We start from the raw sequence: 57,671 nt of genomic DNA, 5'->3' as shown, positions 1-57,671 counted from the left end.
GTATCGCCGTCAAGTTTAGTCAACAGAACTCCGGTTATATCGAGCTGATCATCAAAACTTTCCGCAACATTTACGGCGTCCTGACCTGTCATGGCATCCACAACAAGGAAGATTTCATCTGGGACTACAGCTTCTTTAATCCGCTGTAATTCTCCCATTAATTCTCCATCGACATGAAGACGGCCGGCTGTATCGATAATGACATAGTCGTGATGTTCTTCCTTAGCTTGCTCTACTGCTTGTTTAGCAATATCGACCGGATCGGCTTCAGTGCCTTGAGAGTGAACAGGCATATCCAATTGACGTCCAAGAGTTTCTAATTGCTGAATAGCTGCAGGTCGATAAACATCTGCTGCAGCAAGTAAAGGCTTACGATTGTAACTCTTACGTAAAAGGTTAGCTAGTTTCCCAGTGGTAGTTGTTTTACCTGCACCTTGAAGTCCTACCATCATGATGACCGTTGGTGGACGTTTGGCTACGGCGATTTTACTTTCTTCTTCCCCCATTAAATAGGTCAGTTCTTCTTTAACTATCTTAATAACTTGCTGTCCAGGAGTTAAACTCCCCATGACTTCTTGTCCTACCGCACGCTCTCGGATTTTTTTAACAAAGTCCTTTACAACTTTAAAATTAACATCCGCCTCTAAAAGGGCAAGCCTTACTTCCCGGCTCATTTCTTTTACATCTTGTTCAGATACTTTTCCTTTTCCTTTGATCTTCTGTATCGATTGTTGTAAACGGTCGGATAAACCTTCAAACGCCATCGAAGGAACCCTCCTATTCTAAGTCTTGTAATTGTTGAAGCCATTTCTGGATACTCTTTTGCTCGACTGGCTTGTCTGAGGTTTTCTCGATTTCACGAAAAACTTTCTGGCGTTTTTCGAATTTATCATACAAGTGGAGCTTATTTTCATATTCTTCTAGCATGGCTTCTGTCCGTTTAATGTTATCATAAACAGCCTGCCTTGAAACATCAAAGTTCTCCGAAATCTCGCCTAAAGAATAATCCTCTAAATAATAGAGCTCCATATAGTTGCGCTGCTTTGGAGTGAGTAAGGATTGATAGAAATCAAGTAAATAATTGATTCGTGTCGTTTTCTCAAGCACGTTCTTATCACTCCTTGTTAAGTGAATTGCCTTTACATTAAAATACTACCTGAGATGTTCAGGCTGTGTCAAGACTCCAGTTCTGAAGATTCCTCTTCATCGATTATATCAGCGAAAAGACCATACACAAAGGCATCGGCATCAAATCTCTCCAGGTCAGTCACTTTTTCACCAAGTCCTACGAGCTTCACTGGAATTTTTAATTCATTTCGTATTGCTAAGACGATTCCGCCTTTAGCTGTTCCATCAAGCTTCGTGAGAACGATGCCGGATACATCAGTAGCTTCTGCGAATGTTTTCGCCTGGCTCATCGCGTTTTGTCCAGTCGTTGCATCCAGTACGAGAAGCACTTCATGAGGGGCATCAGGGATTTCTCGTTCAATGACGCGTTTGACTTTGGACAGTTCATTCATAAGATTGACCTTATTTTGCAGTCGGCCGGCCGTATCACAAATCAAGATATCTGAGCCTTTAGACTTCGCCGATTTTATACCATCAAAAATAACTGCTGCCGGGTCACTGCCTTCACTATGTTTGACAACGTGAACGCCGGCACGTTTACCCCATTCATCCAGCTGATCAATCGCCCCCGCTCTGAAAGTATCGCCCGCTGCAAGAGTCACTTGCTTGCCTTCAGATTTAAGTTGATGAGCAAGCTTTCCGATCGTCGTCGTTTTCCCAACACCATTAACGCCGACGAACAAATAAACGGTAAGACTACCATCGTTTACTTTCAGCTCTTCAATGTCCTCTTGATCGTCACCGTAATACAATTCAACAAGTTTCTCAGAAATGACTTCCTTTACATGTTTAGTATCCTTAATATTACGTCGTTTTACTTCCATTTCCAGCTCTTCGATTATTTCCATTACCGCACTTACGCCGACATCTGCTGATATCAATACCTCTTCCAATTCCTCAAAGAAGTCCTCATCCACTGTTCTGTAACGCGCAACTAGATCATTGATTTTTGTAGAAAAAGAATTTCTTGTCTTAGCTAGTCCATCTCTGAATTTCGTTGCAATGGAGGCTTCCTTCTTTGCTTCAACCAAATCTTCTGAAGGCATCTCTTCCTCAACTTCAGGTTCATTAAAGTAGTCTTCAGGCATTGATAACAATTCAGGGTCAAGGGGTTCTTCAACCTCAATTACACTTTCTTCGTCTTCTATTTCAGATTCCTCTAATTCACTATTAAAATCGTCTTCGTGAGTAGTTTCCCCTTTTAATTCTTCAAAGTCGGTTTCAAGGGGCTCTTCATCATCCTTTTCCTTTCCAGATTCTATCTGATCTTTCTCTTCCTTTACTTCTTCCGGTTCAATTACAAATTTCTCTTTAAGTTTCTTAAAAAAACCCATCCAATCTTCCTTTCTACGCCTCTATTAAACTCGGGGTTTCTTCTAATCTCACAGATACGAGTTTGGAAACCCCCGACTCCTGCATAGTCACTCCATATAAAACATCAGATTCTTCCATTGTCCCTTTTCGGTGAGTTATGACAATGAATTGAGTCTGCTGACTGAATTCTTTTAAGAACCGTGCAAAACGGTCCACATTCGCTTCGTCCAAAGCTGCTTCCACTTCATCGAGAACACAGAAAGGAACTGGACGAACCCTCAATATTGAGAATAAGAGCGCAATAGCAGTCAGCGCTCGTTCACCACCTGAAAGCAAGCTTAAGTTCTGCAGCTTTTTGCCAGGAGGCTGTGCAACGATGTCCACTCCAGTTTCTAACATATCCTCTGGATTAGTAAGCTTCAAATCCGCTTGCCCACCGCCAAACAAATCTTTGAACACAGACCCGAATTCACTTCTGATCTTAGTAAACGTATCTTCAAACCGCCTTTTCATTTCGTGGTCCATTTCGTTAATTATAGAATGCAGTGTTTCTTTTGCTTCTATCAGATCCGACTGCTGACCTGTAAGAAAATCATAACGCTCAACAATCCGGTCATATTCATCAATGGACCCTAAATTAACCGTACCCAGTTCTTCGATACCGCGCTTAATCAACTTAACCTGAGTTGAAGCTTGATCTACGTTTTCGACTCGCGGATACTCGCTTTGAGCTCTTTCAAAGGTGGTTGTATATTCAGTTTGCAAATATTGAAGCATATTCTCTAGTTCTACATCCAGCCTGTTAGCCCTTACTTCCTTTTGCTGTATGTCCTGTACATAGTTTTGATGCCTGCGTTTGACCTCTTTCAACACCTGTTCCTCGTCGTGAACGAATTGAGAAAGGCTGTTTCTTTCTTTTCGACGGTCTTGAATATGGTTCGTTGTTTTCTCTTTTCTATGTTTGGCCATTTGAATGTTTTCTGTAACTTCTTCTTCCGTTTGATTGGAATCAACTACTTCAATGAGCTGATCATATGATTTCTGAGTTTGACTCAGAGAATCTTGCAGTTTTCTTAATTCAGATTGAAGCCGGCTGAATTTTTCCTGCTGATTTTTTACAGCTGATTCTTTTTCCACCAATTTCACATGAAGCTGCTGGTGACGATCTCTTAAATTCGCTTCATCTTCTTTTTGCTGCTCTTTGGCAACATTTAATTCGTCGATCTTAAGCTGTACTTCCTCAAGTTTTGTGTTCAGCTCATTAAGACCCTCATCAAGGAAACGCAAGCGCTCGTCCATTTTTTGTTTGTCTTCTTTAAATTGGGATTGATCCTGATCATACAGAGTCAGTTGGTCATTAAGATGGTCCAATTTGATTTGAAGCTCTCGTTTATAAGATTGGTTTTCGAATTCCTTACTCTTTATTTGATCAAGTTGATTGTGAAGCTTTTCTACTTCGCTTGTTTGAACCGCGATTGTTTGTTTTAAATTTTGGACCTTGGTTTCGACTCCTTTTGCCTTTGAGTCGAAAGTCGTGATCTTTTCAGTTAATTCCTGCAGCTCTTTTTCGCGTGTAAACAAGGATTGGTTCGACTTCTTCTGAGCTCCCCCAGACATGGATCCGCCCGGATTTACAACGTCGCCATCCAGCGTTACAATACGGAATTTCCTGTTAAGTTTAGCGGCAATAGTGTTTGCGTCTTCCAGTGTTTCCGCAATCACTATATGACCCAGCAAATGCTTGATTGCTGGATTGTAAAGCGCATCATATTGTATTAAATCAGCGGCAATGCCTACGTGCCCTTTTAGTGTGGATAGTGTTTGTGCAGCTTGTCCCTGTATATATCTAGGCTGGATTGTAGTCAAAGGCAGTAATGTCGCTCTGCCTTTATTGTTTTTCTTCAGCCAGTGAATCGCATTTCTTCCCGCCTGTTCATCTTTTACTATCACGTGCTGGGCTTGAGCTCCTAATGCTGTTTCTATTGCAGTGATCAGGTTTGAGGGGATGTCTATCACTTCAAGCACTGCACCTTCGATACCTTGAAGGCTAGAGTTCTCACGAGCTTTCAGCACTTCCCTTACCCCATGGTAATAGCCTGAAAAATCTTCCTTCATTTCCTCTAGCATTTCTTTTTTGGAGCGGAGTTTTTCTAAGTGCTGGTACCCTTGATAAAGCTTCTGCTGCCATTCATCATAGGAAGCTTCGTTTTCCTTCAAGTCATTTTGCAAGGATGTTAATCCCTGCTCCAGCTCGCCTCGCTGCTTTTGGTGCTGTTTGATTTCTTCAGTCAGAGGATTAATCGACTGTTGAAGCTTCACCCGCTCTTTATCCAATTCTTGAAATTTATTCTTCTGTAATCCTTTTTTGTTATCGATTTGTATAAGCTGCTGTTCAAGCGATTGCTTTTCATTCCTTTTAGCTGCTTGTTCGTTCAAAAGATCGATGTAATCGCTTTTAAAGTCTTCAACTTGAGCTTCTAAATCTTCTGCTCCTTGATTAAGAGCTTCAGTCGTTTGCTTCATCTCTGACTTAGCCACTTGTTTTTCCTGCTTGAATTCGTCCAGCTTTTCCTTTTCTCTTTGAACAGTTTCCTTTTTCGCTTGAACCTGAGAAGAAAGGTCTTTATATTCCGCTTCAAGTTTTGATTTATTTTCAGAAAAGTGCTTATGGCGTTCTTTCATAAGCTCTTTCTTTCCTTCTAAGCTTTCAAGCTCTTGAGTAAGGGAAAGCAAGGTTTCCTGTAAATCTTCCAATGATTCATCGAGCGCTGTGATATGATCACGTTTCTTTTCAATATCAGCTTCTTTCTCAAGCATGACAGCCCGCTGCTCGGACTCTTGACCTTTAATGCCTTCAAGCTCGTTCAATAATCCATCCCATTCACTATGAAGCGATTCAATTTGTGTAACAAGCAGCGAAATCTCTATATGTTTCAATTCTTTCTTCTTATCCAGATAATCTTTGGCTACAGAGGCCTGCTCTTTCAAAGGCTCAAGCTGTCCATCGATTTCGTGAATAATATCTTCCACACGGTTTAAGTTTTCCTGTGTTTCGAATAACTTGTTTTCTGCTTTCTTTTTACGTTGTTTATACTTAAGTACTCCGGCTGCCTCTTCAAATATTGAACGGCGTTCTTCCGCCTTAGAGCTTAGGATCTCTTCCACTTTTCCCTGACTAATGATCGAGAAGGCTTCCCTTCCCAGCCCAGAATCCATGAATAAGTCAACAATATCCTTTAACCGGCACGATTGATTATTTATATAAAATTCACTTTCACCTGATCGAAATACTCTTCTCGTTACACTAACTTCTTGATAATCAAGAGGCAGTGTTTGTTCTTCGTTATTCAATGTCAAGGTGACTTCAGCCATGTTCAAAGCTTTTCTAGTATCACTGCCTGCAAAAATAATATCCTCCATTTTTGCTCCGCGCAAAGAGCGTGCTGATTGTTCCCCGAGCACCCACCTTATAGCGTCCGTAATATTACTTTTTCCACTGCCATTAGGTCCAACTACTGAAGTGACACCTTCTACAAAATCTACTGTAATTCGCTCTGCGAATGATTTAAATCCTACTGTATCAAGTCGTTTGAGGAACATACTCATCCTCCTGTTTATTTACGAATCTTCCTAATTTAACTCGTCTATTTTATCATAAAAGAGGCGGTTTCGGTAGGTATCGGGCTATTTACTAACTATAATTCCTAAAACAAAGGTTTAAAAATGCCAGGAAATAATTTATCATAAGTAATTAAGAAAAGCTTCTTTTCTACTTAAGGCTTTGCGCCTATAGGAGTTTTACTACTTATATATAGTTTTTTTCGAGGAGGTAAACTGTGAGTCTTCAAGAACCTACGCGCGATAATTTGAGTATTATCATCGGCGATATGGCTGATCGTCTCCAAGTCGTGAACCGGTCTATTATGGACCCGGAAGATTATGACTTAGACAAGTATAGTGAAATTAAATCTCTTCACGATATTATTCAATCAAAAGGCCAACTGAGCGTTTCTGAAATTCAAGCTTTCGTTCAAGAATTAGGAGCTTATCGTAAACAGCCATAACAAAAAGGACCGTACAGATGTTTCCTTACCATCTATACGGTCCTTTTTATATAGCTCCTTGATTAATGAGTGCCTGCTGAGCCGCTTTTTGTTCTGCTTCTTTTTTGGTTCTTCCAATCCCTATACCGACTGTCTCCTGCTGCACGCTTACATGAGCAATAAACTCCCGGCTATGGGCTGGTCCTCTCTCTTCAACAATCTCGTACTCAATCCTGCTGTTCCTGTCCCGTTGAATGTATTCTTGCAACTGGCTTTTAAAATCCATCGCATGAGAAAAAGCACCACTTTTAATTTTAGGGTACACATATTTCTGCAGAAATTGCACCACTTCATCAAAACCTTTATCAAGATAGATCGCACCGATAAATGCCTCGAATACATCAGCTAATAAAGCTGGACGATTGCGCCCTCCCGTCATTTCTTCTCCTTTTCCAAGCAGAATCAAATCCTGGAAGTTCAAATCGTTCGCAAATTTCACTAAGGATACTTCACAAACGATGGAAGCACGGAATTTTGTCAATTCCCCTTCAGCCATTTTAGGAAACTCGCGGTAAAGGTATTGAGATACTCCCAATTCAAGAACAGCGTCACCTAAAAATTCAAGGCGTTCGTTATCATCCCGATCTGTCTTTCGATGCTCATTCACATATGATGAATGGGTAAAAGCTTGTTCCAGTAACGAAACGTCTTTGAAATGTATATTGACTTTTTCTTGGAAACTGGAAAAATCCTCCATAATTCACCTAATCCTTTACTTTTAATCTGCAATATAGGAAAGGCTGCCTGTATGTAACAGACAGCAATCCCAGGTTTACGACTGGCTGTTTATGTAGTTAACAGCGTCGCCAACTGTATTAATTTTTTCAGCTTCTTCGTCAGAAATTTCCGTATCAAACTCGTCCTCAAGCTCCATTACTAATTCTACAACGTCAAGAGAATCTGCTTCAAGGTCTTCTTTGAAGGAAGCTTCCATTGTTACTTTTGATTCGTCTGCATCAAGACGATCGACAATGATTTGTTTTACACGTTCAAATGTATCTGCCATAGGAACTTCACCTCCCTTCAATAATTATAGTAAATTTCAATAGGGAAAACCAGATTAATTTTACATTACCATTCCGCCATCGACGTGAATGGTCTGCCCGGTAATATAATCTGCATCTTTAGTAGCAAGAAAACGAACGACACGCGCAATATCCTCGCCCTCTCCAAGACGCCCGAGAGGAATCATGGAGAGCATTTGCTCCCGTTGTTCCTCCGTCAACTGATCGGTCATATCCGTTGTAATGTATCCTGGCGCGACCGCATTCACCGTGATATTCCTAGCTGCCAGCTCTTTTGCGTTGGATTTCGTCAAACCGATCACTCCTGCTTTAGCAGCTACGTAATTGGCTTGGCCAGGATTACCTGAAACTCCCACAATTGATGAAATGTTTATGATACGTCCGAACTTCTGCTTCATCATCTGACGGGTTACGCCTTTCGTACAGACAAACACACCTTTTAAGTTCGTATCAATGACATCGTCAAACTCTTCTTCTTTCATTCTCATCAATAAATTATCGCGGGTGATTCCAGCATTATTAACTAAAATATCAAGTTTACCAAATGTTTCAACCACTACTTTTACCATATCTTTCACTTCGCCTGAATTTGAGACATTGGCTTGAATTTTAATAGCCTCGCCGCCATTTTCTTTGATTTCCTGAACTACGGCTTCTGCTTTATCCTCACTGCCTGCGTAATTCACAGCGACTTTCGCTCCCTGTGCTGCTAATTCTAAAGCGATTGCTCTGCCGATTCCCCTTGAAGCACCAGTCACAAGCGCGACATTTTCGTTCAACATTAAGAATCCTCCTTGAACCATTGTATGAAGCTGTTAAGTGTTTCCGGATCCTGCACCGAAAAGGTCTTTGTTCGTCTGTCCACTTTTTTCACGAGTCCGCTCAACACTTTCCCATGTCCGACTTCGACGATTGCATCTAAATCAGCTTGTACAAACTCTTCTAAAATTTCCTGAAACCTCACTGGCGAATATAGTTGTTCAATTAACAGCTGTTCAATGTGTGCTGCGTCTTTTACCGGTTCAGCTGTTACATTCGCATACACCGGGCAGTCAGCAGGGTTTATTACGACTTCCTTCAAGTAACCATTGAACTTTTCACTTGCAGGTTTCATGAGACGAGAATGGAATGGACCGCTGACATTCAAAGGCATAACCCTTTTTGCCCCAGCTTCTTTCAAATTGTTGGAAGCTTGTTCAACACCTCGGGCAGTTCCCGAGATGACAATTTGCCCTGGACAGTTAATATTAGCTAAGTCTACAGGCTCGTCCTCATCACATTTTTGTATAACTTTTTCAATCTCCTCTTTCGACAGCCCTAGTACTGCTGCCATAGCGCCCTGTCCGTGAGGTACTGCTTCTTCCATGAGTTTACCTCGATGGTGCACAAGGTGAAGCCCATCATTCAGATGAAGCGCTTCCGCTGCCACTAGTGCGCTATACTCTCCCAGACTGTGTCCTGCAGTCATCTCAGGTTTAATGCCTTCATTTTTTAAAACCTCAGTAATTGCCGCGCTGTTCAACAATAAACCAGGCTGGGCATTTTCAGTTTTTGTAAGCTCTTCTGCAGGTCCTTCAAACATAAGGGACGTTAATGAGTATCCAAGAGTCTGATCGGCTTTGTCAAATAATTCTTTAACGACAGGATACGCTTCATACATCTCATGTCCCATTCCGACAGCCTGAGAGCCTTGTCCTGGAAAAATAAACGCTACTCTCTTCATGATTCTCCTCCTTCGTTTTTCATCTCATTTAATGTACTTTGAATCGTTGAAGTGACATCTTTTTCTATCATATGGCACGCTTGTTTGATCGCACTGTGAATTGCTCGTTCATTTGAGGATCCGTGAGCTTTGATCACCGGTGCTGACAGTCCGAATAAACCTGCGCCGCCATACTCAGAATAATCTAATTTATTTTTCAGGCCTTTAAGATCATTTTTCACTAAAACTGCAGCCAACTTTGTTTTCAAATTCGACATGAACGTTGATTTTATCATAGAAAACATCGTCATAGCTGTGCCTTCTATAGTTTTTAGGGCGATGTTCCCTGTAAAACCATCGGTGACGACGACATCTGCAGCACCGTTTAGTAAATCGCGAGACTCTACATTACCAATAAATTGGATAGGGGCTTCTTTCATCAATTCAAAAGCTTTCTTAGTAAGCTCACTGCCTTTTCCGTCTTCCGTCCCTACATTTAAAAGACCTACCCTCGGGGAAGTAACCCCTCTTACCTTTTCACAATATATCGATCCAATAATAGCATATTGCAGCAGATGACTAGGTTTCGCATCTACATTAGCGCCTACATCAAGCATTAAAAAGCCTCTGCCATCTTCAGTCGGCAGAGTGGGACTTAAAGCTGGCCGCTCCACGCCATCCAAACGGCCGACTCCGAATAATCCTGCGCTCATTAAAGCACCTGTATTTCCGGCAGATATACAGCCATCCGCCCTTCCTTCTTTGACTTCCTTAGCCATGAGTACCATCGATGCTTGCTTTTTCTTTCGCACAGCACGCACGGGTTCATCCTCCGCAGTGATGACTTCCGTTGTATGTAAAACGTTGATTTTAGCGGAGTTATCATTTAAGAAAGGAGAGATCTTTTCTTTATCTCCCACGAGTGTGATTTCAAGATCTTTTATGGAAGACACAGCGAGTAAGGCACCTTTAACGATTGCTTCAGGAGCATGATCTCCTCCCATAGCATCAATGGCTAATTTCATTCCTCTCCCACCTCCTTTGGTTCATTTTCCCGGAACATTTCGAACGATCCTGCAAATACTTCATCATTGTCCACATAACTGTGAACGTCAACGATCGTTCTCCCTTTGCTGTCATCACCTTTCACCCGTGCTTTGGCTATGACACGCTCTCCTAACTTGACTGGACGGGTGAATCGGATAGTCGAACCAGCAGTCAAGGCTAAATCCTCATTAATAACAGCTACAGCCAAGGAGTTGGCCTGAGCAAACAAGTGATGACCTCTTGCAATATTATTTCTTGAAAATACATGTTCAGGTTTTATATCTAATATTGAAATCGCTCGAACATCAAGCTCCAAATCAACGACTTCACCTATGACTTCTTCTATGGGCAGCGCTTTGACGGTTTCGTTCCATTCTTGCGTCGCAACGGATTTGATACGCTCCCTAAGTTCAGGAATAGATAGTTCCATGCGGTCCAGCCGAATCGTTTGGATGCTTACACCAAACCTCCGGGCCAGTTCTTCATCTCTTATAAAAGGTGTATCTTCAATGGTGTTTTTCAGCTCATGTTGTCTAGCTTGTTTAGATAGCTTCATTTATCTTCCCACCGATCCTCTGTCCACACGAGTTAAGACTAGGTACTAACAGTAATATATAATACCTTTATCAATTACGCAAGAAAAGAGTCCAGTAGAGAAGTAAGCAAGCCTGCTGACTGAGCAGGCTTGTATCAGTCAAGTACTTTCCCTAAAATGTGTTCATCTTGTTCTATGATTTCTTTCAAGTTCTTATATCGACTATCTGTATCAAGCGCATTATTAGAAATAATATCTGCAGCATCCTGTCTGGCAGTTTCTAAGGCCCGGTAATCGTGGACCATATCCCCTACTTTGAATTCAGGCATACCACTTTGCTTTCTGCCGAAAAAATCTCCTGGGCCACGCAATTTCAAATCCTGTTCAGATAATTCAAAACCATCCGTCGTTTCGGTCATAATTCTCATTCGTTCTTTTCCTACTTCATTTTTCGGGTCAGCTAGTAGAATACAATAGCTTTGATGCTGTCCTCTCCCGACACGACCTCTTAACTGATGAAGTTGAGAAAGCCCGAACCGCTCAGCATCATGGATGACCATGACGGTAGCATTAGGGACGTTGACACCGACTTCTACAACTGTCGTCGAGACTAGGATTTGTATTTCGTTGGCAGCGTATTTCTGCATCACTTCCTCTTTTTCTTCATTGGACAAACGTCCATGCATAAGACCAACGTGGACCTTAGGTTCATAAACATGAGCCAGTTGATGATAAAGATCGATCGCATTTTGAATGTCGAGTTCGTCTGATTCTTCGATTAAAGGACAAATGACATAAGCCTGGTGGCCAAGATTGATTTCTTTTTGGATGAAACTGAGTACTTTGTCGGTAATTTGGCCTTTTACCCAGTACGTATCTACAGGTTTTCGTCCCGCAGGCATTTCATCAATGACCGACACATCCATATCTCCGAACGCAGTAATTGCCAATGTCCGAGGAATAGGTGTTGCGGTCATGAATAACACATCAGGATTCAGCCCTTTATCTCGTAAGGTTCTTCTTTGATTCACACCGAACCTGTGCTGTTCATCAACAATGACAAAACCGAGATTATTGAAATTGACTTCATCCTGAATGAGCGCGTGGGTCCCTATGATCAAATCGACTTGGTTATTTTTAATCTGCTCGAGCATTTCTTTTCTTTTTTTACCTTTGACAGAGCCGGTTAATAACACGATAGACAATAAATCACCAAAAAGCTCTTTAAGTGAAGCTGCGTGCTGTTCAGCAAGAATCTCTGTCGGCACCATCAGTGCAGCCTGTTTCCCTGTTGTAATCGAGGCATACAACGCGATAGCAGCTACGGCGGTTTTGCCAGAGCCTACATCCCCTTGCAGCAAGCGATTCATTCGATAAGGATTCTTCATATCTTTCAAGATTTCTGCAAGTGACCTTTTTTGTGCTCCTGTCAACTCAAAGGGAAGGGTTTGTACAAAATTCGTCAATTGATCGTTATCATAATTTTGAGCGTTGCCAGTCGTTGACTCTCTTTGTAATTTTCTTAGCAGCTGCATCTTGAGCTGAAAAATCAAAAATTCCTCATAAATGAAACGGCGCTTGGCATGCTTTAGTAAAACCCGGCTCTCCGGATAATGCATTTGGTGAAGAGCTTGCTGTCGACCAGGGAGTTTGTAGGAAACGGTCGTATGTTCGGGGAGAATCTCCTCCACGTCAGTTATATATTCCTCCAGAGCAGCCTTAATCACTTTTCTTAAAGTTACCAGTGTTACACTTTCTTTAAGGGTATAGACGGGTTGAATGGGTTCCTGGCTTTTGGCTTCCCCTTTTTTATATTGGCTGACTGTAATTTGCAAACGATGCTGATCCCACTTCCCAGTGACAGTGACTGTATCACCAGCCTTCAATTGTTTCTTCGCAAATGGCCGATTGAACATGACTGCTTTCACACTAAATTGGCTGACCTGAAGCATCATCGTCAAGCGGGATTTCTTTTTACCGTAAAATTGAACTGTAGGATCTGCGGTAAGTTGACCTTCAATTGTTGCTTTTTCCTGGTGCTCTAACTCAGTTAACGGCTTTACTTCGTAAGAATCATAGCGGTGAGGGAAATAAAATAATAAATCTTCAACATCAAAAAGCCCCAGCTCGTTTAAGTGAGCTTGAAGCTTTTCGCCAATACCTGTCACTTGACTGATCGGAAGTTTCAATCGCTGATTCATTATGATTTCTGCACATTCCCATAAACTTGTGCTTCGAGCTTCTTGCCAGTCGCTGTAGCTGCAAGGCCGCCTTTAGCTGTTTCTCTGAAGTCAGTAGGCATTCTTTGACCTACTTTATACATCGTATCGATAACCTCATCGCACGGTATTCTGCTCGTGACTCCAGCAAGCGCCATATCGGCAGCAACTACCGCATTAGAAGCTCCCATCGCATTTCTTTTTACACAAGGTACTTCTACCAATCCAGCGACTGGATCGCAGATTAATCCGATCATATTTTTTAAAGTGATCGCCATAGCTTCAGCCGATTGAGAAGGGGAACCTCCTGCCATTTCTACAATAGCTGCGGCAGCCATCCCTGCGGCAGATCCAACCTCCGCCTGACAACCACCTGCTGCACCGGAAATAGAAGCATTATTCGCTACAATAAATCCGAAAGCCCCTGACGTAAACAAGTAACGGACCATCTGATCACGAGTTGGATTCAACTGGTTTTTGACCGCAAAAAGTGTTCCCGGTACACAACCTGCACTGCCTGCGGTAGGCGTAGCGCATATAGTCCCCATTGCGGCATTCACTTCGTTAGTGGCGACAGCTTTACTGACAGCATCCATTAACAGGTGGCCTGATAATGGTTTGTGATTTTTCATGTATGTTTGAATCAGCACAGCGTCCCCTCCTGTAAGTCCACTGTGCGATTTGACACCCTTCAAACCATCCTCAACAGCTTTTTCCATTACATCTAAATTGCGCTCCATTTGTGTATAGACTTGCTCTCTTGTCACTTGCTTGACTTCCATTTCCTGGCGAATCATCACTTCAGAGATGGGAATGTTCCCTTTTTCTGCAAGCTCTACTAATTCAGCTGCATTTTTAAACATAAGCGCGCCCCTTTCTTCTATCTAATCGGAAATCCGAGCAACTTGAGTGATATGATCTGCTCGTTCCAGTTCATTTAATACATAATCTTCAATGTTTTGATCAACTTCAATTACCATTAATGCTTGTTCACCCTGAGCTTTTCGAGACACTTCCATTCGTCCTATGTTGATTTCATGACTAGCCAAAATAGTTGTTGCAGATGCTATGGCACCATAACGGTCATTATGAATAAGCAGGATGGCCGGGTGACTTCCCGACAGCCTCAATTCAAATCCATCAAGCTCAGTTATCTCTACTTTTCCGCCGCCGATCGATATTCCGACCAGCTCGATTTCTCTATCATCATCCCCTATAACAATGCGAGCAGTGTTCGGGTGGTCCGTCTGGGCAGCCTCTTCATAGAAATTAACGTCAATCCCGCGATTGCTCGCAGTCTCAAGCGAAGACCTGATCCTGGTATCGTCCGTGTCATAATCTAATAATCCGCCAATAATAGCGACGTCAGTTCCGTGTCCTTTATATGTTTCAGCAAATGAACCATAAAAATAGACATGCGCATACTTAGGTTCTCTGCCGAATAAATGTCTGGCCGCCCGTCCTATCCGCGCCGCACCAGCTGTATGTGAACTTGAAGGTCCAATCATGACCGGACCTATAATATCAAAAACCGATCTATATTTCATTAAGATCACCATCCCATGAAAGCATTCAAAACGTAATCGCTTTCTTATTCTTCTATTACCGATTATATTTTACCATATTTATTTAAAATTAATATCAATATTTATCTTCTGTATTGATTATATGGTCGGTTCCGAGTAGAATTAAGACTTGTGGGTTATCGGATAACCGGGTGGGAGAGGGATAATTTCATAGAGGAGAATACGATGCTTAACCAGCACAATTCTCAGCATAGCTTACGCAAGGATCTAGTTGCAGGGCTGATCGGCTACTTTACGACTGTATATATTGTAGCCGTCAATAGTCAAATTCTAGAAGATGCAGGTCTTCCGTTGGAAAATGGAATGGTTGCAACTATCCTTGCCAGTGCCGTTGGCTGTTTGATCATGGCTCTTTACGCGAACGCTCCAATGGTTCTGATTCCTGGAATGGGAGTGAACGCACTTTTCGCTTATTCCATAGTGGAAGGAAAAGGAATGGAATTTCAAGAAGGATTGGCTGTCGTCATTATCGCTGCGATACTTTTTTTAATTACGGCGTTCACCAAACTAGGTGATTGGCTTAAACAAGCCATCCCAGAATCGTTAAAAATAGCGATAACCGTCGGGCTTGGCATGTTCCTTACTCTGATCGGACTGGAGAAAGGCGGAATTGTCGTAAAGGGAGAACATTCATTGATTGCCTTAGGGAATCCTTCCTCAGCTCTTGTGATCACTAGTCTGCTTACGTTATTTGTGGCTATCTTCTTATTCGCAAAAAATGTACCAGGCAACTTTTTGATCACGATGATCGTGGGCACAATTATAGCCCATTTCACCGGACTTTTGGACGGACCAGGACAGTCCATTAACGTGACAGAACAACAATGGGTTTTCCTGCCTTCTTTTGAAGGAGTCACTGAATTCAGTTTTTGGATGGCTGTCTTCCCTTTAGCCATTGTCCTTATATTTGAAAACATGGGACTGATCCATGGCCAGCTCGATATGTTGGAGCAGCGAGGTAAATTCAAAAAGTCTTATCAAGCGTCTGCTTTCACTGCGTTGACCAGCGGCTTTTTCGGCACGTCCCCGACTGTATCATCAGCCGAAAGCGCAGCCGTAATTGCTTCAGGTGGAAAAACAGGGAGAGCTAGTCTTTTGATGGCAGGACTTTTTCTATCGACCATTTTATTGATTCCTTGGATTTCAATGGTACCTTCCACGGCAATAAGCCCGATTTTAATTATAGTTGGAGCTCTTATGGTTCAAAACATTAAAGAAATCCCTTTAGATAATTTATCTGAAGCGATGCCAGCTTTTCTAATCATTGTAATGATTCCGTTCACGTATTCGATTGCTGACGGTATGGCGTTTGGTTTCATCGCCTATCCAATCGTTAAATTTGCGTTAGGGAAACAAAGAGAGCTATCGACGCCAGTCGTATTAATTGCCATGGTTTTTCTCGTTGAACTTATCATCCGCTCAATCGGTCACTAAAAAGGCAAAAGCGAAGATCTGGAGGATACGTATTAGCAATACTAAAATGGTCTGCGTTTTCACGCCATGTATTCTGATAGCTAAGCCGCTAGATCTTCTAAGCTGAAGCTTGGTTCTAGAAATCAAAAAAGCACTTCCTTTTTTAAAAAGGAAGTGCTTTTTTAAATTATTTATTCCACTGAAAAAATATAAGAGTAGATAGGCTGGCCACCGTTATGAATTTCAATTTCAAGATCCTCGTATTGATCTTCCAGGAAAGCCTCAAGCTTATCCAGTTCTTCTTGAGAGGTTTCTTCGCCGCTGATAATAGTGATGATTTCGTCTTCTTCCTCATCTATCATAGCTTTTAAAAGTTCTTTTGCCGTCTCTAATTGGTCTTTTTGAGTAGAAGTGATATCTCCTTCTAAAATCCCCATAAAATGACCTTTTTCAATCGTCATTCCATCAATTTGCGTATCGCGTACAGCATAAGTTACCTGACCGCTTTTAACCTGGCTCATTAGGTCGGTCATTTCTTTTTCATTTTCAGAGAGAGCCGCTTCAGGGTTGAACCCTAATAGGGCGCTTATTCCTTGAGGAATTGTTTTAGAAGGGACTACTCTAACGTCTACATCTGCTAATTCAGCAGCTTGTTCAGCTGCCATTGTAATGTTTTTATTATTCGGCAGAATGAGAACTTGTTCAGCATGAGCTTGATCGATGGCGTCTGAAATATCCTTTGTACTTGGATTCATCGTTTGACCGCCTTGAATGACGATATTGGCGCCAAGACTCTCAAACAATCTCTTTATCCCCTCACCCATCGCGACCGTTACGATACCATAGTTGGATTTTTCCTTAGATTTCGTCTTCTGCTTTTCACCAACGATTGAAGTGTGTTGTTCTCTCATATTTTCGATCTTCATGTTAATTAAGCTTCCATATCTTTGTCCAAGAGTCATCGTCTCTCCCGGATATTCAGCATGTATATGGACTTTAATTAAATCTTCATCCGATACGACGAGCAATGAATCCCCATGATTACTTAATTCTTCACGAAAACTCTCATCATCATAAGGGTTTTCTTTCAATTTATCTTCATCAAATTTAACCATAAATTCCGTGCAGTACCCAAACTCAATATCTTCAGTGTTCATAAAATCTTGAGCAGATTTATGGTGTTCCGCATTAACCATTTCATCCATGGAAACGTGCGAGGCAGCTTCAGGGACTTCTTCCCCTTTCAAGTTGGCCAGAAACCCTTCATAAATGGTAAGAAGACCTTGACCGCCGCTGTCTACTACGCCCACCTCTTTTAAAACGGGAAGCAAATCCGGAGTCCTTTTTAATGAATCATGTGCAGCTTTTGTAACGCCTTCCATAAAGGCCACTACATCTTCTTCTTGTTCAGCGATCTGTACTGCTTCTTCAGCAGACTCCCGGGCTACCGTCAAAATAGTTCCTTCTACAGGCTTCATTACAGCTTTATAAGCAGTATTTACACCGCCCTGGAAGGCTTGAGCTAAATCTTTAGTGGTCAAGACTTCTTTATTTTCGATTGTTTTTGAGAAACCACGGAACAATTGAGATAAGATGACTCCCGAGTTCCCGCGAGCCCCCATAAGCAGACCTTTAGCGAGGGCCTGTGCCACAATGCCTGCATGATCCTCGCTTATCTTTTTGACTTCTTCTGCTCCCGAAGTCATCGATAAATTCATATTTGTACCGGTGTCTCCATCAGGGACGGGAAAAACATTCAAGGCATCGATCATTTGAGAATTATTTTTTAAATGATGTGCACCTTGTAACACCATCTCAGCTAATTTTGAACCGTTTACATTACTTAAAGTCACTCTATTTTCCTCCTTTGACTACATAACGGGCTCTATTCGTTCGTTACTCGCACTCCTTGAATAAAAATATTCACGGAGTTAACGGATAACCCGACATTTTTGTTCAATGTATATTTCACCTGGGATTGCACGTTATGCGCCACTTCAGAGATTTTTGTGCCATAACTTACAATGATATACATGTCTATGTGCAGAAGTTCCTCTTCTTGTCGAACAACTACACCTTTTGAGAAGTTTTCACGCCTCAGCATTTCTGCTAAGCCATCACGAAGTTGATTCTTAGAAGCCATCCCTACTATACCATAACATTCGACGGCAGCCCCGCCGGCTATGGTGGAAATAACATCATTGTTAATTGTAATATGACCATATTTATTTTGAAGATCAATAGACATAAGAATCCTCCTTTAAACTCGTCTTATTCGTGAATTTATTATAACATAGAATAATCAGAGCTTTCCGCTGACACAGAAACCCTTCATATACTTTGTATCAATTCCTCTTATCTGTCAAGAGAAAATTCTTGATATTATTGATAGGTGTTTATTGCAATTGAACGCTCTATATGGTACATTAATTAAGTATTTTAAGATCTATGTATGTAACAGGAGGGATTTACATGTCACGTAAATGTGTCGTATCAGGTCGCAGCACAAGCAGTGGAAACCACCGTTCCCACGCGATGAATGCTAATAAACGTAAATTTAAAGCTAACGTACAAAAAGTACGTATTCTAGTGGATGGCAAACCTAAAAAAGTTTATGTATCTGCTCGCGAATTAAAATCAGGCAAAGTCGAACGCGTATAAGCGTTACAAAAAAAGCACCCACAGCTGGGTGCTTTTTTTGTTAATCCTTTTTGAATGTTCCAATGAGAGCCCGTACCATGCCGCCAAGAAAACGGGGAAGTTTGATCGTATAAAATTTCATGAGCCTCCTCCTCAACATATAAAACTATGAGTGCCAGAATCCCTCTAGTAATTAATATCTTTACTTCTTATTACTAACAGTATGCCTTCGGTAAATGAAAAAGTACCTTCATCTTCAATCAAATAGTTTGAAATACACCTCGTAGATCCATAGGATAAATCAGCTTCATTCAGTGGATATGAAAAGCCTGATAAACTTAACTTCCGGATGTCTAAGGTCACGGGGAGAAACGATACGTATTGGTAGTCGCTGTCCTTGTGTATCTTATGCGAGCCTGCCCCAACTAATTCCACCTTATTTTGAGCGTCGATGATCGCAGCCTTTATCCCCTCTTTCCATAAAGGATATAGTAACTGGATATTAATAAGAGCATGGTCAAGTCTGCCTCCGGTTACGCCAAACAGGAACAGTTCTGATGCTTGAAGACTTTTCACATATTGTAGAGCTAGTTCTAAATCTGTTTCATCCTTTTCATTAGGATAGATACTGAAGTCCTTCGCTTCTTCTTTAATGCGCTGAAAAGATTGTTCATCAACCGAATCGAAATCCCCGATGGCTTTGTGTAAAGGCATATTATTTTCTAATATGACCACAGCTCCTTGATCTGCACCTACCCAGGTCATGACGTCTTCTTGATATTCTGTTAAATCAGGTATATAACGCTTAGGTCCACCGCCGACTATAGCATATTTCTTCCTCATCCAATCCCACCCCCTAAACAAATAAAAAGTAATATCAATTATGACTCCGCTACGTCTATTCAGTTTTAATTTTTATAAAATTGAAAACAGCTCGTTTTCCTCGGGGAAGCAGGCTCAGCCCACTCCCGCGGTACGCTGGGCTTCCCCAAATGCCCCTTCTCCCAAACGGATCAAGTCGAACATATAGCAGAGAATCACTCTATTAGTAAAAGGCAATTACATCGTTCACCTTATAAAAAAAGGGCTGACAAATAGGTTTACTATTTGAGCCCTTTTTTAACTAAATCGAGTCTTTGATATGATCTATTGCTGTCTTACGATTGGTTTCATTAAAGATAGCACTGCCTGCAACTAAAACATCTGCACCAGCTTGTGTACAAAGTCTTGCCGTCTCTTTGTTCACTCCGCCATCCACTTCAATTTCAAAGTTGTACTTGTTTTCTCGTCTTAGTTGCGCTGCCTTTTCTATTTTTGGAAGCACAGAGTCAATGAAGGACTGTCCTCCAAAACCAGGATTCACCGTCATGAGCAGCACGAGATCTACATCACCTAAAATGGGTGCGATCGATTCAATCGGTGTAGCGGGGTTAAGAACGACTCCAGCTTTAACACCGAAACTTTTGATGAGCTGGATCGTCCGATGCAAATGAGGACATGCTTCCTGATGCACTGTTATGATATCAGATCCAGCTTTAGCAAATTGTTCGATATACTGATCGGGGTGTTCTATCATCAAATGTACATCTAATGGTAATTCGGTCTTCGGCCGGATGCTTTCGACGATCAAAGATCCGATTGTAATATTAGGGACAAAATGGCCGTCCATCACATCTACATGAATGTAATCAGCCCCTCCGTCTTCCACTTCTTTTATTTCTTCAGCCAATTTGGAAAAGTCTGAAGCGAGTATGGATGGTGCAATTTTTGTCATAATTTAATACCTCGGCTTTCGATTCTTGATTTCTTCAACAAAATGTAAATAATGTTGGTATCGTTGGTTGGATATTGTACCTTTCTCAACTTCTGTTTTCACCGCGCATTTAGGTTCCTTATCATGCTGACAACCTCTGAATTTACAATAGTCCTGAACTTCTACAAATTCAGGAAAGCATTCGCTTAATTGATCCAGCTCCAGATCATTGAACTCCAGCGAACTGAAGCCCGGAGTGTCCGCGACCAGCCCGCCGGCAATTTCATAAAGCTCGACATGTCTTGTTGTATGTTTACCTCGACCAAGGCTTTCCGAAATTTCATCGGTATCCAAATTCAGCATAGGATTGATGGAATTCAAAATCGAAGACTTGCCTACACCCGACTGCCCGGCGATGACAGTTGTTCGGTCAGCCAGGTGGGACTGGATACGATCCAATGCGTGTTTATCAAAAACCGAAGTCAAAAGTACGGTATACCCGATTTTTTCATAAATATCCTTGTATTCATTCATGCGAATAACCGTCTGTTCATCTATCTGATCCATTTTAGAGATTACTATGATCGGCTGCAGACGTTTAGCTTCGACTAAAACTAAAAATCGATCGAGAAGGAGCGGATTGAAGTCGGGATGAGCTCCAGACGTTACAATTAAGGCCTGATCCACGTTAGCAATCGGTGGACGAACAAATTCATTCGTGCGCTCCTCAATAGATAAAATATATCCCTCTTTGATGGTTTCGGCTTGAAACTCTACAACATCACCAACAAGGGGGGTTATTTTTCTTTTACGAAAGTTGCCTCGGCCACGACACTGGTAAACCGTTCCTTCGTGAAGAACGTAATAAAATCCGCTTAATGATTTAATTATTTTTCCTGTTGGCATTTAATCACCTGCTTCATAGGGAACATTCTCTTCTTCAATTACTTCATCTTCAAGTAAAACTTTATAGGTGGCATCGTTTTCAGGAGGAACCGTCAAGTCTATATCAATAACTGTGTCTTCAGTGATGGTTTCTTCTAAAAACACATCTGAAATTCTATTATTTAGATCATCCACATAAACGATAACCCGCTGTTCTTCTTGACCCAATTCTTCATTGAAAGGGACCTCAACTTGAACGGTTTCCTCACGAGGCTGTAATTCTTCAGGACCAAGAGATACAACGAGGTTAACTGTAGAACCTTCTTCAACCTCACTAAGGGAGTCCGGATCCTGACTGATGACTTGTCCTTCTGGTACTTCGTTTGAATGTTCTTCCGAAATAGAAGATTCCAAGTCATTATCGCCCAAGTAATTTTCAGCCTCTTCCACCGTTTGTCCTTCTAAAGGTCTCAGCGTTATTGTAGGAGGTCCTGTACTTACTTGAAAAATGACGCGAGTCTCGTCGACAATTACTTGATCTCCTGGCTGCGGCTGTATTTGCTCAATGATTTCTCCTCTAGGTCTCTCGGAGGTTTGTTCAATCGCCAGGACGGTAGAATAACCTTCATTGTCTAATTCCTCTTTGACACTATCATAATTCTGACCAATGTATTCCTCGAATTCTACTCTCTCTTTTCCTTGTGAAGTGTATACAGTGACTTCCGATTCTTCCTTTATGGTGTCACCTGCTTCAGGATCTGAGCGTACAACTAAACCTTCCTCAACCGTGTCCGAAAATATTTGTTCACGGCTTACATTAAGATTCAAATCGGACAATTCAGTATAAGCTTCTCCGTATTCCATACCTTCAACATCAATCATTTCCACATCATCAGGCTGCAGCATAATAGGAACGACGAAGACTGCAGCCACCCCTGCAGAAGCAAGAAGCAAAAAGATGATCGTAAGCCAAATAAGCCATTTATTCTTCTTATTTGATTTACCTTTACTTTTTTTCTTTGCTTGTTTTTTAGCCTTTTTATTCTCTTTTTTAGTGGGGACGCCTTTTTTAGTTTCTTCTAAAGCCTTGCTGTCGTGATGATGGTTGGTATCATGGACAATGGTGGCATCTTCGTCCTGACCGTCGAAATCTTCTTCGGTAATGACTGGAATCGCCTTTGTCTTTTCGTCTTCTTCATCAGGAATAGCAAAAACAGGCTCATTCAAACGATACGGTTCTAACGACGTTTCTAAATCATGTTCCATTTCAATGACAGATTCATATCTATGGAAAGGATCTTTGGCTGTCGACTTAAGTACGATATTTTCAACACTTTGGGGGAGGTCCGGTATCCATCTTTTTAATGAAGGCGTATCGTGCTGTAAATGTTTCAACGCTATAGAAACCGGCGATTCACCTGAGAACGGCAGCCGGCCCGTCAGTAATTCAAAAAACACGATCCCCATCGAGTAAATGTCAGACTTTTTTGTAGCCATGCCCCCACGAGCCTGTTCAGGTGATAAATAATGGACTGAGCCAAGCACTGAGTTGGTTTGGGTGAGTGCTGTTGCACTTAATGCCATGGCTATGCCGAAGTCTGTTACTTTTACATGGCCGTAATGGTCGATCAATATGTTTTGAGGTTTGATATCCCTGTGAACGATTTCATTGTGGTGGGCCAATGATATTGCAGAGGTTACTTGCCTCATGATATCAATAGCATCCGCGACATCAACTGGACTTTTCTGCTGGATGTATTGTTTTAAGGTCATACCATCGACGTACTCCATCACCATATAATAAATTTCGTCTTCTTCTCCAACATCATAGATATTTACAATGTTCGGATGGGATAAACTTGTGGCTGAGTGTGCTTCTCGATGGAACCTTGCTATGAACTCTTCATCATTCCCGTATTCAAGTCGTAACACTTTGATAGCCACTTCACGATCAAGAATATTATCATGGGCAAGGTAAACGTTGGCCATCCCTCCTCCGCCGATCGTGTCTTTTATTTGATAGCGATCGTTGAGGAGACGATTATTCAACATTAATCAGCACCCTCTTTCACAATTGGGGCTTCGTGATGATGAACAATAGCCAAAGTTATGTTGTCTTCCCCACCGCGTTCGTTGGCGAGATCGACCAATGATTGACAAAGTTGCTGCCACTCTCCATTGTACTCTTTGATTCTGGAAAGTTCGTCTTCACTAACTTTGTTCGTTAATCCATCTGAGCATAGCAGCAACCGGTCGTCTTCCTCGAATTCAAAGGTTACGATGTCAGGAGATATATTCTCATCTGTTCCAAGAGCTTTTAATAAAACATTTTTCCTCGGATGTGATTCCGCCTGTTCTTCAGAGATTTGACCAGATCTTACTAGCTCATTGACCAATGAATGATCTTCCGTTACACGTTTGAATCCATAATGATTAGCAATATACACGCGGCTGTCGCCGATATGCCCGACCGTTGCAAATTGATGGTCACATACAGCGACCACCACTGTCGTCCCCATCCCCCGACATTCCTCATGATCCCTGGAATGCTGCAGTATGACTTGATTAACTTCGAGGATTGCTTCTCTCAGCCAATTCTCCGCTGCTTTAGGACCTTGTATTGCTGACGTTTCCTCCCATTGATTATGTAAGGTTGATACAGCTAATTGACTAGCTATATCACCTGCCTGGTGTCCTCCCATCCCATCAGCAACAACAGCGAGCAATTGGTTCTGCTCATTCAAATAGACGCCGCCTGCATCTTCATTATGCTGTCGTACTTTCCCTTGATCTGTTAAAAAGCTGCCTTTCATGGTCATCACCCCGTCTCTTCATTACACTGCCTAGATGATAGTTTTCTGTACATCATTTTCTCTAAAACGATGGCTTACTTTTCACCATTCTAGTTAAGAAAAAACCGTCCGTATCCCAATCTTGCGGGAATATTTGCAGTCCATACTCACTCCAACCCTGTGAATTCTGAAGGTGCGCTGGAAGTTCGTTGTGAAACTCTTCATCAATTTCAAATTCCGAATGATTCTCTAAGAAATGCTGTACTGCTTGCATATTCTCATGTTTGTCTATGGTACAAGTGCTGTATACGAGCTTCCCATTCACTTTCAATAAAGGAGCCAAACTTTCCAGCAGATCATCTTGGATGCCTCGTAACGCATAGATATCTTCTTCTTTTTTGTGGTATTTAATATCCGGTTTTCCTCTTAAAACGCCTAAGCCTGAACAAGGCGCATCGAGAAGAATGCGGTCGAACGATTCCTTTTCATGGAGGTCACATAGATGTCTGGAATCAGCTTGTTTAGTTTCAATAGATTGAAGGTGCAGCAATTTCGCTTTTTCATTGACCAAGTTCGCTTTCTTCTTATGTAAATCATAAGCGTAAACGGTGCCTTGATCCTTCAGTTTTTCTGCGATATGAGTGGTTTTCCCTCCTGGAGCGCTGCAAGCATCCAGTACATCCTGCCCAGGTTCGAGACTCATCATTTCTGCTACTAGCATAGAACTTTGGTCCTGCACAGTCAGCTGACCTCTCTTAAAAAGAGGGTCGTTTAAAATATTGCCTTCGGTTATTATAAGGCCTTGAGAGGAGAATTCGCTATTCTCTGTTTGAATCCCTCGTTCAGCAAGTTCCGCAGCCGCTTCACCTCTGGAAATTCGAAGCGGCTGTACCCTGACAGCCATAGGCAGGTGTTTAAGGTTTTGAAAACAAATCCCTCTGGTCACTTCAAAACCGTATTGATCGATCCAGCGGTGGATCAGCCATTCGGGATGACTGGTCTCAACCGACAATTTTACAGCTGGATCCTCAATTTTTGAAGGATCCTGAACACCATTTCTTTGAATATTTCTTAAAACTCCATTGACGAGACCAGAAATGCCCTTGTGACCTCTATTTTTGGCAATTTCTGCTGCTTCATGTATGACCGCATGATCCGGCACTCGTTCCAAATATAACATTTGATACACAGACATATACAACAGCCATTTCACCCAGGGCTTGAGTTTTTTCTGTTTAGAAATATTCGGTGCGATTTGATAATCAATCTTCAGTTTGTTTTGCAGAGTCCCATAAACAATTTCAGTCAATAAACCGCCATCTTTTGATGATAGGCTGCGTTTTTTCATCTCCTGGTCTAAAAGCACGTGGCTGTAGCCGCCTTGCTCTCCTATTCGGGTCAATAACTCTAGCGCTGCTTCTCTTAACTCATATTTAGCCATTTTGTTCACCAAGCCGTTCATTAAGCTGCATTGACTGGCCTGAACCATTTAAGAAGGCCTGTCCATCCATTCTCTTCTTGCCCGAGGGCTGCAGGTCAGTTATTTTTATAGCTTTTTTATCACCAGTCGCTACTAAAAATCCATCTTCATGAAACCCTACAATAGTCCCTGGCTTTTGATCGTAAGTCCCTTCCACTTTTACACTCCACCAAACTTTTAGAGGCTTGCCTTTCCAAAAAGTGAAAGCCACCGGCCAGGGGTGCATACCCCGGACATGATCATAAATGGACTGTTGATCTTTATCCCAGTCTAAAAGTTCCTGTTCACGTTTGATATTAGAGGCGAACGTAGCTTCCTCCTCATTTTGCTTGATTGGTGTAATTTCAGAAGATAAAAGTCTCGGCAATGTTTCGAGGAGCAACTGCGAACCTGCTTTTGAAAGTTTATCGTGAAGTGTTCCCACATGGTCGTCATCGTCTATTGATACTTTAACCTGACTCAGGATATCTCCAGCATCCAGTCTTTTCACCATATACATGATAGTGACACCTGTCTCTTTCTTTCCTTGGATAATGGAATAGTGGATGGGAGCGCCCCCTCTAAGCTCCGGCAGTAGAGAAGCATGCACATTTATACAGCCATAGCTGGGAGAAGATAAAAGTCCTTCAGGCAGTATTTGTCCAAAGGCAGCAGTGACAACCAAGTCAGGTTGATATTCTAGCACTTTATGATATTCAGATTTAATTTTTTCAGGCTGGAATACAGGGATATTAAGTCGCTCTGCTGCCTGTTTTACGGGAGGAGGAGTCAATACCTTCTTTCGACCTTTAGGACGGTCAGGCTGCGTAACGGCTAGGACCACATCATAATTGTGGCCAACCAGTTGTTCGAGTACAGGAACTGCAAAATCTGGTGTTCCCATAAATACGATTCTTGTCATGGAATGAACTCCTTCCTTACATTAACTGATACGGTTGAAAATCTACCGTTATTTGTAATCCATTTTCTTCTTTCATTTCATCCTCATAATAATGAAGGATTCGTTGAATTAATTTCCGCTGTTCTGGCTCATCTTTATATTTTACCATGCATTGATAGCGATATCTATTATTGATCCGGGTCAGTGCGGAAGGGGTTGGCCCTAACACATCAGCCTCTTCGGATAACTTCTTCCTCATAAACTGGACAATCTTCTGAGTCACTTCCTGAACTTTAAGCTGATTAGGATGAGACACAGTAAATAGAGTCAAAAAGTAGTAAGGAGGATAATGGAATCCTTTTCTTAGTTTCATTTCTTCTTGGAAGAAGCTCTCATAATCATACTCGCTTGCTAACTGGATACTGTAATGTTCAGGTGTATATGTTTGAACAACTACTTCTCCAGCTAATTTATGTCTTCCTGCTCTGCCGCTTACTTGTGTAATCAGCTGAAATGTTTTTTCTGAAGCCCGGAAATCGGGAAGATTCAACAATGCATCGGCTGCCAGGATACCGACAAGGGTTACGTTACCGAAATCGAGCCCCTTAGCAATCATCTGCGTACCTAAAAGGATGTCCGCTTTTTTATCTCCAAAATCATTTAAAAGGCGTTCATGTGCCCCTTTTTTCCTGGTTGTATCCACATCCATCCGGATCACGCGGGCCTCAGGGATCAACTCCTGCAGTACTTCCTCTACCTTTTGAGTACCCGTTCCAAAATACCTGATTGTCTTGCTTTCACATTCTGGGCATTGATTTGGCATAGGCTCTTCATGTGAGCAGTAATGACATTTCAACCTCTCTTGTCTTCTATGATAAGTCAAAGCAATATCACAGTGAGGGCACTCTTTTACATGGCCACAGTCACGACACATAACAAACGTTGCATAGCCCCTTCGATTAAGAAACAAAACAGCTTGTTCTCCACGGTCTATTCTATCTTTGAGTTTATCAAGCAGGACACGGGAAAACATCGAGCGGTTTCCTTGATGCAGTTCATCTCTCATATCTATTAATTCTGTACTAGGCATCGAAGCATTATTCATTCTTTTTGAAAGAGTGAGCATGTGGTAATTACCTTTGACTGCACGTGCGTATGTTTCTAAAGCAGGAGTGGCACTTCCGAGTACGACAGGACAAGAATGGATCTTCCCTCTTTCTATAGCTACATCACGAGCGTGGTACCTCGTCCTGTCTTCCTGCTTATAACTGGATTCATGCTCTTCATCTATTATAATGATTCCAAGATTTTTGAAAGGGGCAAATATGGCTGAACGTGCGCCTACGACAACATGAACTTCTTCTCTTTGAATTTTACGCCATTCATCATATTTTTCTCCAGCAGACAACCCGCTGTGCAGTACAGCGACCTTTGAGCCAAAGCGGCCTTTAAACCGCTCGACCATCTGTGGAGTTAAAGCAATTTCAGGAACGAGCATAATAGCTTCTTTATCTTCATCCAGTACTTTCTGAATCGACTGAAGATAAATTTCCGTCTTTCCACTGCCTGTTACTCCGTGAAGAAGGAATACATCGTGTTTTCGATCGGCAAGACTATGTAGGATCGGATGTATTGCTTCCTGCTGTTCTTCAGTCAGCGGAAATGGAGCGGACCTCTCAAACTCACGATGTCCATAGGGATCGCGAAGAATCTCCTGTTTGTACTCTTTCAAAATCCCTTGCTCCACGAGCGGTTTCAGTGATGCTGCAGACGTGTTCGTTAACGAGAGGAGATTTTTTTTAGGTAAAGGCTCCTGATGTTCTACAAAATATCCGACGATGACACGCTGCTTAGTCGCCTGTTTAGGCAAATCCTCTAATGACTCTTCAAGCTGCAAAGGGTCTAACAAAGGCTCAACAATTGTCGTCGTTTTTTTCGTCTCTCTGCTCTTCACTTCGTAATGAACATCGACTACGCCTTCATCCACGTATTTTCTCAACTGCTGATAAGTGATACCGGAATTCTCAAATTCTGAATAATCAATGACACCGCGTCCAGCGAATAACTGTTCAAGCTCTTCAGGAAAATCTTCTTCATTCAGTTTCCACAGCTCTTTACGGTATTTAGCTTTTAACACTTGAGGCAGCATGACTTGAAGACAAGAAACATAGTAGCTGAGCGTTTGATTGGATAACCATTTTCCTACTTGTAAAAGTTCAGGAGTAAGAGCTGGCGTAATGTCAAGAACATCCTCTATATTTCGCAGTTTATTAAATTCACTATGATCGGTCATGGAGATGACATATCCTAAAATTTTTCTCGGCCCAAATGGAACAATCACTCTAACACCAGGCTGGACAACGTGTAAATATTTAGATGGGATGCCATAATCAAAAAGGCGATTTGTGTTTTGAGAAGGTACATCCACTATTACTTTTGCAATATTCAAAACGCGCCACCACTTACATTATCAGCCACATCTAATAGAATTTTTTCAGCTAATTCATCTTTAGTCATTAAAGGAAGCTCTACCCTTTTTCCTTCTTTAGTCAAATAAATGGATGAATTCGTATCATGAGCAAATCCTGTCCCTTCTTTTGCAACATTGTTCATGACAATTGCATCTAAATTTTTTCTGCGCAATTTGTCTTCTCCATAATGTTCGAGGTCATTTGTTTCAGCGGCAAAGCCTATTAAATACTGCGAAGTTTTGCGATTTCCCAATTCCTGCAGTATGTCTCGCGTCCGTTCCATTTCAACTGAATAATCCCCAGGAGACTTTTTCATTTTTTGATCGAATTGATATTTTGGTCGATAATCAGCCACTGCCGCCGATTTTATGATAATGTCGTTGTTTTCAAAATTAGACAGGACAGCTTCGTACATGTCTTCTGCTGTAGTGACGTCAATTCTTTTGACATGTTGAGGTGTGTCCAATTGAACAGGTCCGGCAATTAAAGTCACATCTGCCCCCATGAGAGAAGCCTGACGTGCCAGCGCAAATCCCATTTTTCCTGAAGATGGATTCGTGAAGTACCGAACAGGATCGATCTTTTCATGGGTCGGTCCAGCAGTGATCAAAACTCTCTTTCCTTTTAAGACAGCTGATCTATTTGATTCCTTCTGTAAAAGCTCGACGATCGTTTCTGGGTTCTCTAGTCTTCCTTTGCCTACATAACCACACGCCAAATAGCCTTCACCGGGCTCGATGAATTTGAATCCCCACTCGTCGAGCTGTTTAAGGTTATTCATGACGGAAGGGTGGCTGTACATATGGACATTCATAGCTGGTGCAATATAAACAGGTGCTTCTGTCGCTAACAGGGTTGTTGAAAGCATATCATCGGCAATTCCATTAGCTAATTTTCCGATTGTATTGGCGCTTGCCGGGGCTATAAGAAACATGTCAGCCCAATCGGCTACGTCAATATGCTGGATTTGAGAAGGGTCCTGCTCCTTAAATGTATTGGTATAAACAGGTTGACGTGATAAAGCTTGAAATGTCGTAGGTGCCACAAAGTTTTGAGCATTTTCTGTCATGATCACTTTGACGACTGCTCCAGCCTGAACTAATTTACTAGTCAGGGCAGCCGCTTTGTACGCAGCTATCCCACCGGATACGCCTAGTACAATCTTTTTATTTGTAAGCATAGAATCCTATCCTTTCCCGACGATGATAAGGAAAAGCCGCGCCTTATGACTAAGTTAGCGCGGCTTTGATGATGGTATATTATACTTGTTTACGTAGTTTCAGTTCTGGATTGGATGACATCTGACTCTGAAAAAGTCAGCTTTCCACAATCGATTTCTTCTAAAGCCACCCCGACTTGCTGACTGGATGTAGGTTTATCGATCATAGGAGCGCTCCCCTGTTTCAGCTCACGGGCGCGTCTTGCTGAAAGAGTTACTAAAGTATACTTTGATTTAATTTGCTGCTGCAGTGAATCAATTGATGGTTCTAACATCATGATTGATCAGCCTCCAATGCTTTTTTGTATTGATTAGAAACGCGTTCACGTTTACAATGTTCACTTGCTACGATCGCCTGTACCTTTTTAACGGCAGAATCAACCTGATCATTGACGACTACATAGTCATAAGCGTCCATCATTTCAATTTCTTCTTTTGCGGCCAATAATCTGTTTTTTACTTTTTCTTCTGTTTCTGTACCGCGGCTGACAATCCGATCCTTTAATTCTTCAAGAGAAGGAGGGATTAGGAAAACAAATACACCTTGCGGAAAATTCTCACGTACTTTTAAAGCTCCTTGTACTTCAATCTCAAGAAAGACGTCTTTCCCTTGTTCTAGTGTATGTTCGACATATTCTTTTGGTGTGCCATAATAATTGCCGACATACTCAGCATGCTCAATCAATTGTCCCTGTTCGATTAAACGTTCAAATTCTTCTCTTGATTTAAAGAAGTAGTCTACACCATCCACTTCACCTTCTCTCGGCTCTCTAGTAGTCATGGAAATGGAATACCTTAAGTCAGTGGATTGGTCAAACAAGGCTTTCCTAACAGTTCCTTTACCGACACCAGAGGGTCCGGATAAAATAAATAAAATACCTTTTTCCTTTATCACCAGTGGATCCTCCTAGTTATCATCTGAAATTTCATCATTGCTCAACACTCGCTGACCTACCGTTTCCGGCTGAACAGCAGATAGTACAACGTGGTCACTATCTGTTATGATAACGGCACGAGTTCTTCGTCCGTATGTAGCATCTACTAATTTATTATTGTCTCTCGCAACGGTAATAATACGTTTGATCGGTGCAGATTCTGGAGAGACGATGGATATGATCCGGTTAGCGGAAACCACATTACCGAACCCTATATTGATTAACTTTAAACTCAACTACACTTCCTCCTTCTAATAACCTTATCTTTCTTTATTATATGAAAAAACTAGAGCGAATCTCAATCGTTATTCGATATTTTGTATTTGCTCCTTCATTTTTTCTATCTCACTTTTTAATTTTACTACATTATTAGAGAGAAATGGGTCATTTGACTTAGACCCGATCGTATTAATTTCACGATGAAACTCTTGTACGATGAAATCTAATGTTCTTCCAACAGCTCCATGACTTTCAATAGTAGACTGGAATTGCTTTAAGTGGGAGCGAAAACGTACGATCTCTTCCGTAATGTCCCCTCTTTCAGCTAAAAGGGCAACTTCTTGAAGTAGCCTTTGATCATCATACTCAAATTGATCCTTCATAGTTTCCTGTATTCTTGAGATAATTTTTTCTTTATGTTCGTCGATTACTTGAAATCGCCTGGACTCTACCTCATCAATAAGAACAGAAAGGCTTTCAAGACGTTTGCGTAAATCGCTGTCTAACTTCTCTCCCTCTGCTGAACGCATACTTACAACGGTTTGAAGAGCCTCTTCTAAGGCTGTAAGTACAGCTGATTCGATCTCGGGAGAAGGATCGTCACTCTCGACTATCGAAAAAATATCCTCTAACTTAGTAACCATATCAATAGAGATATCTCCCGTCAACTCATGCTTAGTCTTAAGGGAGTGAAGCGCATCTATGTATTGACCGAGCAAATCATCTTCGACCCGAAGCTTCTTGTTTAAAGCGTTGTTTCCTTCAATATTTATGAACAGATCAATATGCCCGCGGTGAATGTATTCGGCCACTTTCTTTTTCATTAGATCTTCCATATACAAAAACGCTCGAGGTACCTTTGGAGAGAAATCAAGAAAGCGGTGATTGACGCTCTTAATTTCGACTGTCACTTTAAGCTGTTCTCCTGCAACCGTCTTTCGACCATAACCCGTCATGCTTTTTATCATCGTTACCACGTCCATTTATATTTTTTGACCGGTCTTAAGTGTACCAAAAATGTTCACAACCGTGCGAATCATTGCTATACTGACAAGACTAGAGAGGTGAGAACCATGTCATTTGATGGTATTGTGACCCGGGCGATTACTCATGAACTCCATGAGCCTATCCAATCCGGGAGAATTATGAAAATTTATCAACCTACAGATACAGAATTAGTTTTTACAATTAGAAAAAAACGAACAAAGCATACGCTCGTATTATCAGCACATCCAACTTATGCGCGTTTTCATTTGACCGAAGATCAATATTCCAATCCGAAAGAGCCTCCGATGCTATGCATGCTTTTAAGAAAGCATCTCGTTGGAGGCTTCATCGAAAATATCGAGCAGGTGGAAATGGAGCGAATCGTAAAATTCCACATTCGGTCCAGAAATGAAATTGGTGATGAAACAGTTAAAACCTTAATTATAGAAGTAATGGGGAAACACTCCAATATCCTTCTAGTAGATGAGGAAGCCGGTCATATTTTAGACAGTATAAAGCACCTGCCACCTTCCCAAAACCGTCACCGGACGGTTATGCCTGGCCAGCCGTATATCCTGCCTCCTGAACAAGGCAAAACTAGTCCGATCGAACTTACTGGAGAAGCTCTTATCGCGAAATTGGATTTCAATTCTGGGAAGCTTGACCAGCAGATACTGAAAAAAGTGATGGGCTTTTCCCCCATGATCACTAAAGAAATCGCTTATCGGGCAAGTTTAGGTTCAGCTGCTAATTATAAAGAAGAGTACGAGGACTTCAGACAAAGCATTTTGCAGAATAATTATCAGCCAACTTTATTCCTTGGGGATCGCGAACAGTTTTATGTATTCAACCTACAGCATAAGAATGAGGAGACTAAAAACTTCTCCACTGTCAGTGAAATGCTGGACAGCTACTACTCGGGCAAAGCAGAGCGCGACCGTGTAAAACAGCAGGCCGGGGACTTATATCGGTTCTTAAAAAACGAACGTGATAAGAACAAACGAAAAATTAAAAAGCATGAAACTACTTTAAAAAAATCCGATGCAGCAGATGATTATCAAAAAATGGGGGAGCTTCTCACTGCCCATATGCATTTAGTGAAGCTGGGAGATTCAAATGTAACTGTCGCAGACTATTACGACCCAGATCAATCTGAAATGACGATTGAATTGAACCCAAATAAAACACCCAGCGAGAATGCTCAAAACTATTTTCAGACGTATCAGAAGCTAAAAAAGTCTAAACAAGTCGTACTAATCGAAATTGAGAAGGCAAAAGATGAAATCGAATATTTCGAACGATTGATCCAGCAAGTTGAAACAGCACGTGAAGAAGACATTGAAGATATTCGCGAAGAGTTAAGAGAGCAAGGGTATATGAAGAAAAAGCCGGCGTCTCGCAAGAAAAAGAACCAATCGTCTAAGCCATCTCCGGAATCATTCACTTCCACGGATGGCACTACTATTTATGTCGGCAGAAACAATAAGCAAAACGAATACTTGACCAATCGCCTTGCAAGTAAAAAAGATATTTGGCTTCACGCAAAAGATATTCCCGGCTCCCACGTTGTCATAAAAAGTGAAGAACCGTCAGAAGATACTCTTTTTGAAGCGGCAAGACTTGCAGCATATTATAGCAAATATAGTCAGTCCTCTTCTGTACCGGTCGATTTTACACTCATTAAAAATGTGAAAAAGCCTTCTGGTGCTAAACCGGGGTACGTAACCTACGATCAACAGCAAACTTTGTTCGTAACTCCAGACAAAGAGGAAGTAAAAAAATTGAAAAGTTAAATGAAAAAAATCCACTATTAAAGATAGTGGATTTTTTATCTACTCAAAAAATAGACAAAAAGAATAATTGCTGCAACATAAGAGAATATAGCCTGCGCCCAGTATCTTGGCCGTTCTTTTCTAAGGAACCATTTATTCCATAATATAAAGAAAGTCAAACACCCAGCTAAGCTTAGTAAGGGTTCAAATGACCAAATCGGCTCCATAAATGTGAAAGCCATCCAAGTATATAGAAAAACCATACAAGTGATTAACCCTAAGCCTGCATTAATTAGAATGAAAAAAGAATGTTTTCTTGATTTCATTTCATCACCATAGCTTTCCGTATCTACTCTTATGGTACTAACCATTTACATGAAGCGCAATATAATGTATTTTAATTTTTTGTGAAAATTTGAGGATCAGCACTCCACTTTTGAAGTTTTTCATATTCTTCTTCATTTAATTGATCTTTTTCTTTCATGATATGGATCAATTCATTATAAGTCGCCAAGGAATGTGTTTTATACCTCTTAGCTTCAAATGCCTCTTCAGCTGCATGTAAATTATAATTGAAAATAGATAAAATACACACCACCTCTTTATTACTTTCTCTTAAGGCTTCACTGGATGCGATCGAAGACTTTCCTGTAGATATGAGATCTTCGATGACTACCACATGGCTGCCTTGACTTAAGTCGCCTTCCACCTGATTTCCTTTTCCGTGCTTTTTGGCTTCTCCCCTTACATAAACTAAGGGCAGGTCCAGTCGATCTGCTACCCACGCTGCATGAGGGATTCCAGCCGTGGCACAGCCAGCAATCATATCGACCTCTTCATCGAGCTGCTCAATGTATCTTACCATTTCGTCAATGATTTGTTTTCTTACATGGGGATAAGACATAGTCAGGCGATTATCGCAATATATAGGGGATTTCAATCCGGAAGTCCATGTGAATAAGTCGTTCGGCTGAATTTGCACTGCACCAATCTCAAGCAAGTAATCTTCAATTTTGTTGTTTTCCATTACTGAAAGCCTCCTTGAATTGTTCGTATGTATCCCGTGGGTTTTTGGACTGCGTAATACTTCTTCCAACTACAATCGAGTCGCTTCCCTGGAATCCAGCATCAAAAGGAGTAGCTATCCTTTTTTGATCATGCCGGTCATCTTCTGCCTGCCTGATTCCCGGAGTCAAAGCTAAAAACTCCCTGCCGCAGGCTTTTTTGATGGCTTCAACTTCTTTCACTGAACAAACGACTCCATCAGCCCCGCTGCGCTTAGAAAGCTTAGAATACTCAGTCACAACGTCATTCAGCGGACGATCAATCAGAAGTTCAGATTTGAGGGTATCCTGGTCTGTGGACGTCAACTGAGTAACAGCCAATAATTTAGTATCACAGCTGCTTTCCTGAGCTAAGCCTTCTTTTGCCGCTTCGATCATACGGCTTCCACCAGCGGCATGGACATTTACAACATCCACCCCAAGAGAGGATATACTTCGCATCGCTCGTTTGACCGTAGCTGGTATATCGTGTGATTTCAAATCAAGAAACAGAGGATGGTTTCTTTTTTTCAGTTCTAGGATCATAGCTGGCCCTTCTTTATAAAAAAGTTCCATACCTACCTTCACGGGTACTCCATCAAGCTCATGTTCATCTAAAAATGATATAGTTTGCATTTTACTCTCGAAATCAAGCGCCACATAAATTTCTTCCAATTGGTTAATGATGAGCCCCTCCTACCGCTTCTTTTACCGAGTTAAACCCAAACTTTTGCAATGTCTCAGGCAGTTCATGAATCAATTCTTTACAAATGTTAGGATTTTTGAAGTTCGCACTGCCAATAGCTACCGCACTAGCCCCGGCAAGTAAATATTCAACAATATCATCTGTGGTTTCAATGCCTCCCATGCCGATGATCGGCAGGTCAACCTCTTGATATACTTGATGAATCATCCTTATGGCCACAGGTTTTATAGCAGGTCCAGATAACCCTCCCGTTTGATTAGCTATAATTGGTTTTCTAGTGTGGGGATCAATCCTCATTCCTGTCAGTGTATTGATCATGGAAAGGCCGTCAGCCCCCGCTTTTTCGACCGCTTTAGCTAATCCAACGATATCAGTGACATTAGGTGACAACTTAATATAAACGGGAAGACTACTGACTTTTTTCACTTGCTTTGTGACTTCGTAAGCTAGTTTGGGATCCGTGCCGAATTGCACGCCGCCTTCCTTAACGTTCGGACAGGAAATATTAATTTCCAGAGCATCCACACCACTTTTTGACAACTTTTCAGCAACAAGTGAATATTCCTCCAGTGTACTTCCTGCTACATTAGCAATGATCGGGGTTTTGTAAGGATAAAGAAACGGAAGCTCATCCGTTATCACGCCGTCTACTCCAGGGTTTTGCAGCCCGATCGCATTCAACATGCCGCTTGAAGTTTCCGCAACCCTTGGGGTCTGATTACCGAAGCGCCGCTCCCCAGTCGATGCTTTGATAATAATGGCTCCAAGCAAAGATAGATCATAAAACTGTGAAAATTCTTTACCGAAGCCAAAACATCCTGACGCCGGCATAATCGGATTTTTCATGTGGATGCCAGGCAGTTTTACAGTAGTATCTATCATAAGATGACCTCCTCCGGGCGGAAAACCGGGCCATCGCTGCATACTTTAACGTATCCTTTTCCACATCCGCCAGGTGTTTCAAGTACACACGCAAAACAGGCTCCTATTCCACATCCCATTCTTTCCTCGATCGAAATATATCCTGGAATTCCGTCCAGCTTTTCTTTTACATTTTTCAACATGACGGTCGGTCCGCACGTAAAGTAAGTTTCAATCGTATCCAAGGCGGGGAGGGCATCGGTAACAAAACCTTGCGTACCTACGCTTCCATCATTTGTGGTAATATGAACCTCTCCTAAGGATTTAAACTCTTCTAAATAAAAGAGGTCATTTTCAGATCGAAAACCTAATACGCTCTCCACTTCGATGCCTTTCGCAGTCAGTTCCTTGGCCAGATAATATAGCGGAGGGATGCCGATCCCCCCTCCAATAAGGAGGGCTTTCTTGGAATTTATTTCATCCATAGGGAACCCTTTCCCACCCGGTCCTACTACATCCATCTTTTCGCCTGCCTCTTTTTTGGTCAAAGCCTCTGTACCCTCTCCCATCACCTTATAAAGTAAGGTGATGGTCCCTTTGATAGGACTTACATCTGCTATAGAGACAGGGCGGCGCAGGAAGTATTGTTCACTAATTTGAAGATGTACAAATTGGCCTGGATTATCGACTAGTCCTGCGATTTCTCCTTGCAGCTCTAACAGATAAGTTTGGTGAGCGAGCTGCTGATGGGTTACAATCGTCATCCATTCTCTGAGCATTAAGATAACACCGCCTCTTTTTTATCAATTGTACGTGCTGTAAATGTCATCGCATCAATGACTTCTACAATTGTTTTTGCAGTATCGAGACTCGTTAAGCAGGCAATTCCATGTTCCACAGCTTCCCTTCTAATAAGAAATCCGTCTGAACGGGAGCGTAGACCTTTATTAAGGGTGTTGACTACGAATTGTACGTCTCCGTTTCTTATTAGATCGATAATATCGCGTTGATCTGAACCCAGTTTGCCTACAGTTTCAACGGGTAGATCCGCTGCCTCAATCGTTTTCGCAGTTCCTTTCGTCGCGTAGAGATGGAAACCAAGCTGATGGAAGACCTTCGCAATCCCAAGCATCTCATCCTTATCTTTATCTGCTACGGTTAATAGTACAGAGCCTTCCGTTGGAATTTTCAAACCTGCAGCTGTCATTCCTTTAAACAGAGCTTTCTCTAAACTTTGATCATATCCGATCACTTCACCGGTAGACTTCATTTCTGGTCCAAGCGTCGTATCTACACTTCTAAGCTTCTCAAAAGAAAAGACGGGGACTTTCACATAGACGCCATCTGGCTTCTCTGCCATCCCTGAGGTATAACCCAATGATTGTAAGCTTTCCCCCATAATGACTTTTGTAGCGATCTGTGCCATCGTAACCCCGGTTATTTTGCTTAAGAAAGGAACGGTTCTGCTTGCCCGGGGATTGACTTCCAATACGTAGGCTGTATTATCCAATACGACGAACTGGATATTGATTAACCCTTTCATATTGAGCTCTCTCGCAATCTTCACGGTAGCATCTACACACTGCTGTTCGAGAGCCTTTGTTAGACGCTGTGTCGGATAAACGGCCATCGAGTCTCCAGAGTGTACCCCAGCTCGCTCGATATGCTCCATAACACCTGGTATTACGACATCGTCTCCGTCCGTGATCGCGTCGACTTCAATTTCCATACCTGTCAAATACTTATCGATTAAAATAGGGTGACCGTTATGAACACGAACATTTTCTTTCATATAGGTTTTCAGTTCATCTTCAGAATAGACAATTTCCATTGCTCTTCCGCCTAGGACATAGGATGGTCTAACGACCACTGGATAGCCGATCTCTTTGGCAGCGTGAATAGCTTCTCTTTCACTGATCACACTTTCGCCGCCTGGTTTCGCAATATCGAGTTTATTTAACAACTGTTCAAAAAGATCCCGGTCCTCCGTCTGGTTAATTGCATCCATAGTTGTGCCAAGGATCTCAACTCCACAGCGGCTTAGACCCTCAACAAGATTAATTGCCGTTTGACCGCCGAATTGAACAATGACTCCTGCTGGTTTTTCTAAATTTACGACGTGCATTACATCTTCCAGGGTCAGCGGCTCGAAATATAGCTTGTCTGAGACACTGAAATCGGTAGATACCGTTTCCGGGTTATTGTTCATAATGATAGCTTCGTACCCTAATTCTTTCAACGCTAGGACAGAGTGAACGGTCGCATAGTCGAATTCCACACCCTGGCCGATGCGTATAGGACCAGAGCCAATGACTAACACTTTGTTATTTTCCGAAACAACTGATTCATTTTCTTCCTCATAAGTGCTGTAAAAGTATGGAGTTTCTGACACAAATTCGCCTGCGCAAGTGTCGACCATTTTATAAACAGGTGTGATGTCATGTTTATTTCGGAATTCCATTACATCCATCTCAGGCACAGATAGTAAACGTGCCATCTGGGTATCCGAAAGCCCGCTTTCTTTCGCTTCTCTTATAACATCAATATCCCATTTTTTCTCCGTTACTCTTTGCTCCAGATTAATGATCCGTTGTAATTTGTTTAAGAAGAAGAAATCAATCTGCGTCGTGTGATGAATATCTTCTAAAGAAACTTCTCTACGCAATGCTTCGGCTAAAATGTAAATCCGTTCATCATCAGCTTTTTTCATGCGGAGAAATAGTTCTTCGAGACTTAACTCAGCAACTGAATCGACATATAAATCCTCTTTTTCTCCTTCAAGTGAACGAATTCCTTTAAGCAGTGACTCCTCGATTGTACGTCCTATCGACATGACTTCGCCCGTCGCCTTCATCTGAGTACCCAGTTTACGATTTCCTTTGGCGAACTTATCGAACGGCCATCTCGGAATTTTTGCCACTACATAATCTAAAGCGGGCTCGAAACAAGCGTATGTGGTTCCGGTTATCGGATTTCTTATTTCATCAAGGGTCATACCTACCGCAATTTTCGCTGCCATTTTTGCTATTGGATAGCCTGTGGCTTTAGAGGCTAGAGCCGATGAACGGCTGACTCTCGGGTTTACTTCAATTACATAGTATTGGAAGCTGTTCGGGTCCAAAGCGAGCTGAACGTTACATCCCCCTTCGATCTCTAACGCTCTGATGATTTCCAAGGAAGCATTACGTAACATTTGATATTCTCGGTCACTCAACGTTTGGGACGGAGCAAAAACGATTGAATCACCGGTATGAATGCCGACCGGATCGAAGTTCTCCATATTACATACAACGATCGCCTGATCATTAGAATCACGCATAACTTCATACTCTACTTCTTTAAAACCTGCAATGTTCTTTTCAATTAAGCATTGACTAACTGGTGAGAGGGAGATGCCGCTCCTAGCAATCTCTCGAAGCTGCTCTTCGTCGTCACACATGCCGCCTCCTGCGCCTCCCATTGTATAGGCTGGACGAACGATGACGGGATAACCGATTTTGTCAGCGAAATCCACCGCTTGATCAACTGAATTCACAATTTCACTATCTGGTACAGGCTGGCCCAACTGATGCATAAGGGAACGAAATTTTTCGCGGTCTTCCGCTTTTTGAATAGCTTCAAGTGGAGTTCCCAGCAAGTCTACGCTGTAACGCTCAAGAATTCCTGAATCACTCAATTCAACCGCTAAGTTCAAGCCTGTCTGTCCGCCTAATGTTGGTAATATAGCATCAGGGCGTTCTTTACGGACGATTTTCATTAAAAATTCCAACGTGAGAGGCTCCATATATACTTTATCCGCGAATGTATGGTCTGTCATTATCGTAGCTGGATTTGAATTCGCCAGGATCACCTCATAACCTTCTTCTTTCAGTGCCTGACATGCCTGGGTGCCGGAATAATCAAATTCAGCAGCCTGCCCTATGACGATCGGACCTGATCCGATCACAAGTATTCTCTGGATATCTGTACGCTTAGACATAAGTAGCCTCCTTGTTCTTTTGTTGAGATTGTTTGATACGAAGTAGAAAATCGTCAAACAAATACGATGTGTCGTCCGGTCCAGGGGAGCTTTCCGGATGGTATTGGACACTAAAAACATTATGTGTACTATGCTCAAGACCTTCCACGGTATCGTCATTCAAAGAAACTTGAGTCAACCTGAGCTTAGTGGCTTGAACCGATTGAGTATCAACTGCATAGCCATGGTTTTGTGAAGTAATCTTCGTCCTGTTGGATTTTATATCTTTGACAGGCTGGTTGGCTCCTCTGTGTCCAAACTTCATCTTACTCGTATCGGCCCCAGCAGCCAACGCGATCAGCTGGTGACCTAAGCAAATTCCAAAGATAGGTACTTGTCCCATTAATAAACGAATCGTTTGAATGGATTCAGGTACGTCTTTCGGGTCTCCCGGCCCGTTAGACAGCATGACGCCATCAGGCTTCAATCGTAAAATTTCATCAGCAGATGTATGATAAGGGACTACGGTTACATGACAATTGCGCTTCGTAAACTCCCTTAAAATTCCATGCTTCATTCCATAATCCACCAGGACTATACGATACCCACGTCCCGGAACGACATATGGCTTAACCGTTGAGACCTGCCTTACTTGATCTATAGGGAGTGGTGTATCCTTCATCATATTCAATATTTGACTTACAGAACGGTCTGCAGACGTAATCACTGCCTTCATCGTTCCGTGCTGTCGAATGATTTTTGTCAATTTCCTTGTATCGATGCCGCTGATACCAGGTATCCCTTTAGCCTTAAGGAACTCATCAAGCGTTTCTTCACTTCTGAAATTAGAAGGTTGTTCACAATGCTCTTTCACGACCACCCCTAAAATAGCCGGGTTAACAGTCTCAAAGTCATCACGATTTATGCCGTAATTCCCTACTAAAGGGTACGTAAAGGTCACAATCTGTCCGCAATAAGAAGGATCTGAAATAACTTCCTGATATCCGGTCATCCCAGTGTTGAAAACTACTTCTCCAAAGCTTTCCCGGTCACTGCCGAATCCTTTTCCGATAAATGTAGTGCCGTCTTCAAGTACGAGTTGTTTCATTTGTAGTTCCCTCCCAGACAATTTTTCCATTGACGATTGTAAGTACCGGCCATCCCTTTACTTCCTGCTTGTGAAAGGGTGTGTTCTTTCCTTTTGAAGCGAAATCATGACGGTTTATTTGTTTTTCATCGTCGATATTGACTAATGTGATATCTGCAGGTGCACCTGCTTCCAGCGATCCATAAGGTAACCGAAACAATTGGCTAGGTGCTGTGGTCAACCAATTAATCAGTTGTTCCAATGTAATGACATCCTTTTGAACCAACTGGGTGTACAGTAATGGAAATGCAGTTTCAAGTCCTGTAATTCCAAAAGGAGCTTTAACCAGACCTTCTGATTTTTCTTCCTCTGTATGGGGAGCATGGTCTGTAGCAATACAATCAATCGTTCCATCTAGCAGCCCCTCGATCAGCGCTTGCTGATCTTCTTTAGAACGAAGAGGCGGATTCATTTTGAAAAAGGCATTGTTTTCTGTAATATCATCTTCTGTCAATAGTAAGTGGTGAGGGGTTACTTCAGCAGTTACATGGATACCTGCTTTCTTTGCATCACGGATGACGCGGACAGACTCTTTTGTTGACACATGACAGACGTGGTAATGGCAATCAGCAGCTTCTGCAAGTAGGACATCCCTCGCGATGTGAACTGATTCCGCAATGTTAGGAATACCAGGAACGTTCAACCTTTTACTGACATCGCCCTTGTGCACTACACCGTTATAGATAAGTGAATTATCTTCACAGTGAGCCACAATCGTTTGTCCTAAGCGAGCGGCTTCTACCATAGCCTCATACATGACACCTGCGGTCTGGACGCCTACTCCATCATCAGTGAAAGCTACGGCACCCAAGCGATTCAATGTATCAAAATCCACTAATTCTTTCCCAAGCTGACGAGTTGTAATGGAAGCATAAGGAAGGACGCGGACGACCGCATCGTTTTTAATCTTATCGTTTAATTGTTCCATCGTTTCTTGACAATCAGGAACTGGACGGGTATTAGGCATCGCACATACTGTAGTAAAACCTCCGCGGGCTGCTGCTTCCGTTCCTGTAGCGATCGTTTCTTTACTTTCTCCACCAGGCTCTCTTAAATGGATGTGAAGGTCGACAAAACCTGGGGAGAGAAGCTGTCCTTCTGCATCTATTGTCCTTTCGGCATCTCCCGCTGCTTTTTTAGAACATTCTTGAATGACCCCATTTTCAATGAAAAGCTCACAATCTATAAGCTCACCTTCGACTACTCGTTTAGCGTTTATAATTTTTATAGACATTTACAAATCCCCCTCCAACAATTTTTGGATGATCGCCATTCTGACGGCAACTCCGTTTGCCATTTGGTCAAAAATTCTTGAGCGCTCACATTCTACTAGAGCATCGTCAATTTCAATTCCCCGATTGACAGGCGCAGGATGGAGAATGATACTGCCTCGTTTCATCCTCGCTTCACGCTCCACAGTCAGACCGTATAGACGCAAGTAGTCATTATTGGATACATGCTGTTCTTCATGTCTTTCGCATTGCACTCTAAGCAGCATGAGGACATCACTCACCTCCACCGCTTCATCCATCGATATGTACTCACTAGATAAAGACTCATCCTGCCACTCTACAGGAGCTGCGAACGATACTTTTGCACCAAGCTTCTTCAACGCATGTGCATTAGATCGAGCAACTCTGCTGTGTTTAATATCTCCAGCGATTGTTACTTGAAGACCTTCAAATGAAGAGAATTCTTTTGAAATCGTGTAAAGGTCGAGTAAGCTTTGCGTTGGGTGCTCTCCTGTTCCATCGCCTGCATTTATGATGGATAAGTTCAACCCTTCAGAAAGATCTTGAAGAACTCCCTGATCAGGCTGACGAAGAACCACTAATTGAACTCCAATGGACTCGAGCGCTTTTAATGTATCTTTTAAACTTTCACCTTTCGTCAGGCTGGAGTCTGAACCATTGACATCCACTACATCGATGCCGAGTCTCCTCTCAGCAATATAAAAGCTGTTTTTCGTCCGTGTGCTTGCTTCAAGGAAAATGTTGGCTGCAAACGTACCTTTTGCCGCACAGTCCACACTTCCATCTTTAATTTCATTAGCTCTTGAGAATATACGGTTTAAATGTGAGTGTGTCACTTCGTTCATAGATAGTAAATGCTGCATGGGTTCATCTCCTTTTTATCGATAGCTGTAAAAAAAACACCCCCGGAGTGACCGGGGGTGCTCCATTCGTTTCGTAACGAATAAGCTAAGCCCTAGCCACACCTTTCAAAGCCTCACAGGACTTTGTTAAAACGTGTGCTGGTTTTAGTTATGCTGCTCCATTCGATTGCTTGTCTTCTACTTCAGGCTCTTCAAACATGCTTCCATTACCCTGGCTTTTCTCTTTCCCAGGAAGCAGCAGATTCAGAAGGACACCTAATATAGCGGCAAGAGCCATCCCCTGGACTTGAACATCATCTGTCAATTGAACAAAAGCTCCACCTACTCCGATGACAAGAATGACGGAAGAAATAATTAAGTTGCGCTTCTCCCCGAAGTCTACCTGATTATCGATCAGCATTCGTAAGCCGCTGGATGCGATGGTACCGAATAATAGTATCGATACTCCTCCCATAACTGCGGAAGGAATCGATCCAATCACAGCTGTACTCATACCTACGAATCCAAAGAATATAGCTATGACGGCTGCTCCTCCAATTACGAACACGCTATAGACTCTCGTTATGGCAAGCACTCCGATATTCTCTCCATAGGTCGTATTCGGAGGCCCTCCGAGAAATGAGGCGATAACCGTAGCTACGCCATCACCGAGGATTGAACGGTTCAACCCTGGATTTTTCAAAAAGTTGCGTCCCACTACTTTTGAAAGAACCATCTGGTCACCAATATGCTCTGTAATAGTAACTAGAGCAAATGGAACCATCAGGAATACTATTTGCCAGCTGAAAACAGATAGTGGTGAAAAATCTCTGAATGGAATTAGAAATTCAGGCATTTGGAAAATGGCTTGAAATGTTCCTCCTATAGAACCGGCAGAGGTGATACTTGACCATTCTGCTGCAATTTCACTTGTGTCTACAATTCCTTGACTAAGTGCAAAGCCATACCCTCCTAGAATTCCGATCAAAATAGGAAGCAGGCCTAAAAATCCCCTTAAGAATATCGTGGCCAGAATGGTAATTCCTAACGTTACGAGAGCGACTGTAAAGTGAGTAGCACTATACACTTGCTCATCGCCTGGCAAATACATAGCCATATCAATGGCTGTAGAAGCTAACCCTAGACCGATAACAATAATCACTGGCCCAACGACGACAGGAGGGAGTAATTTCATAATCCATTTCATGCCGAAGATAGTGATCAGCAGGGCGGTTGCCCCGTATACCAGCCCAGCAAGAAAACTTCCTATCATAGCACCGGCGACACCGTGAGTTTCAGAAACTTGCATGATCGGATAGATGAAAGCGAAACTGGATCCTAAATATGCAGGGATTCTTCCTCTCGTAATAAGCAAGTAAGCAAGTGTTCCGAACCCACTTGAAACTAATGCGACTGCTGGCGGTAAACCGGTTAAGAATGGTACGAGGATAGTTGCTCCAAACATCGCGAATAAGTGTTGAAAGCTTAAAGCAAGCCATTTTGGTGCTTTCGGTACTTCTCGAATGCCTACTTCTGCTTCTGTTGATTTCATAATAAGTTCCTCCTTTTCGCATAAAAAAACCTCTTTGCTTAAAGGTTCGCAAAGAGGTACACGTATCGCCTGGATACGAGATTACTTTCGACCTTTTAAGCCTCACTGGACTTTATTAAAGGGTTCGTATGTTCAATTTTCATAAATGACGACTTCATCTAATTTGTCCGTCTCAGATAACCCGACAGTCACGACTTCGTTTTGTGAAGTCGGAATATTTTTACCGACGTAATCTGCGGTTATCGGTAGTTCTCTGTGACCTCGATCTACGAGGACGGCTAATTGGATTTGTGAAGGGCGGCCAAGATCCATAAGAGCGTCCATTGCGGCACGCACCGTCCGGCCTGTGTATAATACATCATCCACTAATATGACTTTTTTATGGGTGATATTCACTGAAATATTCGTTTCCTTAACATCCGGCTCTTCTTGATAACTTTTATTCTTCAAGTCATCGCGATATAGCGTTATGTCAAGTTCACCGCCAGAGATCTCCTGGCCTTCAATGCTTTCGATTTTATCTTTGAGACGATCTGCAATCGGTACCCCTCTTGTCTTAATTCCTACAAGAACAAGATCCTCGACTCCCTTATTCTTTTCAATGATTTCATGGGAGATTCTAGTAAGAGCTCTGCGTATCGCTGCATCGTCTAACACTGTTGCTTTTCTTTCCATTAATAAACCTCCAAACGAAAAGCCCTTTTCCGCATAAAGGCAGAAAAGGGCTTACTATACACAGACTTTCGTTGTGTAAACCGACTACCTTTTCAGCCTCACGGGACTGGGTTAAAGGACTATTTAATTCTGTTAACGATTATCACAGACTTCCATGCTTTTGTCAACTTTTGCTTCGAAGATATTCCAGAGTTTCTGTAAACTCCTCAGGAGGATCCACTTCGAACTTAAGCCATTCTCCTGATCTTGGGTGTTCAAAGCCGATAGACTTCGCGTGAAGCGCCTGCCCGTTAAGTTCCAGCGTCTTACGAGGACCATATTTAGGGTCCCCGGCCAGTGGATGATGGATATATCTCATATGCACACGAATTTGATGCGTACGGCCCGTTTCCAGCTTACATTCAACAAAAGAAAAATCCTCAAATTGCTCTAATACTTGAAAATGAGTCACAGCATCGCGTCCTGAGTCTACTACAGCCATCCGCTGACGATCTTTAGGATCCCTTCCTATAGGAGCTTCGATCGTACCATATTCGTGTGGTATTGTACCGTGGACGATAGCCAGATACTTACGCTCTACAGTTTTATCCATAAGCTGCTTTACAAGTGATTCATGAGCCTTATCATTTTTGGCCACCATCAGTAATCCGCTCGTATCTTTATCAATCCGATGAACGATCCCCGGACGTTCAACTCCATTAATTCCTGACAAATCATTACAATGATAGAGCAGGGCATTCACTAACGTTCCATCTTCATGACCGGCAGCTGGATGAACAACCATCCCGGAAGGTTTATTTACAACGATTACATCAGAATCCTCATAAACAATTTCCAGATCAATATTTTCAGGTTCAAGTTCAAGCGGTTTAGTTTCTGGTATGGTCCAGGTGATTTCGTCACCAGCTTGGACTTTATAATTGCTTTTCACAGCTTTACCATTGACGAGCACGTAATCTTCTTTTAACCATCCCTGAATTTGAGATCTGGAAGCGTCCTCAATCACATCTGATAAAAGTTTATCGATTCTTTTCGATTGGTCCGTTTCTTCTACTAAATAAGTTTCATTCACTACGTTGTACTTCCTTTCTTTCTACGCTCATCTACAAAAGTAGCAATCATGACAAAAATAACTCCTACTACTAAGGCAGAATCCGCGATGTTGAAAATCGGATAATTGTAAGAACCGAGGTAAAAATTAAAAAAATCGACGACTTCTTTGCGAAAAAGACGATCTATGAAATTCCCGATCGCTCCAGCTAATATAAGAGCTAATGCGAAGCCTACAAACCGACTGCTTTTCGCATATTGTTTCATGTAATAAATGATGACTCCGATAACGATGACGGTCACAATATAGAAAAACCACATTTGGCCTGGAAGGATCCCCCACGCTGCTCCTGTATTGCGATGCGACGTTATGTAAAAGAAGTTTTCGATGACTGATATGGATTCCCGCAGCTCCATGCGCTCGACTACGAGCCACTTGGTGATTTGATCAATAATAATCAAGGCTGCTGCAAAGAGATAATATACAAACATAACTGATCCTCCACGTATCATTTTCCTCTGCTATTGTACCATATCTCGAAGAATGGCGCTTCCGTAAAAGTTTTAAGCTGTTATTTATACGAGAGATGGAAAAAGATACAACTTATGATGGGTTGCACTTTAACTAACTGGCAGGATACTTTAAGACTCAGTTTCGAGATAACCAGGGTTCGTGGCTGTAATGAGAGTCTGGTGTGGTTGGGAAGCTACTCGCTTTCCTGTGGGGGAAGTGGCGAGCTTCCTCGGGCTTTTCAGCCCTGTGGGATCTCGCCTACATCCTTCTCCCACGGGAGTCTCGCAGCTTCTCAACCACACCAATCGCGATGAGATGAACGAACCCTCTTATACCGTTCTTTGAATATTTTTTTCTTCGCCAGCTCAGTCCAGTCCATACGCCGCTGAAAGAAGTGCTTCCGCTTTCAAAGGTAGGAGCCTCGCACATTTCCTAAAACCCTTTTCATTTCCGTGAAAGTAAGCTAGAAATGAACCCTTTTTGCAAGAAGTAGCGTCTTCTTTATCCCTTTCCAGTGAGAATATTGCAGCTGTTCAACATGGGCCGCATGTTTATGAAAATCAGCATACGACCATCTATTTTTTTGGGGTGAAGCGGTTGTTTATAGGGATAAACCGATCAATATCAATTTTTTATCATAACTGTAGCGCAGCATCTGACATCCTGAAATCGGTGTTTCCGTACCCCCTAATCATCGCAAAGAGCTCCGGGAAATTACGAGACTCCTGTGGGAAGAGAGTGCTTGGTGAGACCCCGGAGAGCGAAGCTCGAGGAGGCTCACCGCGCTCCCACGGAAAGGGAGTGATTTCCCGGAGCTCTTACCTCTGTTAAACATAACGGAAACAGTCCAAACATCTCGAAACTGAGTCTTCCACTAAAGGGAGCTTTAGTTTAACAAGACAAATTAACAAAGAAAAACGCTTGGATATTAAAATCCAAGCGTTTTCTTTGCTATTTACACTGTTATCTATGGTGAGAAACATACTTCTTTTCAGCGTGAAAATCCAGCTGTTCTCATGCTCCACAGTGTCAAGCAGCAATCTAACATTTAAGAGACATAATGCTTTTCAACAACTGCAGCACATCGAGTACACAAATCTGGGTGGTTTGGATCTTTTCCTATTTCATGAGAAGAAACCCAGCAGCGCTCACATTTTTCTCCTGAATGCTTCGTTACTTCCACGTTTACATAATCATATTCTTTCGCATTAGATGCTTCATCACTCAATTCTGCTTCTGACACGATAAGAAGCTGATGAAGCTCCTCGATTGAATTCAAAACATTTTTTGTTTTTTCATCTCTAGGAACAATTGAGATTTTTGCGTCTAACGATTTACCGATTACTTTTTCATTACGAGCTTCTTCAAGAGCCTTCAATACATCATCACGAACTTCCATGAAATGATCCCACTTCTCAACAAGGTTCGTATCAACCTTCTCGGAAGCTTCCGGCATATCAGTCAATTGAACGCTATGCGCCTCAACTCCAGGAATGAACTTCCAAGCCTCTTCCGTCGTATGAGGGAGAATTGGAGACATCAGTTTGACAAGCGATGTGATGATTTCATAATAAACCGTTTGAATGCTCCGGCGGTGAGGATGGTCTTCGCCTTCGATGTACAATATATCCTTAGCAAAATCAAGATAAAATGAGCTTAGATCGATAGTACAGAAGTTATGAACTTTATTATAGACTGTAGAGAATTCGTAAGACTCATAAGCAGTGTGCACATCTTTTACTAAGCTGTTGAGCCGGTGCATCATATACTGATCCACTTCCTGGAGATCTTGAACAGCTACACGATCCTTTTTCGGATCAAAATCATGAAGGTTTCCTAATAAGAAACGGAACGTATTACGGATTTTCCGGTACACTTCAGCCACTTGTTTCAGGATTTTATCCGAAATACGTACATCGGCCTGATAGTCAGCAGAAGAAACCCAAAGTCTAATGATGTCAGCACCAAGCTGTTTCATAATTTTATCAGGGACCATAACATTCCCTAATGATTTACTCATTTTTCGCCCATTTCCATCTAAAGCGAAACCATGGCTTAAGATTCCATTAAACGGAGCCTTACCTGTAACAGCTACAGCCGTGGATAGGGAAGAATTGAACCAGCCTCGATACTGATCGGATCCTTCCAAATATAGATCCGCCGGACGTTGAAGTTCTTTTCGCTGATGAAGGACTGCCTGGTGTGTAGAACCAGAATCGAACCATACGTCCATGATATCCGTCTCTTTTGTGAACTGTCCATTAGGGCTGTGTTCCGAAGAGAATCCCTCCGGAAGCAAGTCCTTAGCTTCACGTTCGAACCATACATTAGATCCATGCTCTCTAAATAAACCAGCTACATGGTCGATTGTTTCATCTGTAATAATCGGAGTCCCATCTTCTCCGTAAAACACAGGAATAGGGACACCCCAAGTACGCTGTCTGGAAATACACCAATCTTGACGGTCGCGCACCATGTTATAAAGACGTGTTTCGCCCCACTTCGGAGTCCATTCGATACGATTGATTTCACTTAACAGCTGCTCACGGAAATCTTTGATAGAAGCGAACCACTGATCCGTTGCACGGAAAATCGTCGGTTTCTTCGTTCTCCAATCATGAGGGTAGGAGTGGGTGATGAACTCTAAATGTAGTAAAGCTCCTGCTTCTTTTAAATTATCTGTTATAGGCTTGTTGGCTTTATCATAAAATAATCCTTCGTAACCTGGTGCTTCTTCAGTAAACACACCTTTGTTATTTACTGGGCACAAAACATCAAGACCATACTGCTGCCCAATCCAGAAGTCATCTTCCCCGTGACCAGGAGCAGTGTGTACACACCCCGTCCCTCCATCTACAGTAACGTGGTCGCCAAGGACTACCAGCGAATCACGATCATATAATGGGTGCTTAGCCGTAATTCGATCTGCTTCTTTTCCTTTAAATACTTGAGCTACCTCATAGTTCTCCCATTCAAGAGAAGAGGCGACACTTTCAAGAAGATCATGCGCAACGATGAATTTCTCCTGTTCTACCTTAACAACGGCATAATCATACCCGGGGTTTAAAGCTATACCCAGATTTGAAGGAATAGTCCAAGGTGTAGTCGTCCAGATGATGAACTTCTCACCGCCTTCAAGCAGGTCCTTTCCGTCTTTCACTTCAAAACTTACATAGATCGAAGGCGAACGTTTATCCTGGTATTCAATCTCAGCCTCCGCTAGAGCTGATTCACTGGACGGAGACCAGAATACAGGTTTCAACCCTTTATAGATATAGCCCTTTTTCGCCATATCGCCAAAAACCTTGATTTGTTCAGCTTCAAAATCTTTATCCAATGTGATGTACGGATCGTCCCAGTCTCCGCGAACACCCATACGTTTAAACTCATTTCTTTGGTTATCGATTTGTCCTAACGCATATTCCGCACACTTTTCACGGAATTCAGCTAAAGACATCTTTTTGCGATCCACTTTTTTCTTAGCCAGTGCTGACTCGATCGGCAGACCATGCGTATCCCATCCAGGTACATAAGGAGCATGATAGCCGGACATGGATTTATATCGAACGATGAAGTCCTTTAACGTTTTGTTCAGTGCGTGACCCATATGCAAGCTTCCGTTTGCATATGGAGGTCCGTCATGCAGAACAAATAAAGGACGCCCTTCTGTACGTTCTTGAACTTGCTTATATATATTCTCTTCCTCCCAGGATTTTTGCATCTCAGGTTCGCGGTTCGGTAGGTTCCCTCGCATTGGAAACTCTGTCTTTGGCATTAATAACGTGTCTTTATAATCCATTGCCATTCCTCCTTTAAAATCTATACAAAAAGACCTTCTCATCCCTAAAGGGACGAGAAGGTCTCGCGTTACCACCCTAATCAATCAGTAAAGAAACTGATTCACTTATCTTATTCGTATCGTGAACGACTCGGCTATATTTACTCCTAGTTCAACATAGCTGCTCAAGGGGGATTTTCCTACAATGTCCAGCTTCGGTCTTTCACCATCACCGAATCGCTTGTTACTGACTAGTTCATTGAGTACTTTCCCTATCAACGCATGTAAATATTCATATGTGTTTATGAATTATATGTAATTTTAGTCATTTAGTCAAGGCTTATTTTCTACATAGTCCTTTTCTGCATTTTTTTCAGTTTGTTTTTCCTCTGCTGGACTTTCGCCATGGGGGAACTGGGTATCGAGTAAATGATCCCAGTCATCATTGTCGATCATATCCACTTGAGCTTGGACGAGCATTCTTAATCTCATTTTGAATACTTTCGCCTGCTTTTTCATTTCTTCAACTTCCGAGGAAAGCCGGCGGGACGTTTCCAAAGCTTCATTGATTATGCGGTCAGCGTTTTTTTCGGCTTCCTTCACAATCAAGTCTGCTTCTTTGTCAGCACTCGTCTTCACTCCTTCAGCTGTTTCTTGAGCAACAAGTATAGACTTATTCAATGTCGTTTCAATGTTGTTGAAGTGACCGACGCGTTCATTTAAGTGCTCGACCTCACGTTCTAATTCTTTCTTTTTACGAATCACAATTTCATAGTCTTTAATTACCTGTTCAAGAAATTCGTTTACTTCGTCTTCATCATACCCTCTAAAACCGCGAGTAAATTCTTTATTGTGGATATCCAATGGTGTTAAAGGCACACCGTCCACCTCCCTGATCATTATTTAAAATTCCAATATTACTAGTTTCGACAAATAGTGAGCTAATCCTGCCGATCGTTAATTAAGCTTCGAAATCGTCACTCTGAATTTTTCTTTTTTTGTCATACCGCGGATTTCCATCAAGCGGCTTCGACCCTTTCCTCTCAAGGATAATAAGTCTCCTTCCTGCAGTTGAAAAGAAGGATTCTCTATCGTTCTGAAATTCACTTTAACATGGCCCGCGTCAATGTGCATTCCTGCCTTTTTCCTTGAGAATCCGTAAATTTCTTTTACGAGGACATCAAGCCTTAAAGAAGATAAAGTCGTTTCATTCACTTTCCAAGTTTCATTACTTGCAATTAAATGAGTTAACGACTTCTCTTCGAATTGGACGTTAGCCTTCCTAACACTAGTAAAATTCATTCTTATGTAATCACTGATTTCTTCGGCTACAATGATTTGAATAGTTCCATCTTGAACAACAAGATCACCGAGCTTTTCACGTTTAATCCCTAATGACATGAATGCCCCCAGAACATCCCTATGTTCCAGGGTGATGAATTTATCAGGGTAAGAAGCTTGCAATAAGGTTAGAGAAAAGTCCTGCTGGCCGATTTCCTCATACTCAGGAGCCAGAATGGCGCGCTTTCTCTCAGACTTCTCAGAGCCGCCGAAAGTATCCCATATGAGATCTGGCTGTGCTCCCATTAAGCTCGTAAAAATAAATATCTCCCGAGGATCCAGAAAATCCGTTTCTTTCCTTTCGTACCGCATGTTCACTTCTTCCTGCATGGAAAGAACCTGATCGATAAAAGGACGTTCTTCCTCTCTGAAATGCTGATAAATCTCCATCATTCTTCCTCCAATATACATGCATAACTTCTTCCTGTTTCATAAAATCTCTCTTTTTGGAGATCGTTTCGCAGCTTTTCCGTGAGAATTTGGGGCCTGGAAATAACTCGCTTACTATTGGAAAAACGGCAGCATTCCCTAAGCTGAACCTCTCGAGACCTTGCCTCATATCATTTGCCATTTCCTGGTTAGGAACGAAACGGACATTTTACTATTATTAGTTCCAGATAAAAAAGAACAGACAAGACGCTTGCTGCTTCTGATCTGTTCTTCGGTCTTATAATGTAATGATTATACGATAGAGCTCCTGCAATCCTGAGGCCGCAAAACGTAAAACCAAAATGGCGACGATAGGTGAAATATCTATCATGCCAAGCGGGGGGATAATTTTGCGGAAAGGCTCTAAAAATGGCTCAGCCAGTCTAGATAAAACTTCACCGAAACTTGATTCTTTAGCGCCCGGAAACCATGAAAGTAAAATGTAAATGATTAGTATCCAACTGTAAATATTAAGTGCCGTAAATAAAATCTGAAACAAAAACCCCATCAGTTACCACCTTCTGTTTATATCTTCTTCTTCATTCATCAGCATTTCAGAAATAGATCCTGAAATTTCAACGTTCTCTGGTGTACATAAGAATGTTTGAGAACCCAGCTTTTGAATATCACCACCTATAGCATAAACGGTTCCACTTAAAAAATCCACAATTCTCTTTGCCTGCTGATGATCAACACGCTGTAAATTGATGACTACCGCTTTGCGATTCACTAGCTGATCGGCGATTTCCTGAGCTTCATTGTAATTCTTCGGTTCACTAAGAACCATTTTTGAGGAGTTCTTCGCACTCTTTAAGCTCACAACATTTTGATGCTCAGATGGCTGCTGCTGTTTGTTTCTATAAGCTGGAGGAGTGGTTTCTTCCTGCTTATCATCCATTGTATCTTCATCCATATATTCATATTCATCTTCCAAAGTAAAAAACGATTTAAATTTATTTTTCATACTCATTCCACTCACCTCATTTTCCTATTTTTTAACCCACTAGACTTGAGCCTACTCTGATGTGAGTCGCACCTTCTTCAATCGCCAGCCGATAGTCATTGCTCATCCCCATAGACAGCCATTCACAAGGTGCATGGGGTTCTTGTTTATCTCTGATGATATCCCGTAAAGCTCTAAGCTTTCTGAATACCGCTCTAAGTGCTTCTTCCTGATCCTCATGAGGCGCCATGGTCATAAGGCCTACCACCTTAATATTTTCATAGTTTGCCATGGACTCAATGAATTTTTCAACCTCGTCCGGGGCAAGACCGTGTTTGGATTCCTCTCCGCTTATATTCACCTGTACAAAGCAGGGAACAATACGGTCAGCACGTTTATTTATTTCTTTAGCCAGTGACTTCCTGTCCAATGAATGGATGTAATCTACTTCATTGATTACATCCCTCACTTTTCTGGACTGCAAGGACCCGATGAAATGCCAAATAGCTTCCTTACCTATCGCTTCATATTTTTCAAGGAACTCTTCTTTTCGATTTTCACCAAGATTTGTAACCCCGGCGGCGAGAGTCTCTTTTGCACGATCGATGGAAACATATTTGGTCACACCTATAATCGTAATGTTTTCAGCGTCTCTGCCGCATTCTTCGCAAGCTTCATTTATGGTTTCCTTTATTCTGGATAGTTGACTTGAAACACTCATATGTAACCTCCTTACTCAACTTTTACGACCAATAAAAGCAAGCATTCTACCCGTTTGCCCATGGTCACGTCGATGGGAGAAAAATGATGCTTGATCTTCGTACGTACAGTAATTTGTGAGTCTTATATTTTCATTTAAGATACCAGCATTGATCGCTATTTGTCTGTTTAGCTCTTTTAAGTCGAGTTTAAACTTATTTTTAGAAATTTGTTCAGAGACCTTGGATTTCAACTCGTCTTTCACATGACTCATTACGTGGTCGTCAACTTCATAATTCTTTTGGCTAATGCTTGGACCAATCGTTAAATGAATTTGTGTGGGTGCGATACCCTGTTCAGATAATTTTTCCACCATATGCCTGGCTATCTCATGAACGCTGCCTTTCCATCCTGCGTGCGCTATACCAATCCATCCGCTATCTGGTTCCACGAATAATAAAGGGACGCAGTCAGCATAAAAAGCCGTTAATAAAATATCTTTATGGTTCGTAATCATTCCGTCTGTACCAGTGATTGCTGAGCCTTGAGAAAAGGCCCCCTTCCCCTTATCTTCTGGTGTGATGACGGCAACACTAGTTCCGTGAACCTGTTCACCCATAACCCAGTTCTCTAAAGGAATAGAAAGTTCTTCTGCTAAAGCTTTTCTATTTTGAATCACACTTTTCTCATTGTCTGATACATGAAGTCCCATATTCAATGATGAAAACGGAACTTCGCTGTATCCGTCTTCCCTGCTTGATATTCCCGCAATGACTTGATTAGCCTCGACACAGGTATAGTATTTTTTTGACTTACGTTGGAAGGGTTCGGTCATAATAACACCTCAATTTCCCTTCATTTTACCACATTATTCACCTTTTTTCCTAACCTAATCCTGTTATTCGAACTTTTGGTCCTCACTTTTACTACTAAACCCTGTTTTTTTGACTAGTATGACGTCGGCTCCGATATTCACGATCTGGTTCCATGGGATCACCATTTCCTCATCTTTTCCAAAAAGACCCATTGCCTTGCCTTTCAATGTCAATACTAGCCCTTTAAGCTGACCACGCTGACTGTCTATATCTAAATCAGTTATATATCCTAACCTTTCTCCCGTTTCCATTGCAATGACATCCTTCACTTGAAGCTCAGAAATTTTCATTGAAAGATCCCTCCTCCTTATATGTATATGCACAAGATTGACGACCATTTCTAAACACAAAAAAACACCACTGAATAGTCAGTGATGTTTTTTCATATTATTGGAACATAGATGAATTCATTTCTTTAATAGCTGCTTTTTCTAACCGGGAGACCTGTGCTTGAGAAATTCCGATTTCTTCAGCGACTTCCATTTGGGTTTTCCCTTGAAAAAATCGTTTTGTCAGAATCATTTTCTCGCGTTCATTTAATTTTTTCATTCCTTCACGCAAAGAAAGTTCATCCAGCCAATTCGAATCTTTCTCACGATCATCCTTCAACTGATCGACCACGAATATAGGATCGCCTCCATCATTATATATAGGCTCAAATAATGACACTGGATCTTGTATGGCATCCATAGCGAAAACCACGTCTTCATGGGGGATCCCCATTTTGTCAGCTATCTCATGAGGTGCTGGGTCCTTGGATGTTTCACTGATCATTTTCTCGCGCATTTGTAAAGCTTTGTAAGCTGTATCTCTAAGCGATCTTGAGACCCGTATGGGATTATTGTCTCTTAGATACCGTCTTATTTCTCCGATGATCATAGGTACGGCATAAGTTGAAAATTTAACATTATGACTTAAATCAAAATTATCAATCGATTTCATTAAACCGATACAGCCGACCTGGAACAAGTCGTCTCCGTATTCTCCGCGATTATTAAATCGCTGTATCACAGAAAGAACGAGCCTGAGGTTTCCATTGACTAAGACCTCTCTTGCTTCTCGATCCCCTGATTGCAGTTGCTCAAATAGGGTCCTCATTTCCTTATTTTTAAGTACAGGAAGCTTTGATGTATCTACACCGCATATTTCTACTTTATGTCGTGTCAACGTAAGACCCTCCCAAGAAGCTTTAATCCATTTTCAGTATCTCCTTGGAAGGTAAAATTATGCATAAATTGTCATTAAAATTTTACACCATTTTATCAAATTCTCTTTGTAATCGACGAATTATTTTCTTTTCAAGCCTTGAGATATAAGACTGTGAGATCCCTAACATGTCCGCTACATCTTTTTGAGTTTTTTCTTTTTTTCCTATTAAGCCGAAGCGGAGCTCCATGATTTCTTTTTCCCGATCATTCAACTGTTCCAATGCTGACTTGAGAAGCTTTTTGTCTACCTTCTTTTCGATTCCTTTCGTAATGAGATCTTCTTCTGTGCCCAGAATATCTGAAAGAAGCAGCTCATTTCCATCCCAGTCCACGTTTAAAGGTTCGTCAAAAGAAACTTCTGTTTTCAGTTTATTACTTTTCCTTAAATGCATCAGTATTTCATTTTCAATACATCTTGAAGCATAGGTAGCTAATTTAATCTTCTTCTCAGGGTCAAATGTATTCACGGCCTTAATCAATCCGATGGTGCCGATGCTTATTAAATCTTCTATGTTCAACCCGGTGTTTTCGAACTTACGAGCAATGTAAACGACCAGGCGTAAATTTCTTTCGATGAGCATCGCTCTTGCTGCTTTATCTCCAGTAGGCAGCCGCTCCAGGAGGTCTTTTTCTTCTTCTCTTGATAATGGCGGGGGCAGAGCTTCACTTCCACCAATGTAATAAATTTCTTT

The 57,671-nt window shown here is 41.9% G+C and carries 55 protein-coding genes and 1 other annotated feature (2 of these 56 cut by a window edge); of the genes, 4 read left to right on the top strand and 51 right to left on the bottom strand.

Translation table 11 applies throughout. The features are described from left to right. The 4 genes from ffh to smc form a co-directional block, all read right to left on the bottom strand. Window positions 1-764, bottom strand: partial view of a signal recognition particle protein gene (gene ffh, locus LF817_RS07375; RefSeq protein ID WP_253935149.1) — the 5' portion only. The gene continues 577 nt to the left of window position 1, outside the view; 764 of the gene's 1,341 nt are visible here — the first part of the coding sequence; it begins with the start codon at window positions 762-764; the stop codon falls past the left edge of the window. A gap of 13 nt (window positions 765-777) precedes the next feature. Continuing rightward, window positions 778-1,107 (bottom strand): putative DNA-binding protein, encoded by a 330-nt coding sequence (locus LF817_RS07370; RefSeq protein ID WP_253935148.1) that lies wholly within the window; start codon window positions 1,105-1,107, stop codon window positions 778-780. Between the two features lie 68 nt (window positions 1,108-1,175). Then, window positions 1,176-2,174 (bottom strand): signal recognition particle-docking protein FtsY, encoded by a 999-nt coding sequence (ftsY, locus tag LF817_RS07365; RefSeq protein ID WP_371925016.1) that lies wholly within the window; start codon window positions 2,172-2,174, stop codon window positions 1,176-1,178. Between the two features lie 301 nt (window positions 2,175-2,475). Further along, window positions 2,476-6,042 carry a chromosome segregation protein SMC gene (gene smc / locus LF817_RS07360; RefSeq protein ID WP_253935146.1) on the bottom strand — a complete coding sequence of 1,189 codons (3,567 nt, stop codon included), beginning with the start codon at window positions 6,040-6,042 and terminating at the stop codon, window positions 2,476-2,478. Window positions 6,043-6,278: 236 nt separating this feature from the next. Between smc and LF817_RS07355 the strand changes: the two genes are divergently transcribed. After that, the gene (locus tag LF817_RS07355; RefSeq protein WP_253935145.1) at window positions 6,279-6,506 is read left to right on the top strand and encodes a DUF1128 domain-containing protein; all 228 of its coding nucleotides are present in this window, start codon (window positions 6,279-6,281) and stop codon (window positions 6,504-6,506) included. A 46-nt stretch (window positions 6,507-6,552) separates the two neighbouring features. Here the strand turns inward: LF817_RS07355 and rnc are convergent, their stop codons facing one another. The 9 genes from rnc to sdaAB form a co-directional block, all read right to left on the bottom strand. Next, window positions 6,553-7,242 (bottom strand): ribonuclease III, encoded by a 690-nt coding sequence (rnc, locus tag LF817_RS07350; RefSeq protein WP_253935144.1) that lies wholly within the window; start codon window positions 7,240-7,242, stop codon window positions 6,553-6,555. A 75-nt stretch (window positions 7,243-7,317) separates the two neighbouring features. Further along, window positions 7,318-7,551: an acyl carrier protein gene (acpP, locus tag LF817_RS07345; RefSeq protein ID WP_253935143.1), complete on the bottom strand. Its 234-nt coding sequence runs from the start codon at window positions 7,549-7,551 to the stop codon at window positions 7,318-7,320. A 60-nt stretch (window positions 7,552-7,611) separates the two neighbouring features. Continuing rightward, window positions 7,612-8,352: a 3-oxoacyl-[acyl-carrier-protein] reductase gene (gene fabG, locus LF817_RS07340; RefSeq protein WP_253935142.1), complete on the bottom strand. Its 741-nt coding sequence runs from the start codon at window positions 8,350-8,352 to the stop codon at window positions 7,612-7,614. Continuing rightward, on the bottom strand, window positions 8,352-9,293 hold the full coding sequence (fabD, locus tag LF817_RS07335) for an ACP S-malonyltransferase (RefSeq protein WP_253935141.1): 942 nt from the start codon (window positions 9,291-9,293) through the stop codon (window positions 8,352-8,354). The genes fabG and fabD overlap by 1 nt, the downstream gene beginning before the upstream one ends. Further along, window positions 9,290-10,297, bottom strand: a complete 1,008-nt coding sequence (gene plsX, locus LF817_RS07330) for a phosphate acyltransferase PlsX (protein ID WP_253935140.1) — start codon at window positions 10,295-10,297, stop codon at window positions 9,290-9,292. The genes fabD and plsX overlap by 4 nt, the downstream gene beginning before the upstream one ends. Beyond that, window positions 10,294-10,875: a transcription factor FapR gene (gene fapR / locus LF817_RS07325; RefSeq protein ID WP_253935139.1), complete on the bottom strand. Its 582-nt coding sequence runs from the start codon at window positions 10,873-10,875 to the stop codon at window positions 10,294-10,296. Before fapR ends, plsX begins: the two co-directional genes overlap by 4 nt. A 134-nt stretch (window positions 10,876-11,009) precedes the next feature. Next, a complete protein-coding gene (gene recG / locus LF817_RS07320) occupies window positions 11,010-13,055 on the bottom strand; it encodes an ATP-dependent DNA helicase RecG (RefSeq protein WP_253935138.1) in 2,046 nt (681 codons plus the stop codon). Next, complete coding sequence (sdaAA, locus tag LF817_RS07315) at window positions 13,055-13,936, bottom strand: L-serine ammonia-lyase, iron-sulfur-dependent, subunit alpha (protein ID WP_253935137.1); 882 nt, start codon at window positions 13,934-13,936, stop codon at window positions 13,055-13,057. Before sdaAA ends, recG begins: the two co-directional genes overlap by 1 nt. Window positions 13,937-13,957: 21 nt before the next feature. After that, window positions 13,958-14,620: an L-serine ammonia-lyase, iron-sulfur-dependent subunit beta gene (gene sdaAB, locus LF817_RS07310; RefSeq protein ID WP_253935136.1), complete on the bottom strand. Its 663-nt coding sequence runs from the start codon at window positions 14,618-14,620 to the stop codon at window positions 13,958-13,960. A gap of 204 nt (window positions 14,621-14,824) precedes the next feature. On the opposite strand from sdaAB, the gene LF817_RS07305 reads away from it, so the two are divergent. Continuing rightward, window positions 14,825-16,093 (top strand): NCS2 family permease, encoded by a 1,269-nt coding sequence (locus tag LF817_RS07305; protein ID WP_253935135.1) that lies wholly within the window; start codon window positions 14,825-14,827, stop codon window positions 16,091-16,093. A 170-nt stretch (window positions 16,094-16,263) separates the two neighbouring features. Here the strand turns inward: LF817_RS07305 and LF817_RS07300 are convergent, their stop codons facing one another. Then, window positions 16,264-17,925, bottom strand: a complete 1,662-nt coding sequence (locus LF817_RS07300; protein ID WP_253935134.1) for a DAK2 domain-containing protein — start codon at window positions 17,923-17,925, stop codon at window positions 16,264-16,266. 32 nt (window positions 17,926-17,957) lie between these two features. Further along, window positions 17,958-18,320, bottom strand: a complete 363-nt coding sequence (locus tag LF817_RS07295; protein WP_253935133.1) for an Asp23/Gls24 family envelope stress response protein — start codon at window positions 18,318-18,320, stop codon at window positions 17,958-17,960. 224 nt (window positions 18,321-18,544) lie between these two features. Between LF817_RS07295 and rpmB the strand changes: the two genes are divergently transcribed. Next, window positions 18,545-18,733 (top strand): 50S ribosomal protein L28, encoded by a 189-nt coding sequence (gene rpmB, locus LF817_RS07290; protein ID WP_253935132.1) that lies wholly within the window; start codon window positions 18,545-18,547, stop codon window positions 18,731-18,733. A gap of 40 nt (window positions 18,734-18,773) precedes the next feature. Here the strand turns inward: rpmB and spoVM are convergent, their stop codons facing one another. From spoVM to LF817_RS07220, 14 genes are all read right to left on the bottom strand, one after another. Further along, complete coding sequence (spoVM, locus tag LF817_RS07285) at window positions 18,774-18,854, bottom strand: stage V sporulation protein SpoVM (protein ID WP_253935286.1); 81 nt, start codon at window positions 18,852-18,854, stop codon at window positions 18,774-18,776. A gap of 44 nt (window positions 18,855-18,898) precedes the next feature. Then, window positions 18,899-19,555, bottom strand: a complete 657-nt coding sequence (locus LF817_RS07280) for a thiamine diphosphokinase (protein WP_253935131.1) — start codon at window positions 19,553-19,555, stop codon at window positions 18,899-18,901. 280 nt (window positions 19,556-19,835) lie between these two features. Then, complete coding sequence (gene rpe / locus LF817_RS07275) at window positions 19,836-20,486, bottom strand: ribulose-phosphate 3-epimerase (RefSeq protein WP_253935130.1); 651 nt, start codon at window positions 20,484-20,486, stop codon at window positions 19,836-19,838. Window positions 20,487-20,489: 3 nt separating this feature from the next. Further along, window positions 20,490-21,371, bottom strand: coding sequence for a ribosome small subunit-dependent GTPase A (gene rsgA / locus LF817_RS07270; protein WP_253935129.1), 882 nt, complete (start codon window positions 21,369-21,371; stop codon window positions 20,490-20,492). After that, a complete protein-coding gene (gene pknB, locus LF817_RS07265; protein ID WP_253935128.1) occupies window positions 21,372-23,402 on the bottom strand; it encodes a Stk1 family PASTA domain-containing Ser/Thr kinase in 2,031 nt (676 codons plus the stop codon). Continuing rightward, window positions 23,402-24,163, bottom strand: coding sequence for a Stp1/IreP family PP2C-type Ser/Thr phosphatase (locus tag LF817_RS07260; RefSeq protein WP_253935285.1), 762 nt, complete (start codon window positions 24,161-24,163; stop codon window positions 23,402-23,404). Before LF817_RS07260 ends, pknB begins: the two co-directional genes overlap by 1 nt. Before the next feature lie 61 nt (window positions 24,164-24,224). Continuing rightward, window positions 24,225-25,583: a 16S rRNA (cytosine(967)-C(5))-methyltransferase RsmB gene (gene rsmB, locus LF817_RS07255; RefSeq protein ID WP_253935127.1), complete on the bottom strand. Its 1,359-nt coding sequence runs from the start codon at window positions 25,581-25,583 to the stop codon at window positions 24,225-24,227. Then, a complete protein-coding gene (gene fmt / locus LF817_RS07250) occupies window positions 25,576-26,523 on the bottom strand; it encodes a methionyl-tRNA formyltransferase (protein WP_253935126.1) in 948 nt (315 codons plus the stop codon). Before fmt ends, rsmB begins: the two co-directional genes overlap by 8 nt. A 16-nt stretch (window positions 26,524-26,539) precedes the next feature. After that, entirely contained in the window at window positions 26,540-28,951 is a 2,412-nt protein-coding gene (gene priA, locus LF817_RS07245) for a primosomal protein N' (protein ID WP_253935125.1), read from the bottom strand. Then, window positions 28,948-30,153 (bottom strand): bifunctional phosphopantothenoylcysteine decarboxylase/phosphopantothenate--cysteine ligase CoaBC, encoded by a 1,206-nt coding sequence (gene coaBC / locus LF817_RS07240; RefSeq protein ID WP_253935124.1) that lies wholly within the window; start codon window positions 30,151-30,153, stop codon window positions 28,948-28,950. The genes priA and coaBC overlap by 4 nt, the downstream gene beginning before the upstream one ends. A gap of 89 nt (window positions 30,154-30,242) precedes the next feature. Then, on the bottom strand, window positions 30,243-30,470 hold the full coding sequence (gene rpoZ, locus LF817_RS07235) for a DNA-directed RNA polymerase subunit omega (protein ID WP_253935123.1): 228 nt from the start codon (window positions 30,468-30,470) through the stop codon (window positions 30,243-30,245). Beyond that, a complete protein-coding gene (gene gmk / locus LF817_RS07230) occupies window positions 30,467-31,087 on the bottom strand; it encodes a guanylate kinase (protein ID WP_253935122.1) in 621 nt (206 codons plus the stop codon). Before gmk ends, rpoZ begins: the two co-directional genes overlap by 4 nt. 12 nt (window positions 31,088-31,099) lie before the next feature. Beyond that, window positions 31,100-31,363: an extracellular matrix/biofilm regulator RemA gene (gene remA / locus LF817_RS07225; RefSeq protein ID WP_253935121.1), complete on the bottom strand. Its 264-nt coding sequence runs from the start codon at window positions 31,361-31,363 to the stop codon at window positions 31,100-31,102. A 69-nt stretch (window positions 31,364-31,432) separates the two neighbouring features. Next, complete coding sequence (locus tag LF817_RS07220; RefSeq protein WP_253935120.1) at window positions 31,433-32,314, bottom strand: YicC/YloC family endoribonuclease; 882 nt, start codon at window positions 32,312-32,314, stop codon at window positions 31,433-31,435. 105 nt (window positions 32,315-32,419) lie between these two features. On the opposite strand from LF817_RS07220, the gene LF817_RS07215 reads away from it, so the two are divergent. After that, on the top strand, window positions 32,420-34,126 hold the full coding sequence (locus LF817_RS07215) for an Rqc2 family fibronectin-binding protein (RefSeq protein ID WP_253935119.1): 1,707 nt from the start codon (window positions 32,420-32,422) through the stop codon (window positions 34,124-34,126). 376 nt (window positions 34,127-34,502) lie between these two features. Here the strand turns inward: LF817_RS07215 and pyrE are convergent, their stop codons facing one another. The 22 genes from pyrE to sigE all read right to left on the bottom strand — a co-directional run. Further along, on the bottom strand, window positions 34,503-35,132 hold the full coding sequence (gene pyrE, locus LF817_RS07210; protein ID WP_253935118.1) for an orotate phosphoribosyltransferase: 630 nt from the start codon (window positions 35,130-35,132) through the stop codon (window positions 34,503-34,505). Next, window positions 35,113-35,808 carry an orotidine-5'-phosphate decarboxylase gene (gene pyrF, locus LF817_RS07205; protein ID WP_253935117.1) on the bottom strand — a complete coding sequence of 232 codons (696 nt, stop codon included), beginning with the start codon at window positions 35,806-35,808 and terminating at the stop codon, window positions 35,113-35,115. The genes pyrE and pyrF overlap by 20 nt, the downstream gene beginning before the upstream one ends. A 19-nt stretch (window positions 35,809-35,827) precedes the next feature. After that, on the bottom strand, window positions 35,828-36,736 hold the full coding sequence (locus LF817_RS07200; RefSeq protein ID WP_253935116.1) for a dihydroorotate dehydrogenase: 909 nt from the start codon (window positions 36,734-36,736) through the stop codon (window positions 35,828-35,830). Then, window positions 36,733-37,494, bottom strand: a complete 762-nt coding sequence (locus tag LF817_RS07195) for a dihydroorotate dehydrogenase electron transfer subunit (RefSeq protein WP_253935115.1) — start codon at window positions 37,492-37,494, stop codon at window positions 36,733-36,735. Before LF817_RS07195 ends, LF817_RS07200 begins: the two co-directional genes overlap by 4 nt. Beyond that, on the bottom strand, window positions 37,494-40,694 hold the full coding sequence (gene carB / locus LF817_RS07190) for a carbamoyl-phosphate synthase large subunit (RefSeq protein WP_253935114.1): 3,201 nt from the start codon (window positions 40,692-40,694) through the stop codon (window positions 37,494-37,496). The genes LF817_RS07195 and carB overlap by 1 nt, the downstream gene beginning before the upstream one ends. Further along, window positions 40,687-41,781, bottom strand: coding sequence for a carbamoyl phosphate synthase small subunit (locus LF817_RS07185; protein ID WP_253935113.1), 1,095 nt, complete (start codon window positions 41,779-41,781; stop codon window positions 40,687-40,689). Before LF817_RS07185 ends, carB begins: the two co-directional genes overlap by 8 nt. Continuing rightward, complete coding sequence (locus tag LF817_RS07180) at window positions 41,762-43,054, bottom strand: dihydroorotase (protein ID WP_253935112.1); 1,293 nt, start codon at window positions 43,052-43,054, stop codon at window positions 41,762-41,764. Before LF817_RS07180 ends, LF817_RS07185 begins: the two co-directional genes overlap by 20 nt. Next, on the bottom strand, window positions 43,055-43,936 hold the full coding sequence (locus LF817_RS07175) for an aspartate carbamoyltransferase catalytic subunit (protein ID WP_253935111.1): 882 nt from the start codon (window positions 43,934-43,936) through the stop codon (window positions 43,055-43,057). Window positions 43,937-44,084: 148 nt separating this feature from the next. Continuing rightward, window positions 44,085-45,467, bottom strand: coding sequence for a solute carrier family 23 protein (locus LF817_RS07170; RefSeq protein WP_253935110.1), 1,383 nt, complete (start codon window positions 45,465-45,467; stop codon window positions 44,085-44,087). 132 nt (window positions 45,468-45,599) lie between these two features. Beyond that, window positions 45,600-46,142 carry a bifunctional pyr operon transcriptional regulator/uracil phosphoribosyltransferase PyrR gene (pyrR, locus tag LF817_RS07165; RefSeq protein WP_253935109.1) on the bottom strand — a complete coding sequence of 181 codons (543 nt, stop codon included), beginning with the start codon at window positions 46,140-46,142 and terminating at the stop codon, window positions 45,600-45,602. 163 nt (window positions 46,143-46,305) lie between these two features. Further along, on the bottom strand, window positions 46,306-47,214 hold the full coding sequence (locus LF817_RS07160; protein WP_253935108.1) for an RluA family pseudouridine synthase: 909 nt from the start codon (window positions 47,212-47,214) through the stop codon (window positions 46,306-46,308). Beyond that, window positions 47,214-47,684 carry a signal peptidase II gene (lspA, locus tag LF817_RS07155; RefSeq protein WP_253935107.1) on the bottom strand — a complete coding sequence of 157 codons (471 nt, stop codon included), beginning with the start codon at window positions 47,682-47,684 and terminating at the stop codon, window positions 47,214-47,216. Before lspA ends, LF817_RS07160 begins: the two co-directional genes overlap by 1 nt. A 1,070-nt stretch (window positions 47,685-48,754) precedes the next feature. Beyond that, entirely contained in the window at window positions 48,755-51,505 is a 2,751-nt protein-coding gene (gene ileS, locus LF817_RS07150) for an isoleucine--tRNA ligase (RefSeq protein ID WP_253935106.1), read from the bottom strand. A 45-nt stretch (window positions 51,506-51,550) separates the two neighbouring features. Next, window positions 51,551-51,772 (bottom strand) — a binding site (T-box leader). 45 nt (window positions 51,773-51,817) lie between these two features. Further along, window positions 51,818-52,363, bottom strand: coding sequence for a DivIVA domain-containing protein (locus LF817_RS07145; protein ID WP_253935105.1), 546 nt, complete (start codon window positions 52,361-52,363; stop codon window positions 51,818-51,820). Window positions 52,364-52,441: 78 nt separating this feature from the next. Further along, window positions 52,442-53,215 carry a YlmH family RNA-binding protein gene (locus tag LF817_RS07140; RefSeq protein ID WP_253935104.1) on the bottom strand — a complete coding sequence of 258 codons (774 nt, stop codon included), beginning with the start codon at window positions 53,213-53,215 and terminating at the stop codon, window positions 52,442-52,444. Between the two features lie 277 nt (window positions 53,216-53,492). Further along, window positions 53,493-53,762, bottom strand: a complete 270-nt coding sequence (locus tag LF817_RS07135; protein WP_253935103.1) for a YggT family protein — start codon at window positions 53,760-53,762, stop codon at window positions 53,493-53,495. Window positions 53,763-53,765: 3 nt separating this feature from the next. Beyond that, window positions 53,766-54,224 (bottom strand): cell division protein SepF, encoded by a 459-nt coding sequence (locus LF817_RS07130; RefSeq protein WP_253935102.1) that lies wholly within the window; start codon window positions 54,222-54,224, stop codon window positions 53,766-53,768. A gap of 25 nt (window positions 54,225-54,249) precedes the next feature. Then, window positions 54,250-54,918, bottom strand: a complete 669-nt coding sequence (locus LF817_RS07125) for a YggS family pyridoxal phosphate-dependent enzyme (protein WP_253935101.1) — start codon at window positions 54,916-54,918, stop codon at window positions 54,250-54,252. Between the two features lie 15 nt (window positions 54,919-54,933). Next, complete coding sequence (pgeF, locus tag LF817_RS07120; protein ID WP_253935100.1) at window positions 54,934-55,731, bottom strand: peptidoglycan editing factor PgeF; 798 nt, start codon at window positions 55,729-55,731, stop codon at window positions 54,934-54,936. A 63-nt stretch (window positions 55,732-55,794) separates the two neighbouring features. Beyond that, window positions 55,795-56,061: a YlmC/YmxH family sporulation protein gene (locus LF817_RS07115; protein ID WP_253935099.1), complete on the bottom strand. Its 267-nt coding sequence runs from the start codon at window positions 56,059-56,061 to the stop codon at window positions 55,795-55,797. 97 nt (window positions 56,062-56,158) lie between these two features. Beyond that, the gene (sigG, locus tag LF817_RS07110; protein ID WP_253935098.1) at window positions 56,159-56,938 is read right to left on the bottom strand and encodes an RNA polymerase sporulation sigma factor SigG; all 780 of its coding nucleotides are present in this window, start codon (window positions 56,936-56,938) and stop codon (window positions 56,159-56,161) included. Between the two features lie 82 nt (window positions 56,939-57,020). After that, window positions 57,021-57,671 carry the 3' portion of an RNA polymerase sporulation sigma factor SigE gene (sigE, locus tag LF817_RS07105; protein WP_253935097.1) on the bottom strand. Its footprint extends 66 nt past the window's final position, so 651 of the gene's 717 nt are visible here — the last part of the coding sequence; its start codon lies beyond the right edge, outside the window — the gene reads right to left on this strand; its stop codon occupies window positions 57,021-57,023.

Origin of the sequence: Halobacillus sp. A1, assembly GCF_024189295.1 — a bacterium.
GTDB lineage: Bacteria > Bacillota > Bacilli > Bacillales > Halobacillaceae > Halobacillus_A.
This window is presented reverse-complemented; position numbering and strand designations above follow the sequence as displayed.

What these genes read in the sequence shown, in the direction of transcription:
- rsmB (WP_253935127.1), bottom strand. Translation starts at nt 25,583, where the DNA reads ATGGCTAAATATGAGTTAAGAGAAGCAGCGCTAGAGTTATTGACCCGA.
- LF817_RS07130 (WP_253935102.1), bottom strand. Translation starts at nt 54,224, where the DNA reads ATGAGTATGAAAAATAAATTTAAATCGTTTTTTACTTTGGAAGATGAA.
- LF817_RS07125 (WP_253935101.1), bottom strand. Translation starts at nt 54,918, where the DNA reads ATGAGTGTTTCAAGTCAACTATCCAGAATAAAGGAAACCATAAATGAA.
- LF817_RS07280 (WP_253935131.1), bottom strand. Translation starts at nt 19,555, where the DNA reads ATGAGGAAGAAATATGCTATAGTCGGCGGTGGACCTAAGCGTTATATA.
- sdaAB (WP_253935136.1), bottom strand. Translation starts at nt 14,620, where the DNA reads ATGAAATATAGATCGGTTTTTGATATTATAGGTCCGGTCATGATTGGA.
- LF817_RS07180 (WP_253935112.1), bottom strand. Translation starts at nt 43,054, where the DNA reads ATGTCTATAAAAATTATAAACGCTAAACGAGTAGTCGAAGGTGAGCTT.
- LF817_RS07220 (WP_253935120.1), bottom strand. Translation starts at nt 32,314, where the DNA reads ATGATAAAAAGCATGACGGGTTATGGTCGAAAGACGGTTGCAGGAGAA.
- LF817_RS07175 (WP_253935111.1), bottom strand. Translation starts at nt 43,936, where the DNA reads ATGCAGCATTTACTATCTATGAACGAAGTGACACACTCACATTTAAAC.
- pknB (WP_253935128.1), bottom strand. Translation starts at nt 23,402, where the DNA reads ATGTTGAATAATCGTCTCCTCAACGATCGCTATCAAATAAAAGACACG.
- pyrE (WP_253935118.1), bottom strand. Translation starts at nt 35,132, where the DNA reads ATGGAAAACAACAAAATTGAAGATTACTTGCTTGAGATTGGTGCAGTG.
- acpP (WP_253935143.1), bottom strand. Translation starts at nt 7,551, where the DNA reads ATGGCAGATACATTTGAACGTGTAAAACAAATCATTGTCGATCGTCTT.
- fapR (WP_253935139.1), bottom strand. Translation starts at nt 10,875, where the DNA reads ATGAAGCTATCTAAACAAGCTAGACAACATGAGCTGAAAAACACCATT.
- coaBC (WP_253935124.1), bottom strand. Translation starts at nt 30,153, where the DNA reads ATGCTTACAAATAAAAAGATTGTACTAGGCGTATCCGGTGGGATAGCT.
- pgeF (WP_253935100.1), bottom strand. Translation starts at nt 55,731, where the DNA reads ATGACCGAACCCTTCCAACGTAAGTCAAAAAAATACTATACCTGTGTC.
- recG (WP_253935138.1), bottom strand. Translation starts at nt 13,055, where the DNA reads ATGAATCAGCGATTGAAACTTCCGATCAGTCAAGTGACAGGTATTGGC.
- smc (WP_253935146.1), bottom strand. Translation starts at nt 6,042, where the DNA reads ATGTTCCTCAAACGACTTGATACAGTAGGATTTAAATCATTCGCAGAG.
- rsgA (WP_253935129.1), bottom strand. Translation starts at nt 21,371, where the DNA reads ATGCCAACAGGAAAAATAATTAAATCATTAAGCGGATTTTATTACGTT.
- LF817_RS07135 (WP_253935103.1), bottom strand. Translation starts at nt 53,762, where the DNA reads ATGGGGTTTTTGTTTCAGATTTTATTTACGGCACTTAATATTTACAGT.
- LF817_RS07305 (WP_253935135.1), top strand. Translation starts at nt 14,825, where the DNA reads ATGCTTAACCAGCACAATTCTCAGCATAGCTTACGCAAGGATCTAGTT.
- sdaAA (WP_253935137.1), bottom strand. Translation starts at nt 13,936, where the DNA reads ATGTTTAAAAATGCAGCTGAATTAGTAGAGCTTGCAGAAAAAGGGAAC.
- fmt (WP_253935126.1), bottom strand. Translation starts at nt 26,523, where the DNA reads ATGACAAGAATCGTATTTATGGGAACACCAGATTTTGCAGTTCCTGTA.
- LF817_RS07140 (WP_253935104.1), bottom strand. Translation starts at nt 53,215, where the DNA reads ATGGAGATTTATCAGCATTTCAGAGAGGAAGAACGTCCTTTTATCGAT.
- ftsY (WP_371925016.1), bottom strand. Translation starts at nt 2,174, where the DNA reads ATGCCTTCAGAAGATTTGGTTGAAGCAAAGAAGGAAGCCTCCATTGCA.
- LF817_RS07195 (WP_253935115.1), bottom strand. Translation starts at nt 37,494, where the DNA reads ATGCTCAGAGAATGGATGACGATTGTAACCCATCAGCAGCTCGCTCAC.
- rpe (WP_253935130.1), bottom strand. Translation starts at nt 20,486, where the DNA reads ATGACAAAAATTGCACCATCCATACTCGCTTCAGACTTTTCCAAATTG.
- LF817_RS07170 (WP_253935110.1), bottom strand. Translation starts at nt 45,467, where the DNA reads ATGAAATCAACAGAAGCAGAAGTAGGCATTCGAGAAGTACCGAAAGCA.
- LF817_RS07215 (WP_253935119.1), top strand. Translation starts at nt 32,420, where the DNA reads ATGTCATTTGATGGTATTGTGACCCGGGCGATTACTCATGAACTCCAT.
- rpoZ (WP_253935123.1), bottom strand. Translation starts at nt 30,470, where the DNA reads ATGATGTTAGAACCATCAATTGATTCACTGCAGCAGCAAATTAAATCA.
- rpmB (WP_253935132.1), top strand. Translation starts at nt 18,545, where the DNA reads ATGTCACGTAAATGTGTCGTATCAGGTCGCAGCACAAGCAGTGGAAAC.
- LF817_RS07185 (WP_253935113.1), bottom strand. Translation starts at nt 41,781, where the DNA reads ATGAAACAACTCGTACTTGAAGACGGCACTACATTTATCGGAAAAGGA.
- spoVM (WP_253935286.1), bottom strand. Translation starts at nt 18,854, where the DNA reads ATGAAATTTTATACGATCAAACTTCCCCGTTTTCTTGGCGGCATGGTA.
- pyrR (WP_253935109.1), bottom strand. Translation starts at nt 46,142, where the DNA reads ATGGAAAGAAAAGCAACAGTGTTAGACGATGCAGCGATACGCAGAGCT.
- rnc (WP_253935144.1), bottom strand. Translation starts at nt 7,242, where the DNA reads ATGGAGGATTTTTCCAGTTTCCAAGAAAAAGTCAATATACATTTCAAA.
- plsX (WP_253935140.1), bottom strand. Translation starts at nt 10,297, where the DNA reads ATGAAATTAGCCATTGATGCTATGGGAGGAGATCATGCTCCTGAAGCA.
- LF817_RS07295 (WP_253935133.1), bottom strand. Translation starts at nt 18,320, where the DNA reads ATGTCTATTGATCTTCAAAATAAATATGGTCATATTACAATTAACAAT.
- ileS (WP_253935106.1), bottom strand. Translation starts at nt 51,505, where the DNA reads ATGGATTATAAAGACACGTTATTAATGCCAAAGACAGAGTTTCCAATG.
- lspA (WP_253935107.1), bottom strand. Translation starts at nt 47,684, where the DNA reads ATGTTTGTATATTATCTCTTTGCAGCAGCCTTGATTATTATTGATCAA.
- fabG (WP_253935142.1), bottom strand. Translation starts at nt 8,352, where the DNA reads ATGTTGAACGAAAATGTCGCGCTTGTGACTGGTGCTTCAAGGGGAATC.
- LF817_RS07115 (WP_253935099.1), bottom strand. Translation starts at nt 56,061, where the DNA reads ATGAAAATTTCTGAGCTTCAAGTGAAGGATGTCATTGCAATGGAAACG.
- LF817_RS07260 (WP_253935285.1), bottom strand. Translation starts at nt 24,163, where the DNA reads ATGAAAGGCAGCTTTTTAACAGATCAAGGGAAAGTACGACAGCATAAT.
- fabD (WP_253935141.1), bottom strand. Translation starts at nt 9,293, where the DNA reads ATGAAGAGAGTAGCGTTTATTTTTCCAGGACAAGGCTCTCAGGCTGTC.
- LF817_RS07200 (WP_253935116.1), bottom strand. Translation starts at nt 36,736, where the DNA reads ATGATAGATACTACTGTAAAACTGCCTGGCATCCACATGAAAAATCCG.
- carB (WP_253935114.1), bottom strand. Translation starts at nt 40,694, where the DNA reads ATGTCTAAGCGTACAGATATCCAGAGAATACTTGTGATCGGATCAGGT.